This window comes from Streptomyces sp. x-19 (genome assembly GCF_046549115.1).
Classification (GTDB): Bacteria; Actinomycetota; Actinomycetes; order Streptomycetales; family Streptomycetaceae; genus Streptomyces; species Streptomyces albulus_C.
The window spans coordinates 115,344-168,822 of sequence record NZ_JAJPWK010000018.1 but is presented as its reverse complement, the minus strand read 5'-3'; the positions used below and the strand labels follow the sequence as shown (position 1 = coordinate 168,822).

The 53,479-nt window shown below is 71.9% G+C and carries 59 protein-coding genes, 1 tRNA gene and 1 riboswitch (1 of these 61 running past the window's edge); of the genes, 19 read left to right on the top strand and 41 right to left on the bottom strand.

Going from position 1 to position 53,479, the window contains the following annotated elements; translation table 11 throughout:
* Positions 1–126: 126 nt before the first annotated feature.
* A complete protein-coding gene (locus tag ACLJT4_RS31095; protein WP_411127352.1) occupies positions 127–399 on the bottom strand; it encodes a GntR family transcriptional regulator in 273 nt (90 codons plus the stop codon).
* A 177-nt stretch (positions 400–576) separates the two neighbouring features.
* Here ACLJT4_RS31095 and ACLJT4_RS31090 point away from each other — a divergent pair, with 177 nt between their 5' ends.
* Positions 577–948 carry a hypothetical protein gene (locus ACLJT4_RS31090; RefSeq protein ID WP_411127350.1) on the top strand — a complete coding sequence of 124 codons (372 nt, stop codon included), beginning with the start codon at positions 577–579 and terminating at the stop codon, positions 946–948.
* Complete coding sequence (locus tag ACLJT4_RS31085) at positions 945–1,148, top strand: hypothetical protein (RefSeq protein ID WP_411127348.1); 204 nt, start codon at positions 945–947, stop codon at positions 1,146–1,148. Before ACLJT4_RS31090 ends, ACLJT4_RS31085 begins: the two co-directional genes overlap by 4 nt.
* A gap of 102 nt (positions 1,149–1,250) precedes the next feature.
* On the opposite strand, the gene ACLJT4_RS31080 is transcribed toward ACLJT4_RS31085, so the two are convergent.
* The 7 genes from ACLJT4_RS31080 to ACLJT4_RS31050 all read right to left on the bottom strand — a co-directional run bounded on the left by ACLJT4_RS31080 (position 1,251) and on the right by ACLJT4_RS31050 (position 7,932).
* A complete protein-coding gene (locus tag ACLJT4_RS31080; RefSeq protein ID WP_411127346.1) occupies positions 1,251–2,108 on the bottom strand; it encodes a fumarylacetoacetate hydrolase family protein in 858 nt (285 codons plus the stop codon).
* 138 nt (positions 2,109–2,246) lie between these two features.
* The gene (locus ACLJT4_RS31075; protein ID WP_411127344.1) at positions 2,247–3,167 is read right to left on the bottom strand and encodes a YidC/Oxa1 family membrane protein insertase; all 921 of its coding nucleotides are present in this window, start codon (positions 3,165–3,167) and stop codon (positions 2,247–2,249) included.
* 143 nt (positions 3,168–3,310) lie between these two features.
* On the bottom strand, positions 3,311–3,616 hold the full coding sequence (locus ACLJT4_RS31070) for a DUF6412 domain-containing protein (protein ID WP_411127342.1): 306 nt from the start codon (positions 3,614–3,616) through the stop codon (positions 3,311–3,313).
* A 223-nt stretch (positions 3,617–3,839) separates the two neighbouring features.
* A complete protein-coding gene (locus ACLJT4_RS31065; RefSeq protein ID WP_402062889.1) occupies positions 3,840–5,360 on the bottom strand; it encodes a sodium:solute symporter in 1,521 nt (506 codons plus the stop codon).
* Positions 5,357–5,620 carry a DUF3311 domain-containing protein gene (locus ACLJT4_RS31060; RefSeq protein ID WP_235217394.1) on the bottom strand — a complete coding sequence of 88 codons (264 nt, stop codon included), beginning with the start codon at positions 5,618–5,620 and terminating at the stop codon, positions 5,357–5,359. Before ACLJT4_RS31060 ends, ACLJT4_RS31065 begins: the two co-directional genes overlap by 4 nt.
* 68 nt (positions 5,621–5,688) lie before the next feature.
* Entirely contained in the window at positions 5,689–6,486 is a 798-nt protein-coding gene (locus tag ACLJT4_RS31055; protein ID WP_411127339.1) for a class E sortase, read from the bottom strand.
* 84 nt (positions 6,487–6,570) lie between these two features.
* On the bottom strand, positions 6,571–7,932 hold the full coding sequence (locus ACLJT4_RS31050) for a DUF445 domain-containing protein (protein WP_411127337.1): 1,362 nt from the start codon (positions 7,930–7,932) through the stop codon (positions 6,571–6,573).
* 403 nt (positions 7,933–8,335) lie between these two features.
* Here ACLJT4_RS31050 and ACLJT4_RS31045 point away from each other — a divergent pair, with 403 nt between their 5' ends.
* On the top strand, positions 8,336–9,646 hold the full coding sequence (locus ACLJT4_RS31045) for an SGNH/GDSL hydrolase family protein (RefSeq protein ID WP_411127335.1): 1,311 nt from the start codon (positions 8,336–8,338) through the stop codon (positions 9,644–9,646).
* A 16-nt stretch (positions 9,647–9,662) separates the two neighbouring features.
* Here the strand turns inward: ACLJT4_RS31045 and ACLJT4_RS31040 are convergent, their stop codons facing one another.
* The 4 genes from ACLJT4_RS31040 to ACLJT4_RS31025 are packed head-to-tail and all read right to left on the bottom strand — an operon-like array spanning position 9,663 to position 13,113.
* On the bottom strand, positions 9,663–10,373 hold the full coding sequence (locus ACLJT4_RS31040; RefSeq protein ID WP_411127333.1) for a DUF1707 domain-containing protein: 711 nt from the start codon (positions 10,371–10,373) through the stop codon (positions 9,663–9,665).
* A gap of 22 nt (positions 10,374–10,395) precedes the next feature.
* The gene (locus ACLJT4_RS31035; protein ID WP_411127331.1) at positions 10,396–11,421 is read right to left on the bottom strand and encodes an ATP-binding cassette domain-containing protein; all 1,026 of its coding nucleotides are present in this window, start codon (positions 11,419–11,421) and stop codon (positions 10,396–10,398) included.
* Between the two features lie 44 nt (positions 11,422–11,465).
* Positions 11,466–12,326 (bottom strand): ABC transporter permease, encoded by an 861-nt coding sequence (locus ACLJT4_RS31030; RefSeq protein WP_200884765.1) that lies wholly within the window; start codon positions 12,324–12,326, stop codon positions 11,466–11,468.
* Positions 12,319–13,113 carry an ABC transporter permease gene (locus tag ACLJT4_RS31025; RefSeq protein WP_411127328.1) on the bottom strand — a complete coding sequence of 265 codons (795 nt, stop codon included), beginning with the start codon at positions 13,111–13,113 and terminating at the stop codon, positions 12,319–12,321. The genes ACLJT4_RS31030 and ACLJT4_RS31025 overlap by 8 nt, the downstream gene beginning before the upstream one ends.
* A gap of 351 nt (positions 13,114–13,464) precedes the next feature.
* On the opposite strand from ACLJT4_RS31025, the gene ACLJT4_RS31020 reads away from it, so the two are divergent.
* A complete protein-coding gene (locus ACLJT4_RS31020; protein WP_411127326.1) occupies positions 13,465–15,756 on the top strand; it encodes a transglycosylase domain-containing protein in 2,292 nt (763 codons plus the stop codon).
* A gap of 35 nt (positions 15,757–15,791) precedes the next feature.
* On the opposite strand, the gene ACLJT4_RS31015 is transcribed toward ACLJT4_RS31020, so the two are convergent.
* From ACLJT4_RS31015 to ACLJT4_RS31005, 3 genes are all read right to left on the bottom strand, one after another.
* A complete protein-coding gene (locus tag ACLJT4_RS31015) occupies positions 15,792–16,112 on the bottom strand; it encodes a DMT family transporter (protein WP_016574831.1) in 321 nt (106 codons plus the stop codon).
* 31 nt (positions 16,113–16,143) lie between these two features.
* Positions 16,144–16,205: riboswitch (guanidine-III (ykkC-III) riboswitch) on the bottom strand.
* A 56-nt stretch (positions 16,206–16,261) separates the two neighbouring features.
* Positions 16,262–16,564 carry a GroES family chaperonin gene (locus ACLJT4_RS31010; RefSeq protein ID WP_052287519.1) on the bottom strand — a complete coding sequence of 101 codons (303 nt, stop codon included), beginning with the start codon at positions 16,562–16,564 and terminating at the stop codon, positions 16,262–16,264.
* A gap of 165 nt (positions 16,565–16,729) precedes the next feature.
* On the bottom strand, positions 16,730–17,050 hold the full coding sequence (locus ACLJT4_RS31005) for a DUF3618 domain-containing protein (RefSeq protein WP_275464516.1): 321 nt from the start codon (positions 17,048–17,050) through the stop codon (positions 16,730–16,732).
* A gap of 255 nt (positions 17,051–17,305) precedes the next feature.
* Between ACLJT4_RS31005 and bcp the strand changes: the two genes are divergently transcribed.
* Positions 17,306–17,773, top strand: a complete 468-nt coding sequence (gene bcp, locus ACLJT4_RS31000; RefSeq protein WP_016574828.1) for a thioredoxin-dependent thiol peroxidase — start codon at positions 17,306–17,308, stop codon at positions 17,771–17,773.
* Between the two features lie 31 nt (positions 17,774–17,804).
* On the opposite strand, the gene ACLJT4_RS30995 is transcribed toward bcp, so the two are convergent.
* Together ACLJT4_RS30995 and ACLJT4_RS30990 are read right to left on the bottom strand one after the other, a co-directional pair.
* Positions 17,805–19,049, bottom strand: a complete 1,245-nt coding sequence (locus tag ACLJT4_RS30995) for a sensor histidine kinase (protein WP_411127323.1) — start codon at positions 19,047–19,049, stop codon at positions 17,805–17,807.
* A gap of 38 nt (positions 19,050–19,087) precedes the next feature.
* The gene (locus tag ACLJT4_RS30990; protein ID WP_016577326.1) at positions 19,088–19,594 is read right to left on the bottom strand and encodes a hypothetical protein; all 507 of its coding nucleotides are present in this window, start codon (positions 19,592–19,594) and stop codon (positions 19,088–19,090) included.
* Positions 19,595–20,046: 452 nt separating this feature from the next.
* On the opposite strand from ACLJT4_RS30990, the gene ACLJT4_RS30985 reads away from it, so the two are divergent.
* From ACLJT4_RS30985 to ACLJT4_RS30970, 4 genes are all read left to right on the top strand, one after another.
* Complete coding sequence (locus ACLJT4_RS30985) at positions 20,047–21,588, top strand: MFS transporter (protein ID WP_411127320.1); 1,542 nt, start codon at positions 20,047–20,049, stop codon at positions 21,586–21,588.
* Positions 21,589–21,705: 117 nt separating this feature from the next.
* Positions 21,706–22,368 carry an HNH endonuclease signature motif containing protein gene (locus ACLJT4_RS30980; RefSeq protein ID WP_411127318.1) on the top strand — a complete coding sequence of 221 codons (663 nt, stop codon included), beginning with the start codon at positions 21,706–21,708 and terminating at the stop codon, positions 22,366–22,368.
* Entirely contained in the window at positions 22,365–23,060 is a 696-nt protein-coding gene (locus ACLJT4_RS30975; RefSeq protein ID WP_411127316.1) for an HNH endonuclease, read from the top strand. Before ACLJT4_RS30980 ends, ACLJT4_RS30975 begins: the two co-directional genes overlap by 4 nt.
* Before the next feature lie 8 nt (positions 23,061–23,068).
* Positions 23,069–23,152 (top strand) — tRNA-Leu (locus ACLJT4_RS30970).
* A gap of 40 nt (positions 23,153–23,192) precedes the next feature.
* Here ACLJT4_RS30970 and rdgB read toward each other — a convergent pair.
* The 4 genes from rdgB to ACLJT4_RS30950 all read right to left on the bottom strand — a co-directional run bounded on the left by rdgB (position 23,193) and on the right by ACLJT4_RS30950 (position 25,543).
* The gene (gene rdgB, locus ACLJT4_RS30965) at positions 23,193–23,828 is read right to left on the bottom strand and encodes an RdgB/HAM1 family non-canonical purine NTP pyrophosphatase (protein ID WP_411127314.1); all 636 of its coding nucleotides are present in this window, start codon (positions 23,826–23,828) and stop codon (positions 23,193–23,195) included.
* 9 nt (positions 23,829–23,837) lie between these two features.
* On the bottom strand, positions 23,838–24,260 hold the full coding sequence (locus tag ACLJT4_RS30960; RefSeq protein WP_411127312.1) for a hypothetical protein: 423 nt from the start codon (positions 24,258–24,260) through the stop codon (positions 23,838–23,840).
* A 220-nt stretch (positions 24,261–24,480) separates the two neighbouring features.
* Positions 24,481–25,212, bottom strand: a complete 732-nt coding sequence (rph, locus tag ACLJT4_RS30955; protein WP_055584898.1) for a ribonuclease PH — start codon at positions 25,210–25,212, stop codon at positions 24,481–24,483.
* A gap of 91 nt (positions 25,213–25,303) precedes the next feature.
* Positions 25,304–25,543 (bottom strand): glucose PTS transporter subunit EIIB, encoded by a 240-nt coding sequence (locus ACLJT4_RS30950; RefSeq protein ID WP_078487387.1) that lies wholly within the window; start codon positions 25,541–25,543, stop codon positions 25,304–25,306.
* A gap of 224 nt (positions 25,544–25,767) precedes the next feature.
* Between ACLJT4_RS30950 and ACLJT4_RS30945 the strand changes: the two genes are divergently transcribed.
* Together ACLJT4_RS30945 and ACLJT4_RS30940 are read left to right on the top strand one after the other, a co-directional pair.
* A complete protein-coding gene (locus ACLJT4_RS30945; protein ID WP_020930345.1) occupies positions 25,768–27,099 on the top strand; it encodes a PTS transporter subunit EIIC in 1,332 nt (443 codons plus the stop codon).
* 298 nt (positions 27,100–27,397) lie between these two features.
* Positions 27,398–28,609, top strand: a complete 1,212-nt coding sequence (locus ACLJT4_RS30940; protein WP_411127309.1) for a PTS transporter subunit EIIC — start codon at positions 27,398–27,400, stop codon at positions 28,607–28,609.
* 225 nt (positions 28,610–28,834) lie between these two features.
* Here the strand turns inward: ACLJT4_RS30940 and ACLJT4_RS30935 are convergent, their stop codons facing one another.
* The 8 genes from ACLJT4_RS30935 to clpS all read right to left on the bottom strand — a co-directional run bounded on the left by ACLJT4_RS30935 (position 28,835) and on the right by clpS (position 35,039).
* The gene (locus tag ACLJT4_RS30935; protein WP_411127307.1) at positions 28,835–29,587 is read right to left on the bottom strand and encodes an MBL fold metallo-hydrolase; all 753 of its coding nucleotides are present in this window, start codon (positions 29,585–29,587) and stop codon (positions 28,835–28,837) included.
* Positions 29,588–29,935: 348 nt separating this feature from the next.
* Entirely contained in the window at positions 29,936–30,886 is a 951-nt protein-coding gene (locus ACLJT4_RS30930; protein WP_411127305.1) for a PLP-dependent cysteine synthase family protein, read from the bottom strand.
* Position 30,887: 1 nt separating this feature from the next.
* Positions 30,888–31,220 (bottom strand): MoaD/ThiS family protein, encoded by a 333-nt coding sequence (locus ACLJT4_RS30925; protein WP_016573882.1) that lies wholly within the window; start codon positions 31,218–31,220, stop codon positions 30,888–30,890.
* Between the two features lie 160 nt (positions 31,221–31,380).
* Positions 31,381–31,566 (bottom strand): putative leader peptide, encoded by a 186-nt coding sequence (locus tag ACLJT4_RS30920; RefSeq protein WP_016573883.1) that lies wholly within the window; start codon positions 31,564–31,566, stop codon positions 31,381–31,383.
* A 174-nt stretch (positions 31,567–31,740) separates the two neighbouring features.
* The gene (locus ACLJT4_RS30915) at positions 31,741–32,166 is read right to left on the bottom strand and encodes a Mov34/MPN/PAD-1 family protein (protein WP_233659430.1); all 426 of its coding nucleotides are present in this window, start codon (positions 32,164–32,166) and stop codon (positions 31,741–31,743) included.
* Positions 32,167–32,315: 149 nt separating this feature from the next.
* Complete coding sequence (locus ACLJT4_RS30910; RefSeq protein WP_411127302.1) at positions 32,316–33,764, bottom strand: amino acid permease; 1,449 nt, start codon at positions 33,762–33,764, stop codon at positions 32,316–32,318.
* Between the two features lie 352 nt (positions 33,765–34,116).
* Positions 34,117–34,710 carry a DUF2017 domain-containing protein gene (locus ACLJT4_RS30905; protein ID WP_233659428.1) on the bottom strand — a complete coding sequence of 198 codons (594 nt, stop codon included), beginning with the start codon at positions 34,708–34,710 and terminating at the stop codon, positions 34,117–34,119.
* A complete protein-coding gene (gene clpS, locus ACLJT4_RS30900; protein WP_020930347.1) occupies positions 34,710–35,039 on the bottom strand; it encodes an ATP-dependent Clp protease adapter ClpS in 330 nt (109 codons plus the stop codon). The genes ACLJT4_RS30905 and clpS overlap by 1 nt, the downstream gene beginning before the upstream one ends.
* Positions 35,040–35,213: 174 nt before the next feature.
* Here clpS and ACLJT4_RS30895 point away from each other — a divergent pair, with 174 nt between their 5' ends.
* Both ACLJT4_RS30895 and ACLJT4_RS30890 read left to right on the top strand, forming a co-directional pair.
* Complete coding sequence (locus tag ACLJT4_RS30895) at positions 35,214–36,542, top strand: nicotinate phosphoribosyltransferase (protein ID WP_411127300.1); 1,329 nt, start codon at positions 35,214–35,216, stop codon at positions 36,540–36,542.
* Between the two features lie 159 nt (positions 36,543–36,701).
* A complete protein-coding gene (locus ACLJT4_RS30890) occupies positions 36,702–37,298 on the top strand; it encodes an isochorismatase family protein (protein ID WP_411127298.1) in 597 nt (198 codons plus the stop codon).
* A gap of 33 nt (positions 37,299–37,331) precedes the next feature.
* On the opposite strand, the gene ACLJT4_RS30885 is transcribed toward ACLJT4_RS30890, so the two are convergent.
* Both ACLJT4_RS30885 and ACLJT4_RS30880 read right to left on the bottom strand, forming a co-directional pair.
* Positions 37,332–37,700 carry a hypothetical protein gene (locus ACLJT4_RS30885; protein WP_275467702.1) on the bottom strand — a complete coding sequence of 123 codons (369 nt, stop codon included), beginning with the start codon at positions 37,698–37,700 and terminating at the stop codon, positions 37,332–37,334.
* Between the two features lie 123 nt (positions 37,701–37,823).
* Positions 37,824–40,214, bottom strand: coding sequence for an immune inhibitor A domain-containing protein (locus tag ACLJT4_RS30880; RefSeq protein WP_044375378.1), 2,391 nt, complete (start codon positions 40,212–40,214; stop codon positions 37,824–37,826).
* Between the two features lie 412 nt (positions 40,215–40,626).
* On the opposite strand from ACLJT4_RS30880, the gene ACLJT4_RS30875 reads away from it, so the two are divergent.
* On the top strand, positions 40,627–40,935 hold the full coding sequence (locus ACLJT4_RS30875; protein ID WP_411127295.1) for a hypothetical protein: 309 nt from the start codon (positions 40,627–40,629) through the stop codon (positions 40,933–40,935).
* 40 nt (positions 40,936–40,975) lie between these two features.
* Here ACLJT4_RS30875 and ACLJT4_RS30870 read toward each other — a convergent pair whose 3' ends face one another.
* Both ACLJT4_RS30870 and ACLJT4_RS30865 read right to left on the bottom strand, forming a co-directional pair.
* Positions 40,976–41,740, bottom strand: coding sequence for an RDD family protein (locus ACLJT4_RS30870; RefSeq protein ID WP_411127293.1), 765 nt, complete (start codon positions 41,738–41,740; stop codon positions 40,976–40,978).
* Between the two features lie 105 nt (positions 41,741–41,845).
* Positions 41,846–43,384, bottom strand: coding sequence for an RDD family protein (locus ACLJT4_RS30865; protein ID WP_411127291.1), 1,539 nt, complete (start codon positions 43,382–43,384; stop codon positions 41,846–41,848).
* Between the two features lie 252 nt (positions 43,385–43,636).
* Between ACLJT4_RS30865 and ACLJT4_RS30860 the strand changes: the two genes are divergently transcribed.
* Positions 43,637–44,113, top strand: coding sequence for an SsgA family sporulation/cell division regulator (locus tag ACLJT4_RS30860; protein ID WP_411127289.1), 477 nt, complete (start codon positions 43,637–43,639; stop codon positions 44,111–44,113).
* Between the two features lie 156 nt (positions 44,114–44,269).
* On the opposite strand, the gene ACLJT4_RS30855 is transcribed toward ACLJT4_RS30860, so the two are convergent.
* A complete protein-coding gene (locus ACLJT4_RS30855; protein ID WP_411127287.1) occupies positions 44,270–45,763 on the bottom strand; it encodes a dihydrolipoyl dehydrogenase family protein in 1,494 nt (497 codons plus the stop codon).
* A gap of 77 nt (positions 45,764–45,840) precedes the next feature.
* Entirely contained in the window at positions 45,841–46,131 is a 291-nt protein-coding gene (locus ACLJT4_RS30850; RefSeq protein ID WP_411127285.1) for a ribosomal protein L7/L12, read from the bottom strand.
* Between the two features lie 213 nt (positions 46,132–46,344).
* On the opposite strand from ACLJT4_RS30850, the gene ACLJT4_RS30845 reads away from it, so the two are divergent.
* A complete protein-coding gene (locus ACLJT4_RS30845; protein WP_411127283.1) occupies positions 46,345–47,550 on the top strand; it encodes a helix-turn-helix domain-containing protein in 1,206 nt (401 codons plus the stop codon).
* 43 nt (positions 47,551–47,593) lie between these two features.
* On the opposite strand, the gene ACLJT4_RS30840 is transcribed toward ACLJT4_RS30845, so the two are convergent.
* Genes ACLJT4_RS30840 through ACLJT4_RS30830 form a run of 3 tightly spaced genes read right to left on the bottom strand, consistent with a single transcriptional unit; the run spans position 47,594 to position 48,891 of the window.
* Entirely contained in the window at positions 47,594–47,806 is a 213-nt protein-coding gene (locus tag ACLJT4_RS30840; protein ID WP_411127281.1) for a DUF397 domain-containing protein, read from the bottom strand.
* A gap of 43 nt (positions 47,807–47,849) precedes the next feature.
* Complete coding sequence (locus tag ACLJT4_RS30835; RefSeq protein WP_411127279.1) at positions 47,850–47,981, bottom strand: DUF397 domain-containing protein; 132 nt, start codon at positions 47,979–47,981, stop codon at positions 47,850–47,852.
* Entirely contained in the window at positions 47,944–48,891 is a 948-nt protein-coding gene (locus tag ACLJT4_RS30830) for a helix-turn-helix domain-containing protein (protein WP_411127277.1), read from the bottom strand. Before ACLJT4_RS30830 ends, ACLJT4_RS30835 begins: the two co-directional genes overlap by 38 nt.
* A 189-nt stretch (positions 48,892–49,080) precedes the next feature.
* On the opposite strand from ACLJT4_RS30830, the gene ACLJT4_RS30825 reads away from it, so the two are divergent.
* Positions 49,081–49,401 carry a hypothetical protein gene (locus ACLJT4_RS30825; RefSeq protein ID WP_411127275.1) on the top strand — a complete coding sequence of 107 codons (321 nt, stop codon included), beginning with the start codon at positions 49,081–49,083 and terminating at the stop codon, positions 49,399–49,401.
* A complete protein-coding gene (locus ACLJT4_RS30820; protein WP_411127273.1) occupies positions 49,398–49,760 on the top strand; it encodes a hypothetical protein in 363 nt (120 codons plus the stop codon). Before ACLJT4_RS30825 ends, ACLJT4_RS30820 begins: the two co-directional genes overlap by 4 nt.
* A 239-nt stretch (positions 49,761–49,999) precedes the next feature.
* Here the strand turns inward: ACLJT4_RS30820 and ACLJT4_RS30815 are convergent, their stop codons facing one another.
* From ACLJT4_RS30815 to hppD, 3 genes are all read right to left on the bottom strand, one after another.
* A complete protein-coding gene (locus ACLJT4_RS30815) occupies positions 50,000–50,176 on the bottom strand; it encodes a hypothetical protein (protein ID WP_411127271.1) in 177 nt (58 codons plus the stop codon).
* Positions 50,177–50,293: 117 nt separating this feature from the next.
* Complete coding sequence (locus tag ACLJT4_RS30810; RefSeq protein ID WP_411127269.1) at positions 50,294–51,658, bottom strand: FAD-binding oxidoreductase; 1,365 nt, start codon at positions 51,656–51,658, stop codon at positions 50,294–50,296.
* Positions 51,659–51,754: 96 nt separating this feature from the next.
* Positions 51,755–52,912, bottom strand: coding sequence for a 4-hydroxyphenylpyruvate dioxygenase (hppD, locus tag ACLJT4_RS30805; RefSeq protein WP_411127267.1), 1,158 nt, complete (start codon positions 52,910–52,912; stop codon positions 51,755–51,757).
* A gap of 129 nt (positions 52,913–53,041) precedes the next feature.
* Here hppD and ACLJT4_RS30800 point away from each other — a divergent pair, with 129 nt between their 5' ends.
* Positions 53,042–53,479, top strand: the 5' portion of a protein-coding gene (locus ACLJT4_RS30800) for an Lrp/AsnC family transcriptional regulator (protein WP_016576396.1). It continues 30 nt past the right edge of the window; the window shows 438 of its 468 coding nt (coding positions 1–438); it begins with the start codon at positions 53,042–53,044; its stop codon lies off the right edge, out of view.

Genomic DNA, 53,479 nt, shown 5'->3' with positions numbered 1-53,479 from the left:
ACGGCAAGACGTTCACATGCATGGACTGCAACTATCAGTGGACTGTTGGCTGAGCTGAGTCAACACCCTGCGTCTGACTGGCCCCGCCTGTGCGCTACCCCATGGCGCATGGGCGGGGCTTTCATGTCACTGCTCCCCCTGCGTGTCTCCATCCTCACGCTCGCCGGGATCGACTACGAAGGTTCCCCGGCCCCACTCGGTGCGAACGAGCCCCCGCTCACGGAGCACCCCCACGGCCCGGCGAGCGGTCATCCGGGCCACCCCGAAGCGCTGGACCAGCTCGGCGTCCGAAGGGATTTTCTCGCCCGGCTTGATCCTGCCCGCTTTGATTTCAGCCGCGAGTGCGTCCAGGACGGTCATGTACGGCGCGTGCGGGTTCCGCTGTGGGTGCTCGGGCATGGCCGAAGCGTAGACAACTGGACACTTACCGGCGACTTAGACCAGTGGACCATCTAGACCAGTTAGACCAGTTGCTCTAACGTCTCACGAAGCACCAAAAACAAAGCGCCCCGGAAGACCGGTCCTACGCGGTCCGCCGGGGCTCGCCGCAACAGCTACCGAGGAGCTGAAACGACCATGCGCGATGCTATCGCCCGCGCCCTCTACTGGGTGCTCGCCTTACTCCCCGGGACCCACCGGCCCGAGCCTGGACGCCACACGGCCGCATTTCTCACCGGCCAGCCCGCCCCCGAGCCCGCACCAGTCAGCCCATGGTCGAAGCCCTGGACGACTCCCACACCACAGCACGTGATCGAACGGCACACGCCCATCTCCGGCGAGGAATCGCGCCCGATCCGCCCCTATGTCAGCACGGAGATCACTCTGAACCTCCGCACCGTGTGCGAACGGCGGAGGGCTCTCGCCGCTGCGGAGATGTTCGCCGAGGACTACCCGTACGTTTTCGAGGGATCCCACTCCGCCGCTATCGCTGCTGGGGTGGCCGCATGATCGCCGAGGAAGCGTTCCCCGGCACCCTGTCCGGCATTGTGGCGCTGTGCATCGAGTGCAAGACGATCACTCGCGCCCCCGTGCCTGTCCGCTGGATCGAGAGCAGCAGCGGCCCCGGGACGACGCTGTATGCCTGTCCCGACCACGCCGCACAACTCGGCGCGGGACCGACCCCTGACGACGTGATCCGCACCCGCTAGCGCCGCACGACCCCGCCCCGTCCGGGCCGTCCCCGGGCGGGGCACTCTCAGGCCCGTCACAGAAGTCCCCGTTACGAGCATCGGGAAGCCAACAACGTGGGATCAGGCCGAGCGCAGCTCCTGCCGCTGGCGGCCCAGGCCGTCGATTTCCAGTTCCACGACGTCGCCGGCCCGAAGGTACGGCTTGGGTTCGGGTTGGCCCATCGCCACTCCGGCCGGGGTGCCGGTGTTGATGACGTCGCCCGGGTAGAGCGTCATGAACTGGCTGACGTAGCGGACCACTTCGGCCACCGGGAAGATCTGTTCGGCGGTCGTGCCGTCCTGCTTCAGTTCGCCGTTGACCCAGAGTCGGACGCCCAGTGCCTGGGGGTCCGGTACCTCGTCGGCGGTGACCAGCCACGGGCCGAGCGGGTTGAACGTCTCGCAGTTCTTGCCCTTGTCCCATTGGCCGCCGCGCTCGATCTGGAAGGCCCGCTCGGAGACGTCGTGTGCCACCGTGTAGCCGGCCACGGCCGCCAGTGCCTGCTCGTCGGTCTCCAGGTAGCGGGCGGTCCGGCCGATGACGACGGCCAGTTCGACCTCCCAGTCAGTCTTCACGCTGCCGCGCGGCACGAGGACCGCGTCGTCGGGGCCGACGACGGTGTCCGGGGCCTTCATGAAGATGATCGGCTCCTCGGGGGTGGCCGCCCCGGTCTCCCGCGCGTGGTCGTGGTAGTTCAGCCCGATGCACACGACCTTGCCGATCCGGGCGACGGGCGGGCCGACGCGGAGTCCGGTGGCGTCCAGTGCGGGCAGGTCGCCGGCGGCCGCGGCGGCCCGCACCCGGGTCAGCGCGGCGTCGTCCGCGAGCAGGGCGCCGTCGACGTCCGGGACCAGGCCCGACAGGTCTCGCAGCACGCCGGCCTCGTCGAGCAGCGCCGGGCGTTCCGCCCCCACTTTTCCGACACGCAGCAGCTTCATCGTTACAACTCCCGTGGTCGAAGGGTCGGCCTGGGAGGGGTCTCGCAGGCCGGCCGATGGGGGACGGCCATCGAGCGATTTGGCCGATCCTCCAAGAAGGTGGTCCACTCCGCAAGACCCCGTTCACGGACTGGACCGTTACTGAGGGGTAATAACGATCGGGTCGGTGCCGACGGCACGGTGGTCCGGGTCGGCCGGCCGGTCCGACGCGCCCGTCCGGGCCGCGGCGTTGGCCCGGGCGCGGGCCGCCTGCTGCCGCGCGGCATGCGTCTTGGGGCCGCTCCGGCGCGCGGGCCGCGGGGCCTGCGCCGCCGGTTCCGGGGCCGTCGCCGGCTCGGGCGCCGTCGCGGGCCGGCGGTCGCGGTGCAGCAGGGCCCGCTCGCACGCCGTCCAGGTCGTGCTGGTCACCACGTAGAGCGCGGCGGCCAACGGCACCACCGCCACGGTGATCAGCGTGCCGAAGGACAGCAGCGGCATCAGCTTGTTCACGACGCCCAGGCCGGGCGCGGCGGTGCCCGCCGCGGGCGTCGGGGCCGTGCCCGCCGCCGCCCTGGCCCGCCGGTAGTTCCAGGTGGCGACGGCCGCGATCAGGGCGAACAGCGCGAGGTAGACCAGGCCGTGCGGCCCGACCGGCCCGCCGTCGGCGAGCGCCTGGCGCCAGGAGCCGCCCAGCGGCGCGCCCAGCAGGGTGTGGTCGAGCAGCGTGCCGTTCCCGGTGGAGAAGAGGTGGTACATCACGAAGAAGACCGGGAGTTGGAGCAGCGTCGGCAGGCACCCGGCCAGCGGCGAGGAGCCGGAGTCGGCGTACAGGTCGGCCGTCGCCTGTTGGAGCCGCTCCCGGTCGCCGCGGTGCTTGCGCTGGAGGGCGGCGAGTTGCGGGGCGAGGGCGGCGCGGGCCTTCTCGCCCCGGGCCGCCGCGCGGGCCAGCGGGTGCAGGGCGGCGCGCACGCCGAGGGTGAACAGGATGATGGTGGCCGCGGTGGCCGCGGTGCCGAAGAGCGGTTCGATGGCCTGGGCGCCGCGCTGCAGCGCAGCACCGAGCAGGTCGAAAACGGACATGGGTGAGCCCTCCACGGGTCTCGTCGTGCCGAACGGGAGATACGGCGTGACGGACCGCGCGGGCGCGCACCGGCGCAGCAGCGGGGGAGGATCAGGACACGCATCGGGCGACTGCCGGGCGTGCGGGGAGTGCGCCGGAGCGGCTACGCGGCCGCCGGGAGGGGGCGGCCGGGTGCTCGCGGGCGCGGACGGCCGGCGGCGTCGGGATCGCGCTGGGGCAGGAACGCCGTGCGGCGTTCACGGTCGCGGATGGCCGTGCGTATGCGGCCCGGTGGGACCGGGCGGGCGGCGGCGGCCAGGGCGAGGGCGCTGCACAGCAGCAGCACCGCGGCGGCGGTCGCGGCGGCGGCGAGGGTCGTCGTCAGGCCGGTCTGCGCGAGCAGGAGTCCGGCCAGCAGGAAGAACAGCGCACTGGTGTAGAGCCGCCAGGCATCGGCGATGCGGTACATCCGGCGTCCCCCTTCCCGCGCTCCCCGCGCCTCGTCGGTGGTCGGCCACCGGCCGGCGGTGCGAACCGCCTCGCGTACCAGGGTAACCGCACGCACGAGCGAGGGCGACAACCCGTTCGAGGGGTTCTGCGCGGCGGTCAACGGCGTTCCGCGGGGCGGGAGGTGGCGGCACCCGGCGGGAGCGGGGTCGGCCGCCGCGGCGCGGGGCCGCGGCGGCCGTCCGTCAGCGGGGGTCGCCCGCGGCGGTACCGGCCCGGGGGAACTCGTCCTCCAGGGCCAGGACTTCGGCGTCCGGCCGGTCGTCTGCCCGTTCCCGCGGGCCGAGCCAGGTCACCGCCAACGTCACCACGACGTTCACGGCGAGTCCGACGATGCCGGCGTTGACGCCCCAGATCGGGTCGTGGCCGCCGAAGACCAGGACGCACACCAGGGCGAAGCCCGCGGCCAGGCCGCTGACCGCCGCATACATCGTCAACCGCCGCCACACCAGGCCCAACAGCAGCATCGGCACCAGCTGCGCCATGCCCTCGTAGGAGATCAGGGAGAGGCGGACCAAAGTGGTGGGCGCGGTGTAGGTGAGCAGCAGCGCGAGCGCCCCGGCGACCACCACGACCACCTGCGACCAGGTCTTCTGCCGGGACGCCAGGCGGGGCACCGCCCCCAGCACGCTCCTGCCCCACATCGTGCCGATGACCAGCATGAAGACCGCCATCGGCACGATCGAGGAGAGCGCCGCGGCCACCCCGATCACCCCGACCGCCCAGGCCGGCAGCGAGTCCACGACCAGTTTGAACAGCGCCAGGTTGGACCCGGCGCCGGTCAGCCCCGGGACGACGAACAGCGCCGCGAGCCCCAGCAGCATCGGCACGAACAACAGCACGTTGTAGAACGGCAGGTACATCGCGTTGCGGCGGAGCGCGTCGGCGTTGCGGGCGCCCAGGTAGCCGGCCACCGTCGTCGGGAAGATCACCACCGTCAGGGAGTTGATCAGGGTGGTGGTCACGAACCAGGACTGGCCCAGGCCGCCGGAGGCGTGGCCGGGGAAGGTCAGCCACTGCGGCTTCTCGGCGACGATCCGGTCCAGGAAGGGGCCGTAGCCGCCGAAGTAGTGCAGCGGCACGTACACCGCGAGGAATCCGAGGGTGACGATGACCAGCACGTCCTTGAGAACCGACACCCAGGCGCTGCCGCGCAGTCCGCTGACGACGACGAAGCCGGTGGTGACCGCGAAGCCGATGAAGTAGGCCCAGTTGAGGCTGATCGTGCCGTAGGAGATGGTCGAGACGACCACGCCCATGCCGGTGATCTGGAGCTGGATGTACGGCAGCAGGCAGACCGTGGCGAGGACCGCGACGGCGGCGCCGAGCCAGGGCCGGCGGTAGCGGTGGGCGATGATGTCGGTGATGCCGACCAGCCCGTGCCGGCGCGCGTAGGCCCACAGCATCGGGCCGACGACGTAACCGATCGCGTAGCCGCAGGACATGTAGGCCAGGACGTAGAGCACCGGTGCGCCGAAGTTGTAGCCCCAGCCGGCCGCGCCGAGGTAGCTGAAGCTGGTGTAGCTCTCACCGGCCATCAGCACCCAGATGAAGACGGTGCCCAGGCTGCGCCCGCCCACCGACCACTCGGCGAGGCCCGCCCCGGAGCCGTTGCCGCCGCGCCGGCCGCGGACCGCGAGCAGCCCCAGGACGACGGTCAGCACCATGAACGCGGCGAAGATCGTGGTGGAGACGGTGGCGTTCACGCGCGGCCCCCGCTCGGTGCGTCGGCCCGGCCGTGGCCCCGCCGGCGGTCGCCGCGGCGGGCCAGCCACACCGACACCGGGGTCAGCAGGGTCGCGAGCAGCATCCAGAAGAAGAGGAACGGCAGGCCGAGGACGGTCGGCGTGACCCGGTTGACGAACGGCAGCACCACCAGGAACAGCACATACGGCAGCAGCAGCCAGAGCAGCGCGGGGCGCTTTCGGGATCCCGGGGGCGGGCCGCCGGGGGACTGGTTTCGCACGTGGGGAGAGCCTAGGCGACCGGCCGGTGGGCCGGTGCGGGACCTCGGCGGTCGGCGGCGGTCCGCGCTCACCGCGGCTGCGCCGTCCGCAACACGGCCCAGACGACCAGGCGGTAGGTGGAGGTGTACTCGGGCGTGCAGGTGGTCAGGGTGAGGTACGCGCCCGGGGCGGTGAAGCCGTGACCCGGGTGGACGGTGCTGCGGGGAACGGGCGCCAGCACGCCGGTGTCGCCCGGCGTGGTCTCGGGCAGCGTCGCGCGCACCACGTAGGTGGCGCGCAGCCGGGCGGTGTCCACGACGACGGTGTCGCCGGGGCGCAGCCGGTCCAGGTGGCGGAACGGCTCGCCGTGGGTGTTGCGGTGGCCGGCCAACGCGGTGTTGCCCGTTCCGCCGGGCTGCGCGGTGCCCGGGTAGTGGCCGACGTAGCCGCGGTTGAGGACGGCGGTGCGGTCGATGCCCTCGGCGACCGGGGCGGTCAGGCCGATGCGGGGGATGCGCAGGACCGCGTAGGCGAGGTCGCGGGGCGGGGCCGCCGGGGTGGTGTCCGGGCCGAGCGGCGGTGTGGTGGGCGCGGCGGTGCCCGGCGCGGCCGGCCGCGCGGCGCCGGTGTCGGCCACCGGCGGGCGGCGCACCGGTCCGGCCGCGGCCCCGTCCCGCCACCGCCGCTCCAACTGGCCGACCTCGTCGCGGGCGGCGCCCTGGGCCACGCGGTTGGTCCACCACAGTTGGTGGGCGACGAACAGCAGCAGCACCACGCCGAGCGTGACGGCCAGTTCCGCGCCGGTCCACAGGGCCCGAACGGCCGGCGGGCGGCGCCCGTACCGCCCCCGCCGCCCTTGTACGACCACCGGTATCCGCTCCCGCACGCGGGCACCGTAAGCCCTGGGGCCGCAGCCCGCCAGGGTCGGTGCGGGTCCGGTCCGGGCGTGCGGCCCGGGGCCCGGCCGGGGTCAGCCGCCGAACGCCTGGGAGACGGCGTAGATGCACAGTCCGGCGAGGGCGCCGACGACCGTGCCGTTGATGCGGATGAACTGCAGGTCGCGGCCGATGTGCGCCTCGATCTTCTTGGAGGTGTGCTCGGCGTCCCAGCCGGCGACGGTGTCGGTGATCAGTGCGGTGATCTCGCCCTGGTACGTCGTCACCACGTAGACGGCGGCGCCCTCCAGCCAGCCGTCGACCTTGTCGCGCAGCCGGTCGTCGGCCGCGAGCCGGCCGCCCAGGGACAGCAGCGCCCCGCGCACCCGGAGCCGCAGCTCGCTGTGCTCGTCCTCGGCGGCCGCCACGATCATCGCGCGGACCGCGCCCCAGGCGGAGGCGATCAGGTCCTGCACCTCGCCGCGGCCCAGCACCTCGGACTTGAGCCGCTCGACCTTCTCGCGGGTGCCCGGGTCGGAGCGCAGGTCGCTGGCGAAGTCGGTCAGGAAGCGGTCCACCGCGCCGCGCGCCGGGTGGTCGGGCATGTCCCGCATCTCGGTGACGAAGCGCAGCAGTTCCTTGTAGACGCGGTCGCCGACCTTGCGGTCGACGAACCGCGGCGTCCATCCGGGGGCACCGCCGGAGACCGCGGCGACGACCGAGTCGCCGTGGTAGACCAGCCAGTCGTGGGCGCGGGCGCAGACCAGGTCCACCACCCGCGCGTGGCCGCCCTCGGCGACGATCTTCTCCAGCAGGGAGCCGATGCCGGGCGCGATCTCCTTGGCGTCGGCGCGGCGGGTGATGGCCTCGCCGACCACCGCCTGGACGTCGGAGTCGCGCAGCACGGTCAGCGCGCCGCGCAGCGCGGTGGACAGCTCGGCGGTGACCCGGTCGGCGTTGCGCGGCTCGGCGAGCCAGGTGCCGAGCCGGGCGGCGACGCCGACCGAGCGCAGCCGGCGGCGGACCACGTCCCCGGAGAGGAAGTTCTCCCCGACGAAGTCGCCCAGGCTCTGTCCGAGCTGGTCCTTCTTGGTGGGGATGATCGCGGTGTGCGGGATCGGCAGCCCCATGGGGCGCTTGAACAGCGCGGTGACCGCGAACCAGTCGGCCAGCGCACCGACCATGCCGGCCTCGGCGGCCGCCGCGACGTAGCCGGTCCAGCCGCCCGCGCCGGCCGCCCCGGCCCACTTCGCCAGGGCGTACACCACGGCGACGACCAGCAGCAGACCGGTCGCCAGGGCCTTCATCCGACGGACGGCCCGCCGCTTGTCCTCGTCGGCGGCGCTGTAGCCGAAGCCGCCGGGTGCCGGCCGGCCGCCCGGGGCGCCGGCCGCTGCCGGTTCCACGGCCCGTGCCGCCCGCGGCCCGCGCGGCCCCTCCGTCTGGGTGCGTTCCATCCGCTCCACCACTCCCACCGTGTCCCCCGCCTTCCGTACGCCGTCCGGGCCGCCACCGCCCGGGCCGGCCGTGCGGACGGCGCGGACCGGACCGCGCGGTCCGTCCCGGGGCGCCGGGAGCCGTCCGTACCGGCCGTACGCCCGTATGTGTCCCACAGTGCCCTACTCCCGGAACCCACCACGAGTTCCCGGTGTCCCGGACGCCGGGGCGGACCGGGGCGGACCGGGGCGGCAGGCGGCCCCCCGGGGGTACGTGGGATCATGGACCCCCGGCCGGACCGCGACGGCACCGCCGTCGACCGGGCGTCCGCCGTCCGGCCTTCCCGGTCCGGACGCCCGCGTCCCGCCGTGCCCTGTCCGCCCGGAGCACGCCGCTCCGCCAGCCCCAGGAGACGCCTGCGGCATGACCAGACGTGTGGGATTCCTCCTGCTCGCCGGCCTGGCGGCACTGGTGCTGCTGATCTCGGCCGGCATACTCGTCGGCTTCGGCGGCTCCCGCGGCATCCCCGGCACGGCTCCGCACGAACCGCAGACCTCGGCGGCGCCGGCGGTCTCCGGGCAGTGGGTGGGCACCTGGTCGGCGGCCGCGGCGTCGGCCGAGCCCGGCACCCAGGACGGCTACGGCCAGATGTCGATCCGCAACGTCGTGCACACCAGCGTCGGCGGCTCCAGCGCCCGGATCCGGCTCTCCAACCTCTACGGCACCCGCCCGCTGGCGATCAGCCACGCCTCGCTCGCGCTGTCCGCGGGCAGCGGCAGCCCGATCGCCACGGCCGGCACCATGCACCGGATCACCTTCGACGGGAAGCCGTCGGTGACCCTCCCGGCCGGCGGCGAGATCACCAGCGACCCGGTGCGGCTGGCCGTCCCCGGCAACGCCGACCTGCTGGTCACCACCTACTCGCCGGCCCCCTCGGGACCGGCCACCTACCACCCGTACGCCCGCCAGACGTCCTACCTGGCGCGCGGCGACCGCACCGAGGACCCGGCCGGCACCGCCTACACCGAGCAGAGCCCCTACTGGCGCTACCTGACCGGCGTGGACGTGTTCAGCACCCAGGCGCACGGCGCGGTGGTGGCGATCGGCGACTCGATCACCGACGGCATCACCTCCACGCCGGGCGCCAACCACCGCTGGACCGACTTCCTCGCCGCCCGGCTGCGCAACGAGCCGGGCGCCCCCCGCTACGGCGTCCTCAACGCCGGCATCAGCGGCAACCGCCTGCTGACCGACAGCAACCGCCTCTCCCCCACCAACGGGCCCAGCCTGCTCTCCCGCCTGGACCGCGACGCGCTGTCCCGTACGGGGGTGAAGGCGGTGGTGGTCGAGATCGGCGTCAACGACCTGTTCAAGGCGCCGCGGCAGCTCGACGCGCAGAAGATCGTGGCGGGCATGCGGGAGGTGGTGCGCCGGGCGCACGCCCACGGGCTGCGGGTCACCGGCTCCACCCTCACCCCGTTCGGCGGGCACCGCGGCTACTCCCGACAGCTCAACGCGGTACGCGAACAGGTCAACCACGTGATCCGGTCCGGCACCGTCTACGACGAGGTGGTCGACTTCGACCGGACGCTGCGCGATCCGGTGCACCCGCTGCACCTGCGGCCGGCCTACGACTCCGGGGACCACCTGCACCCCAGCGACACCGGCTACCGCGCGATGGCCGACGCGGTGGACGTCGACCACCTCCGGCAGGTCGCCCCCGCCGCGCTCTGACCGCGGCGGCGGCCGGTCAGTCCAGTTCCCGGCGCTCGCGCCGGTCCTGCCTGAGCCGCCGCTTCTCCTCCCGGCGCTCGGCCTTCATGCGCCGCTGCTCCTCCTTGGGCAGCTTGCGCTCCACTCCGACGCCGCCCATCAGGGCCAGCCCCGAGACGATCACCCGGGGCGCCCCGGGGTCGCCCGGCACCCCGTCCTCCCGGGAGTCGAAGCCGCCCATGATGCCCAGTCCGCGGGTCTCGACCTCGACGCCCGGCGGCACGATGACGTTGACCCCGCCCATCAGCGTCCAGACGCTGATCTCGACCTCCCCGGCGGCGAAGTTGGCCTCGCGCAGGTCGAGTTCGCCGCCGCCCATGAGGCAGAGCGCGGTGAACCGGCGCCCGATCGTCCACCGCCCCTTGCGCTCGAAGCCGCCCATGACGGCGATGCCCGTCGTGGAGCCCTTGGCGCCCTCGGTGATCCGCTCGGACCAGGCCGTCACCGCGCCGCCGGTCGCCGGCTCCTTGCGCAGCGACAGCGGGGCCGGGGCCGGGGTGGACGCCGGCAGGTCGGCGGTGATCAGCTCCAGTTCGCCGTAGGTGCGGGCCCGGTAGGTGGCGTCGAACCGCTCGTCGAACTCGGCCATGTCCAGCCGGCCTTCGGCGAGGGCGTCCCGCAGGATCTCGGCGACCCGCTCGCGGTCGGCGTCGGAGGCACGCAGCTGGGGCAGCCGTTCGTCAGTCATGCGGACAGATTACGGCCCGGCCCTACGGCGCGGGCCGGGTCGCGCCGCCCGGTGCGACGCGGGCCGCGCCGCCGCCCGCGTACAGCTCGGCGATCAGGGTCTCGACGTCGGGTTCGCGGACCGAGAGGTCCACCAGCGGATAGCGGGCGGCGACCGCCGTCACCAGGGGCGCCGCGCTGTCCGCCGCCGGGAACGCCAGCCACTGCCGGGGGCCGTCCACCTTGATCGTGCGGGCCCCGGGGACGCCCTCGATGGGCGGGAGTTCCGCCGCCAGGTCCACCACCAGCAGGCGTTCGCCGTCGGCGGCCGCCCGCAGCCCGGCCAGGTCCCCGTCGAAGACCAGCCGGCCGTGGTCGATGACCATCACCCGGCGGCACAACTGCTCGATGTCGGTGAGGTCGTGGGTGGTCAGCAGCACCGTGGTGCCCCGCTCGGCGTTGACCTCGTGCAGGAACGCGCGGACCTTCGCCTTGCTGATGACGTCCAGGCCGATGGTCGGCTCGTCCAGGTAGAGCACCTCCGGGTCGTGCAGCAGCGCCGCGGCGATGTCGCCGCGCATCCGCTGACCGAGGGAGAGTTGGCGGACGGGGACGTCCAACAGCGGGGCCAGGTCGAGGAGTTCGACGCAGCGGTCGAGGTTGGCGCGGAAGGCGCCGGCCGGAACCCGGTACATCCGGCGCACCAGTTCGTAGGAGTCCTTCAGCGGCAGGTCCCACCACAAGGTGGTGCGCTGCCCGAAGACGACGCCGATCCGGCGGGCGAGGCGGGTGCGATCGCGGGAAGGGTCGATGCCCGCGACCCGCAGCCGGCCGCCGCTGGGCGTCAGGATGCCGGTCAGCATCTTGATGGTGGTCGACTTCCCGGCGCCGTTCGGCCCGATGTAGCCGACCATCTCGCCGCGCGGCACCTGGAAGGTGAGGCCGTCGACGGCCCGCACCTGGTGCCGGGCCCGCCGCAGCCGGCCCACCTTGCGCCGCACGGTGAAGACCTTCTCGACGCCGGCCACCTCGATCAGCGGCTCCGTGTCCGCCGCGTCCGTCTGGCCCACTGCTCTCGCCTTCCCTTCTTCTCCAGCTCGTTCGGTGCGTGCGGTCAGCTGCCGGTGCTGCGGTAGGCGCGCACGCCGTGCCGCCAGGCCAGGGCCGCGCCGGCGGCCATCAGCGCGGCCACCGCCGGCCCGAGGAAGGCGGTCCAGACCGGGAGTCCGAGGGGGTAGGGGCGGCCCAACAGCCACAGCGCGGGCAGCCAGTTGACGAAGGCCAACGGGACGATGAAGGTGACCCCGCGCACCAGGTCCCGGGCGAACACCGTCGGCGGGTACTGGAGCAGGGCGTTGCCGCCGTAGGTGAGGGAGTTCTGCAGCTCGGCGGCGTCCTGGGCCCAGAACTGGAAGGCCGCGCCGACGGTGTAGACCGCGCCGAAGATCACCGCGCCGCACACCGCCATCAGCGGCACCATCAGGACCCGGCCGGCCGTCCACTCCACGTCGAGCCGGCCGACGGACCACAGCAGCACCAGCAGACCCTGGGTGGTGCGGCCCAGCCGCCGCAGCGCGAAGCGGTCCGCGGCGATCTGGACGTAGACCGGGACCGGGCGCAGCAGCAGGGTGTCCAGGGTGCCGTCGCGGATCCGGGCGCCCAGCCGCTCCACGTTGCCGACCAGCAGGTCCGCCAGGCCCAGCGCGAGACTGCAGGTTCCGTAGAGGAACGCGACCTCGGGCAGGGTGAAGCCACCGAGCGCGTCGACCCGGGAGAACATCAGCAGGATCGCGACGAAGTCCAGCCCGCTGGCGGCGAAGTTGCCGAACGTCATCAGCACGAACGACGTCCGGTAGGCGAGCGTGGAACGCACCCACATCCAGGCGATCAGCCCGAACGCGAACAGCGCGTGCCCGACGGCGCGCAGCCGCCCGTCCGCTCCGTCGTCGTCCCACCCGGGCCGGGTGCTAGCCACCGTGGACCACCACCTTGCGGGTGGCGGCGGACTGCACCAGCCGTCCCAGCGCCAGCAGCGCCACGGCCCAGGCCGCCTGGAACGCCAGCCCGCCGAGCAGCGCCCGGCCGGTCCGCGCGCCGATCAGCACGTCGGCCGGCACCTGGAGCAGCGCCGCCCAGGGCAGCAGTTGGGCGAGGTCGGCGAGCCCGCCGGGGAAGACCCGCAGCGGCAGCACCATCCCGGAGAAGAACATGCACGACAGCCCGCTGATCATGGCCAGCCCGGAACTGTCCAACAGCCAGAACGCGGAGAGCGCCACGAGGTAGCGCAGCGCGAAGCTGACGAGCACGCCCAGCAGCGCCGACAGCAGGAACCAGGCCCAGGTCAGCGGGTTGCCGGGGAGCGCCAGCGGGAACGCCAGGGCCCCCACCGTCATCGGCACCACCCCGCGGCCGATCAGTTGGAGCCCGGCCCGGCCGAGGTCCGCGGCGAGCCACCACAACTGGAGGTCGGCCGGCCGGTAGAGGTCCACCGCGACGTCGCCGCTGCGGATCCGGTCCTGGAGCTCGTCCAGCCCCCCGGTGGCGATCATGGCGACGGCCAGCAGTGCCTGCCCGGCCCAGACGAAGGTCAGGGCCTGCGCGGGACCGTAGCCGCCGAGGTGCGGCCGTTGGTCCCACAGGGCGAGGTAGGTGTAGGCGATGATGAAGCCGAAGACGGTGTTGGTGGCGACGCCCGCGGCGGTGGCCGCGCGGTAGGTCGCGTACCGCCGGAAACTGCCGGCCGCCACGGCCACGTACAACACGCCGCGCTCCCCCTGCTCTTGGTCGGTTCCGTCCGGTCCGTGCGAACCGCAAAGCACCGGAGCCTAAGGTCCGCGTGCAGTGGGCAGCATCGATTTATCACCCGTCCGGGTGAGGCGAGGGCGCCATTCAGCCGGTCGCCGGGCGGACGCGGGTGCGCGCCACCCCTGGCGACCGGGACGGATGATGCGAAAGTTGTCCCTCGGGTGCCCGTCGACCTTCCGGCACGGTGCAGCACGGCGCAGCAGCACCGCACGCTCCGCACGGCACTCCGCACGACCCCGCACCGGTCCTGACACGACACCGCTCCGCCGCGGCCCGACCTCCGGCGGCGGCCGAGGAGTCACACAGACATGAGCGACGACGCGCGGCACGACGGCACGGGCGACGAGACCGACCACGACGGTACGGACGGCGGTACCGACGAGGAGGTCCCCGCCCGCCCCCGACGCACCGGCTGGCGCCGACTGGTGCCCACCTGGCGGATGGTGGTGGGGTCCGTCCTGCTCTTCCTGCTGCTGGTCGTGGGCGGACTGACCGCCGGCTACCTCCTGGTCGGCATCCCGCCCGCCAACAGCGCGGCCAAGGCGCAGAGCAACGTCTACCTCTACTCCGACGGCACCGAACTGGCCCGCGACGGCGACGTCAACCGCGAGAACGTGCCACTGGGTCAGGTCCCCAAGGCCGTCCAACGGGCCGTACTCGCCGCCGAGGACCGGGACTTCTACACCGAGTCCGCGGTCGACCCGGCCGCGATGCTCCGAGCCGCCTGGAACACCGTTACAGGCAAGGGCAAGCAGTCGGGCTCCACCATCACCCAGCAGTACGTCAAGAACTACTACCTCGGCCAGGAACAGACCGTCACCCGCAAGGCCAAGGAGTTCTTCATCGCCATCAAGCTGGACCGCGAGGCGAGCAAGGACGACATCCTGGAGGGCTACCTCAACACCAGCTACTACGGCCGCAACGCCTACGGCATCCAGGCCGCCGCCCGCGCCTACTACGGCAAGGACGTCGGCTCCCTGACCACCGCCGAGGGCGCCTACCTCGCGGCGCTGCTCAACGCCCCCAGCGCCTACGACGTCACTGCCCACCCCGAGAACCGACCGCGCGTTCTGGCCCGTTGGAACTACGTCCTGGACGGCATGGTCAAGCAGAAGTGGCTCAGCGCCGGCGAACGCGCCGGGCTGGCGTTCCCCGCCCTCACCAGGGCGCGCACCTCCGCCGGCCTCTCCGGCCAGCGCGGCTACCTCGTCGAAGCGGTCCGGGACTACCTCACCGACCACGACGTGCTCGACGACAACACCCTGCGGGCGGGCGGCTACCGCATCACCACCACCATCGACCACAAGCGACAGAACGCCTTCGTCAAGGCCGTCCGCACCCAACTGATGGAGCAGCTCAGCGAGGACCGCGCGGTCGACGGCTACGTACGGGCCGGCGGCGCCTCCATCGACCCCGCCACCGGCAAGGTCGTCGCCCTCTACGGCGGCGTCGACTACGCCAAGCAGTACGTCAACAGCGCCACCCGCCGCGACTACCAGGTCGGCTCCACCTTCAAACCGCTGGTCTTCGCCTCCGCCGTGCAGAACGGCTCGGTCACCCAGGACGGCTCCGCGATCACGCCCAACACCGTCTACGACGGCACCAGCAAGCGGATGACGATCAACCACGGCCGCCCCACCGGCTTCGCCCCCGGCAACGAGGACGACCGCTCCTACGGCCCGATCACCGTCACCGAGGCCACCGACAAGTCCGTCAACGCGGTCTACGCCCAGATGGGCATCGACGTCGGCCCGGACACCGTCCGCAAGACCGCGGTCGCCCTCGGCATCCCGGCCCGGACCCCCAGCCTCGCCACCTCCCAGGGCGCCATCTCCCTGGGCACCGCGACCCCCAGCGTGCTGGACATGACCCAGGTCTACGCGACCCTCGCGCACCACGGCCGGCAGCTCCCGTACACCCTGGTCGACCACGTCACCAAGAACGGCGAGGACGTCGACCTGCCGGAGCGCGAGGAGAGCACCGCCGTCGAGCGGGCCGCCGCCGACACCACCACCCAGATCCTGCGCAGCGTCGTCGACGGCGGCACCGGCACCGCCGCCCAGGGCGCCGGCCGCCCGGCCGCCGGCAAGACCGGCACCGCGGAGGACGACAAGGCCGCCTGGTTCGCCGGCTACACCCCCGACCTGGCCACCGTCGTCGCGGTCCTGGGGCAGCACCCGCAGACCGCCGTCCAGGAACCGCTGTACGGCGCGGCCGGCCGGGACCGGCTCAACGGCGGCGACTTCCCCGCCCAGATCTGGGCGGACTACACCGCGGCGGCGCTCACCGGCCACCCCGTCCACGACTTCGACCTGCAACTCCAACAGGGCGCCGAGGCGAGCGAGTCCCCCTCGCCGTCCGCCGACGACTCGGCGTCGGCGAGCGCCTCGACCTCGCCGAGCACCGGCCCGACCGACAGCACCGGCCCGACCGGCACCGGGGCGCCGACCGGCACCGGCGCCCCCACCGGGCCGACCGGCGAACCGACACTCCCGCCGATCCCCACCGAGGCGCCGACCACCGCCGAGCCCACCGAGGAGTTCCCGACCGTGGGCCCGCCGGACGTCGACGCGTACGCGCGACGGTGGGGCGACGGATAGCCGACGGATAACCGCTGACAGCCTCGGGGGCCGCCTCAGTGGCCGGAGGTGGCCTTCAGCCCGACCACGGCCACCAGCAACAGGCAGATGAAGAAGATCCGCGCGGCGGTCGCGGGCTCGCCGAGCACCAGCATCCCGACCACCGCGGCCCCGGCCGCACCGATGCCGACCCAGACACCGTAGGCGGTGCCGATCGGCAGTGTCCGGGCGGCGTAGGAGAGCAGCACCATGCTGACGACGATGCCCGCGCCGGTGAACACACTGGGCCACAGCCGGGTGAACCCGTCGGTGAACTTCATGCCGATCGACCAACCGACCTCCAACAGGCCGGCGACGACGAGCAGGATCCATGCCATGACGGCACCTCCGTGAAAGGACTTCAACAGGGGTGCGTCGTCTTGTCGTGACCCGGTACGGCGCGTCTCGTCGGGTTGTCACCGAGGCTAGCAAAAGGCTCCCCCGCGGGTGGTGACGTGGATCACCACCCGCGGGGGAGCCGGGTCCGTTACAGGTACAGGCCGGTCGAGTCCTCCGCGCCCTCCAGGCGCTCAGCGGCCACCGCGTGCAGGTCACGCTCGCGCATCAGCACGTACGCCACCCCGCGCACCTCGACCTCGGCCCGGTCCTCGGGGTCGTACAGCACCCGGTCGCCCACCTCGACGGTCCGTACGTTCTGCCCCACCGCGACCACCTCGGCCCAGGCCAGGCGGCGGCCGACCGCCGCGGTCGCGGGAATGACGATGCCGCCGGACGAGCGGCGCTCGCCCTCGGGGATGTCCGTCCGGACCAGCACACGGTCGTGCAGCATCCGGATCGGCAGCTTGTCGTGGGTGTCCTTGGCGTTATTCGGGCTCACGGCATGACCGTACCTGCCCCACGACGCCCCCCACGCACCGCGGGCGGATTCAGAAGGCCCCCGCGACCCTGCGGGACGGGGCCGCTCGTGCCGCTGCCCGTACCTCTGCCCGTACCTCTACTTGTGCCGCTTCTTGGAGCCCAGCACCAGCAGGCCCACCACGGCCACGCCCACCACCGCCACCGGAATGACCCGCTCCAGACGGGGCGCCCCGTCCTCGGACACCAGCTGGCCGCGCACGTCCGAGACCAGGCGGTTGACGGCCACGTAGGCCCGCCCCGCCGTGCGGTCCACGGCCGCGGACGCCTTCGCCTTCGCATCGTCCATGATCGTCTTGGGGTGCAGTCGAACGCCGATCTCGTCGAGCGTCACGGCGAGATCCTGCCGCCTGCGGACGATGTCCGCCTCGATCTGCGCAGGGGTCCTGGCTTCCGACACCGCGCCGCCTCCGTCATCTCGTGCCGATGCTTACGAGGTCCCAACGCCTGCCGGAACCGCCCCGTACCGAACCGGCCACCTCGATCACGTGCCGATTCGTCAGGGACAGTCTGTCAGCTCGCAACGGCAGGCGCCCCACAGCACCCCCGTTTCGTGCCGCCGCGGCGCCCCCGACGCCGGCCGGGCCCCGCGCTGGCTAGGGTCAGGGGCGTACCGACCCAGCTGCACGACCACGCAAGGAGACGGAGACCCACCATGAGCGAGCGACTCCAGCCCGGCGACACCGCGCCCGCCTTCACGCTCCCCGACGCCGACGGCCAGCAGGTCTCGCTCGCCGACCGCAAGGGACGCAAGGTCATCGTCTACTTCTACCCGGCCGCACTGACCCCCGGCTGCACCAAGCAGGCGTGCGACTTCACCGACAACCTCGACTTCCTCGCCGGCCACGGCTACGACGTCATCGGCATCTCCCCCGACAAGCCGGAGAAGCTCGCGAAGTTCCGCGAGAAGGAGGAGCTCAAGGTCACCCTGCTCGGTGACCCCGACAAGGAGGTCCTCACCGCCTACGGCGCCTTCGGCGAGAAGAAGCTCTACGGCAAGACGGTCACCGGAGTGATCCGCTCCACCGTCATCGTCGACGAGGACGGCAAGGTCGAGCGCGCGCTGTACAACGTCAAGGCCACCGGCCACGTCGCCAAGATCATCAAGGATCTGGGCCTGTAACACCGTTACGGACGCCAGGCGGACCACACCGCTACGGCGTCGGAGCCGCAACCTCCTCCGGAACCGTCACCACGGCCCGGTCCGGCAGCTCCAACACGGCCTCGGCGCCGCCGCCCGCGGCGGCGCCGAACTCCAACCGCGCCCCCAGGACCTCCGCCTGCCCGGCCGCGATCGTCAACCCCAGCCCGTGCCCCGTACCGCGCTCCGGCGCCGCCGTACGGAACCGCCGCGGCCCCTCCGCACACAGGTCCGCCGGATACCCCGGCCCGTGGTCCCGCACCACGATCCGCGCCCCGGCGACCACCACCTCGATCGGCGGCTCACCGTGCTTGGCCGCGTTCGCCAGCAGGTTCACCAACACCCGCTCGACCCGCCGCCGATCCGTCTCCACGATCCACGGCTCACCCTCGACCGTCACCGACACCGACAGGTCGTCCACCCCGCGCTGCCGCGCCGCCCGCTGCACGATCCCGCGCACCAACGACGGCAACTCACAAGCGTCCAGATCGGCCCGCTCCACCCCGGCGTCCAACCGCGACACCTCCAGCAGATCCTCCACCAACCGCCGCATCGCCTGCGCCCGGTCCCGCACCAACTCCACCGCCCGCGGCTCCGGCAACAACTCGGCCGCCGCCACCAGACCCGCCACCGGCGTCCGCAACTCGTGCGCCACGTCAGCGGTGAACTCCCGCTCGGCCTCCACCCGCGCCGCCAACGACGTCGCCATGTGGTGCACACTGCGCCCCAACTCGGCCACCTCGTCCCGACCGTGGCTCGCCAACGCGTCCGCGTCCGGCGGCTCCCCCGCCGCGATCCGCCGCGCCGCCGCCGCACTCAACCGCAGCCGCCGCGACAACCGCTGCGCCACGAACCACGACACCACCGCCATCAGCACGACCGTCCCGCACCCCGCGATCAACAGCGCCCGGTCCAGCGCCACCTGCGCCGGATCGTCGTCCGGGTACGCCGCCGACACCGACAGCGAACGCGTCGGCCGGTCACCGACCCCGCCGACCCCGGTCGCCGCCCACACCCGCGGGTCGTCACCCCCACTGAGATACGTCCCCGACCGGTTGTGGAACACCGCCTCGCGCAGCGGCGACGGCAGCGTCGCGTCGTCCAACTGCGCACCGAGCGCCAACGTCCCGTCCCGCTCGTAGACGAGCAGGGCCGCACTCAACCGCTCGTCCTGATAGGACCGGGCCGACCGCTCCCGCTCGACGTCCGCGATGTGGTGCACGGCGAAGCCGAGCACCACCACCGCAAGCGCCGTCATACACGAAATGGCCAGGGCGATCCGGCCTCGAATGCCCATCACGCGAGGTTGTACATCTCCGTCGTGTCACCGAGCGGGGTGGAGCCGTCGTACGTCACCTCCAGACCCGTGAAGGCCCGCGCGCCGTCGACCTCCTTCGCCCCGTAGAGCCGGAACGTCGCCCGGTACCCGGCGTCCGTACCGACCCCCGCCGCGGTCTTCTCCACCTGCACCACGCCCCGCCCCTCGGCCTCGTCCGCGTCGTAGCGGGTCCACGTGATCCCGGTCGCCACCATCCCGGCGTCCGCACAGGTCAACGTGATCACCTGGGGCTTGATCTCCGGCTCCCCGATCCCACAGTCGCGGACGCCCGGCAGATCGCCACTCGGCGGACCGTCCGACTTCACGTCCTGCACGGCCGAGGTCTTCGGCGCGGCATCCACCGCCGACGCCCGGTCCGACGCCTGGCCGAACCACACCCCACCGGCCGCCAGCGCCGTCACCACGAGGAAGGCCAGCAGGGCGGTGCGCCCGCGCCTCCAGCGGGCCCCTTCGCGGTCGGTCATCACACACTCCTCCCGGGGCACCTTCGCCCCGTCAACCCCACCAGCAAACACGACCGCCGCGGCAGCCCCGCACCGGCCCGGACCCCGATCACACCGTTCCGCCACCGCACCACGGCCGCCACGTCCCGCGACGAAAGGACACCCTTCGACGGGCCTGCGACAGAAAAGGGCGGTTTCGCCACCGCCACTCTCCTCTCCCCCCGACACAGGCTGATTGCCCGAATGCCGCGGTGACCCCTCGGCTTTGTACCAGTCGTGTAACAAGCCGCCGCCGCACGGCAACCCTCCACCCCCCTGACATGCGCCGTACGGACCGGTTCCACGTGACATACCTCGCGTTCGCCGTCCACAGTGTTTTGACCCGCCCTCCAGCGTGCAGGCGCACACGTCGAAGCTCCAACGCCCCACCCGCGCAACCGAACCGCGCGCCGACCCAACGGGAGGACCGCCGCGTGCCGCACCTCAGTACCGAAGACAGCCACTCCGCGCCGGAACCGGACCGAGAGGCACGCAGACGCCACTGGGCGCTCTTCCGCGCCATCGACCGCCGCCGCAACCCCCCACTGCGCCGCACCGACATCACCGTCACGGACGAACCCACCGTCCGCCGCGCCGTGAAGGCCGCCGCACTCGGCAACGCCATGGAGTGGTTCGACTTCGGGATCTACAGCTACCTCGCCCTCACCATCGGCAAGGTCTTCTTCCCCAGCGGCAGCGCCACCACCAGCCTGTTGTCCTCCTTCGCCACCTTCGCCGTGGCCTTCCTCGTACGGCCGCTCGGCGGCGCCTACTTCGGCCCCCTCGGCGACCGCATCGGCCGCAAGAAGGTCCTCGCGCTCACCATGATCATGATGGCGCTGGGCACCCTCTGCATCGGCCTCATCCCCTCGTACACGACCATCGGCCTGTGGTCCCCCGCCCTGCTCATCCTCTTCCGACTGATCCAGGGCTTCTCCACCGGCGGCGAATACGGCGGCGCCTCCACGTTCATCGCCGAGTACGCCCCCGACAAGAAGCGCGGCTTCTTCGGCAGCTTCCTCGAAATGGGCACCCTGATCGGCTACACCGGCGCCGCCGGCATCGTCCTCGTGCTCAACACCACACTCGGCCCGGACTCCATGCTCGCCTGGGGCTGGCGGATCCCGTTCCTCATCGCCGGCCCACTCGGCCTGGTCGGCCTCTACCTCCGGCTCCGACTCGACGAGACCCCGGCCTTCCAGAAGTTCGAAGCCGCCCAACACCACGCCCCCGCCGAACCCCCCGCCGGGACCGAGGACGAATCCGCCCACCCGCCCGCCGGCACCCCCGGCAAGAAGCTGGGCGAGATCCTCACCCAGCACTGGCCGGCACTCATCCTCTGCATCGCCCTGGTCGGCGCCTACAACATCACCGACTACATGCTCCTGTCCTACATGCCGACCTACCTCACGGACACCCTCAAGTACAACGAGGCCCACGGCCTGCTGATCCTCCTGGTCACCATGGTCGTGCTCATCTGCCTGCTCCCCACCGTCGGCCGGCTCAACGACCGCTACGGCCGCAAACCGCTCCTCATGACCGGCATGCTCGGCTTCCTGGTCCTCGCCATCCCGGCGTTCCTCCTGGTCAAGCGGGGCTCCCTGCTCGCCGTCTCGTGCGGCATGGCGCTCCTCGGCCTCTGCCTGCTGTGCCTCCTGGGCACCATGTCCGCCGCCCTGCCGGCCCTCTTCCCCACCAGCGTCCGCTACGGCTCGCTCTCCATCGGCTACAACCTCGCGGTCTCCCTGTTCGGCGGCACCACCCCCCTGGTCATCACCGCCCTCATGGGCGCCTTCAACAAGAACGTCATGGTCCCCGCCTACTACACGATGGGCGCCGCCCTGGTCGGCGTCGTCGCCGTCGCCTGCATGAAGGAAACCGCCCGACAACCCCTCGAAGGCTCCCCGCCCTCGGTCGCCACCAAGGAAGAAGCCCTCGCCCTGATCGCCGAACGCACCCAGGAGCCGCGCTTCTGAGGCCGGTCACCCGACCCGCTCCGGCGTGACCGCAGGCCCCTCCGGTCGTTCTCCAGTTCGGCAGACGAGAGAACGCACGGAGGGGCCTGCGGCTCTCCTGCCCACGAAGGGGGAGCCATGCCGACGAGCCCGTACACCCGCGAACGGCTGGAGGCCGCGGCAGCGTCGTCGCGGACACTGTCGGAGGCGTTACGGAAGCTGGGGGTGGACCCGCGGAGCACCCAGCGGAACTACCTCAGGGAACGCATGAGGAAGCTGGGCATCGACACCGCACACTTCGAACGGGAAGGTACGAAGTGGACGCGGGAGGTGCTCCAGGCTGCGGTGGCGGACTCGACGAACATGTGCGAGGTGCTGCGTCACCTGGGACTTGAGGTGGTCGGCGGACACCACACGCACATCAGCCGCCGGGTCAGGGCGTACGGGATCGACACGTCGCACTTCACGCCGGTGGTCCGCACCGCACGCATGCGGCACAACCGGCGGCGCCGGACGGCCGACGAGATCCTCGTCCAGGCCACCTCGGCGCAGACCACCCGCACGCCGAACGCCCGGCTCACGAGGGCGCTGCGCGAGCGGGGAGTGGCGGAACACTGCACCCTGTGCGGCATCGAACCGGTCTGGCAGGGCGAGCCGCTCCCCTTGGAGGTCGACCACGTCGACGGCGACTGGCGCAACAACCGGATCGAGAACCTTCGCTTCCTCTGCCCCAACTGCCATGCGACGACGGACAGTTATCGAGGGCGCGGCAAGGGACGTGGCAAGGGTGCCGCCGTATGAGCAGTGGCGTGCGCTACACCCGCGAGAGGCTGGCCGAGGCCGCCGCGCGATGCTCCGACATCGACGAGGTCATCGCGTTCTTGGGCACGCGGCCGTACGGCAATCTCCGTCGCCATCTGTTCCGGCGATTCGACCACTTCGGAATCGACGTTGCCCACTTGCCGCGTCAGCGGCGCTCCCCGGGGGCGTCCGCCAAACCAGCCGTCAGCGAGCTGCGCCAGGCGGTCGAGGGAGCGACATCCATCGCCGGCGCGCTCCGCGCACTCGGCAAGGACCCGTGCAGCAGCCGGCTCCGCACGCTGTTCCACACGTGGGTGGCCCAGGACGGCATCGACATCGCGCACTTCTTGGGGCAAGCGCACCAGCGGGGAAAGCCCGGCCCCGTACCCGCCAAACGCCCCGAGGACATCCTGGTGCGGCGCGACGGCAAGCAGCGTACGAAAACCGTCCTGCTGCGGCGCGCGCTCCGGGAGGTCGGTGTGCCCGAAGCGTGCGCCGGGTGCGGCGTCGGCCCCGAGTGGCTCAGCAAACCCATGACGTTGGAGGTCGACCACATCAGCGGGGATTGGAGGGACGACCGGCGGGAAAACCTGCGGTTGCTGTGCCCCAACTGTCACGCGATCACCAGGACCTGGTGCCGAGGAGGCCGTCGACGTTCCCCTGAAGCGGGAGTCGAACGACCGGTACGATAGCTGTGCACGCGGCCGTGTCGTAACTGGCAGCCGAGCTGCGTTTAGATCGCAGTGGGCGAAAGCCCGTGTGGGTTCGAATCCCACCGGCCGCACACAGAGGGGGCCACCCGCCGGGTGGCCCCCTTCCGCGTCTCAGCCCAACAGCTCCCGCACCACCGGTGCCAGTGCGCGGAAGGCCTTGCCGCGGTGGCTGATGGCGTTCTTCTCGTCGGGGGTGAGTTCGGCGCACGTCCGGCTCTCGCCGTGGGGCTGGAGGACGGGGTCGTAGCCGAAGCCGCCGGTGCCGGCGGGGGTGTGGCGCAGGGTGCCGTCCAAGGTGCCTTCGACGACCCGCTCGGTGCCGTCGGGGAGGGCGAGGGCCGCGGCGCAGGCGAAGTGCGCGGCGCGGTGTTCGTCGGCGATGTCGGAGAGCTGGGCGAGGAGCAGGTCGAGGTTGGCCTGGTCGTCGCCGTGCCGGCCGGCCCAGCGGGCGGAGAAGATGCCGGGGGCGCCGCCGAGGACCTCGACGCAGAGGCCGGAGTCGTCGGCGACGGCCGGGTGGCCGGTGGCCTGGGCGAGGGCGTGTGCCTTGAGGAGGGCGTTCTCGGCGAAGGTGACGCCGGTCTCCTTGACGTCGGGGACGTCGGGGTAGGCGTCGGCGCCGACGAGTTCGACGTCGAGGTCGGCCGCGGCGAGGATGGCGCGGAGTTCGGTGATCTTGCCGGTGTTGCGGGTGGCGAGGACGAGGCGGCGGGGGGCCGCGGGGCGGTCGCCGGTTTGTGACTCCATGGGAGGGGATTATTCCTCGTCGCCGGGGGTGCAGGCGCTGGTGATCCGGCCCAGGGAGGTGCCGATGGGGGTGAGGTCGGGGGCCTCGTCGTCCGCGAGGGCTTGGCGGGCGTTCTTGATGCCGGTGCTCATGGTGTCGACGGCTCCGGCGAGCTCGGGGTCGTCGGTGGAGGCGCTGAGCCGGTGCAGGTCGGCGTCGAGGGCGTCCAGGGCCTTGGTGGCTTCCTGGGGGTCGTCGGTGGCCTTGTCGGCGGCGGTGTGGAGCTTGTCGACGCCGTCGACGAGGGCGGTGGCGGTGTGGGTGCAGTCGACGGCTCGCTGGACGGCGCCGCAGGCGGTCAGGAGCGGGAGGGCGATGCTCGCGGCGGCCAGGGCGGCGAGCGCGGTGGCGGTGGGGCGGCGCGGGCGGAGGTGGCGGTGGGGGCGGGCCATGGGGCGTTCCTTCCCTTGCGGCGTACGGGGGATGCGTACGGGTGCCGGGCGCGCGGTGGTGCGTGGCGGTGCGTGCGGCGGGCCCGGCAAGGGAGGAAGCGCCGGGTGGGGGAAGCGCCGGGTGGGGGAAGCGCCGGGTGGGGAAGGGGGGTTGCCCGGTGGTGGGGGGAGCGGGGTGGAGGGTGGTGTTCCGGTCCGCTCCCCCGGGTGGGGCGGTCGGTCAGAGGGTGCGGGCCAGTGCTTCCTGCTGGGCGGCGTCGAGGGTGGTGCAGCCGGCGACCGCGAGGTCGAGCAGGGAGTTGAGTTCGTCGCGGGCGAAGGGGGCGGCCTCGGCGGTGCCCTGGACCTCGACGAAGCGGCCGTCGCCGGTGCAGACGACGTTCATGTCGGTCTCGGCGCGGACGTCTTCTTCGTAGCAGAGGTCGAGGAGCGGGATGCCGTCGACGATGCCGACGCTGACGGCGCTGATGGTGCCGGTGAGCGGGCGGCGGCCGTGCTTGATGAGCTTCTTGCCCTGGGCCCAGCCGATGGCGTCGGCGAGGGCGACGTAGGAGCCGGTGATGGCGGCGGTGCGGGTGCCGCCGTCGGCCTGGAGGACGTCGCAGTCGAGGACGACGGTGTTCTCGCCGAGGGCCTTGAAGTCGATGACGGCGCGCAGGGAGCGGCCGATGAGGCGGGAGATCTCGTGCGTGCGGCCGCCGATCTTGCCGCGGACGGATTCCCGGTCGCCGCGGGTGTTGGTGGAGCGGGGCAGCATCGCGTATTCGGCGGTGACCCAGCCTTCGCCGGTGCCCTTGCGCCAGCGCGGTACGCCCTCGGTGACCGAGGCGGTGCAGAAGACCTTGGTGTCGCCGAAGGAGACGAGGACGGAGCCTTCGGCGTGCTTGCTCCAGCCGCGTTCGATGGTGACGGGGCGGAGCTGTTCGGGGGTGCGGCCGTCGATGCGAGACATGGTCCCGACCCTATCGGCTGCGTGAAGGGCCCCGTTCCGGTTCCGGAATGCCGGGAACTTCGGGAACGGGGCCCTGGTCATGAGCGGTGGCTCACATCATGTCTTCGATCTCGGCGGCGATCGGGTCGGCGTCGGTGCCGATGACGACCTGGATGGCGGTGCCCATCTTCACGACGCCGTGTGCGCCGGCGGCCTTGAGGGCGGCTTCGTCGACCAGGGAGGCGTCGTTGACCTCGGTGCGGAGGCGGGTGATGCAGCCCTCGACCTCTTCGATGTTGTCGAGTCCGCCGAGCCCGGCGACGATCTTCTCAGCCTTGGTGGCCATGTCCACTCCTGCTTGTCTCGGCCGTCGGCGGTTCCGCCGCACGGTTTTCTCACCGTAACGCACGTTCAGCCCACTTCTGCGGGCGTTTGACCGCAATCTGACGAAGGATGGCGATCGTCGGAGGGGGTGTCCGGAAGGCCCCCTCCGACAAGTGGTCTACACCACCAGTATGCGGCAGACGGTGGGTCGGGCGCCGCCGGGTCGGCGCCGGGGACAGGCGGAGGGCGCGGATGAGTTCGGACGCAGCGGGCGCGGCACCGGGGCAGGGGCCGAGCCCCGTCAAGGTCCGGGCGGCGGGCCTGTTCCAGGGGCTGCAGAAGATGGGGCGCAGCCTGCAGTTGCCGATCGCGGTGCTGCCGGCGGCGGGCATCTTGAACCGGCTGGGTCAGCCGGACGTCTTCGGCGCCGAGGGGCTGGGCTGGGGGAACGTCGCCAAGGTGTTCGCGGGGGCGGGCGGGGCGCTGCTGGATTCCGGGTTGGGGCTGCCGCTGCTGTTCTGCATCGGTGTGGCGATCGGGATGGCGAAGAAGGCGGACGGGTCGACGGCGCTGGCGGCGGTGGTCGGGTTCCTCGTCTACTACTCGGTGCTGCACGCGTTCCCGGCGCGCTGTGCCGTGGGGCAGCAGTACACGCAGACCGGCCAGTGGGCCGGGGTGTGCGTGGACACGTCCGCGAAGGTGACCCAGGCGGCGTTCCAGAATCCGGGGGTGTTCGGCGGGATCGTGATGGGGTTCCTGGCGGCTTGGCTCTGGCAGCGTTTCCACCGGGTGCGGCTGGTGGACTGGCTGGGCTTCTTCAACGGTCGGCGGTTGGTGCCGATCATCATGGCCTTCGTCGGGCTGGCCTTCGCGGTGGTGTGCCTGTTCGTGTGGCCGCCGATCGGCGACGGGCTGATGCGCTTCAGCGAGTGGTTGACGGCGCTGAGTGCGTGGGGTGCGGGGATCTTCGGGGTGGCGAACCGGGCGCTGCTGGTGGTGGGGCTGCACCAGTTCCTGAACATTCCGTTGTGGTTCCAGTTCGGGAGCTTCACCAAGCCGGACGGGACGGTGGTGCACGGCGACATCAACCGGTTCATGGCGGGTGATCCGACGGCGGGGCAGTTCACCACCGGTTTCTTCCCGATCATGATGTTCGCGCTGCCGGCCGCGGCGCTGGCGATGACGCACTGCGCGAAGCCGCACCGCCGCAAGGAGATCGCGGGGATGATGCTGTCGATCGGCCTGACGTCGTGCGTCACCGGCATCACCGAGCCGATCGAGTACGCGTTCATGTTCGTGGCGCCGGCGCTGTACGTGCTGCACGCGGTGCTGACGGGGGTGTCGATGGCGGTGAGCTGGGGGCTGGGGGTGCACGACGGCTTCAGCTTCTCGGCCGGTCTGATCGACTACGTCATCAACTGGGGGTTGGCGACGAAGCCCTGGTTGCTCATTCCGATCGGGCTGTGCTTCGCGGCGGTGTACTACGCGGTGTTCCGCTTCGCGATCAAGCGGTTCGACCTCCAGACCCCGGGGCGGGAGCCGGACGAGGTGGGGGACGCGATGGAGCGGGAGAACGTGAAGTAGCGCTCGTCGGGGCGGGCGGGGCCGGTCGGCCGGGTCGCGCCCGGTGCGGGGTGGTCCGGTTGGTGCCCTATGGCAGGTTCCTTGCGGTGCCCCCGCCGTGCTACAACAGGTCTACACCACCGCAGGTCTACACCACCTCGTGTGTGGTGTAGACCTGCGGCCGGTTCTGGCCGCGTCCCCCCGAGACGCCGCCGTCCCCCACCACTTCGTCCAGGCGGCGCCTTGTCCACTGGAGGAAGTTGTGTCCACGGCCAGTGCCGTCCCCGCGGCCGAGAAGAAAAAGAAGGGTTCCGGCGCGATGGCTGTCATGCAGCGCATCGGTCGCAGCCTGATGCTGCCGGTCGCCGTGCTGCCCGCAGCCGCCCTGCTCGTCCGCCTCGGCAACAGCGACATGCTCGGCCGGGAGTCGTTCCCGACCGTCATCACCAAGATCGCCGGCTACATGGCCGCCGGCGGCGGCGCGATCCTCGACAACATGCCGCTGCTGTTCGCCGTCGGCATCGCGATCGGCTACGCCAAGAAGTCGGACGGCTCGACCGCGCTGGCCGCGGTGACGGGTTACCTCGTCTTCCAGAAGGTGCTCGCGACCTTCACCGACAAGAACCTGCCCAAGGTCGCCGCGGTCGTGGACGGCAAGATCGTCATGAATGAGGCGCCGGTCAACGCCGGCGTGCTCGGCGGTGTCGTGATGGGCCTCGTGGTGGCCCTGCTCTACCAGCGCTACTACCGCAAGAAGCTGCCCGAGTGGCTGGGCTTCTTCGGCGGTCGCCGGCTGGTGCCGATCCTGTCGGCCTTCGCGGGCCTGGTCGTGGGCATCGTCTTCGGCCTCATCTGGCCGGTGCTCGGCGCGGGTCTGCACAACTTCGGCGAATGGCTGGTCGGCTCGGGCGCCGTGGGCGCGGGCATCTTCGGCGTCGCCAACCGCGCGCTGATCCCGGTGGGCATGCACCACCTGCTGAACTCCTTCCCGTGGCTCCAGGCGGGCGACTACCACGGCAAGCACGGCGACATCGCGCGCTTCCTCGCCGGTGACCCGAGCGCCGGCCAGTTCATGACCGGCTTCTTCCCGATCATGATGTTCGCGCTGCCGGCCGCCTGCCTCGCCATCGTGCACTGCGCGCGCCCCGAGCGCCGCAAGGTCGTCGGCGGCATGATGCTCTCGCTCGCGCTCACCGCGTTCGTCACCGGTGTGACCGAGCCGATCGAGTTCACGTTCATGTTCATCGCCCCGGTGCTGTACGCGATCCACGCGGTGCTCACCGGTGTGTCGATGGCCCTGACCTGGGCGCTGGGCATGAAGGACGGCTTCGGCTTCTCGGCCGGTCTGATCGATTACGTGCTCAACCTCGGCATCGCCTCGAACCCGTTGGGCCTGGCGCTGGTGGGCGTGTGCTTCGCCGCGCTCTACTACGTGGTCTTCCGCTTCGCCATCACCAAGTTCAACCTGCCCACGCCGGGCCGCGAGTCCGACGAGGAGCTGGCGGAACTGCAGAAGGCCGAGTCCAAGTAGCCACTGCCGCACCGCCGTTCACCGCCGGGTTCCCCTTCCGCACCGGAAGGGGAACCCGGTTTTTTAGCGCCACGGCTCCGGCGTGAGGCCGGCGAGGGCTGGGGGTTCCCCGTCGACGCCACCGAGAAGCGGCACGCGGAGCACGCCGGACGGCTGCGCCGGGTGGTGCGGGCGACAACGCCACGTGGCTCTCCCCCGCCAGGTCCGCGACGCCCCGGGCCCGGCTCAGACCTCGTAGACCGCGCCGGCCTTGGCGACCTCGACCGGTCCGTCGTAGACCTTCTGCGCGTCGCGGACGCTGATGTCCGGGTCGGTCCACGGCGGGATGTGGGTGAGCACCAGGCGTCCCGCGCCGGCCCGCCGGGCGTGCTCGCCGGCCTCCCGGCCGTTGAGGTGGAGGTCGGGGATGTCCTCCTTGCCGTGCGTGAAGGACGCCTCGCACAGGAAGAGGTCGCTGTCCTCGGCGAGGTCCTCCAGCGCCGCGCAGGGGCCGGTGTCGCCGGAGTACGTCAGGGTGCGGCCGCCGTGCTCGATGCGGAAGCCGAACGCCTCGACGGGGTGGCTGACCCGTTCGGTGCGGATGGTGAACGGGCCGATGGTCGAGGTGCCCGGCGTCAGCGTCCGGAAGTCGAAGACCTCGCTCATCGCGCCCTCGTGCGGGAGGTCGTCGTGGGCGGCGGTCAGCCGGCGTTCGGTGCCGGTCGGCCCGTAGAGCGGCAGCGGCGCGCAGCGGCCGCCGTCCGGGCGGTAGTAGCGGACGACGAAGTAGCCGCACAGGTCGATGCAGTGATCGGCGTGCAGGTGCGACAGGAGGATGGCGTCCAGGTCGTAGAGACCGCAGTGGCGCTGCAACTCGCCGAGGGCGCCGTTGCCCATGTCGAGGAGCAGCCTGAAGCCGTCGGCCTCCAGGAGGTAGCTCGAACAGGCCGATTCCATGGAGGGGAACGACCCCGAGCATCCGACGACGGTGAGCTTCATGCGGGCGTGAACCTCCGTGGGCTGGGGGCACCTCCCAGCGGGAGCTGGGGGAGGAGGGCGGCCGGCACCCCCGTCACGGGTGGTCCCGGCAGTGCCGGGCCGGGCTGCTGCCGGGCCCGTGGCGGTCGGTGCGGTGCCCCCGAGCGTAAGGCGCGAAGGGGCCCGTGGCGCCTTAGGTGGGGCGAGCTGTGGGCGGAATCACCAGTCCGGGTGGGGGTTCGGCGGCGGGGCGCGCACCGGCCTTCCGGTGGGCGGAAAGTCGGCCCGGAGCCGGCCTTTCGGGACCGATGCCGAAGGGGGTGGTCACCGGCGTGTGCCGGTGACCACCCCCTCGGGGTTGCGCGGGGCCTACGCCCAGAGCTGTCCGTGCAGCGTCGCGATGGCCGCCTCGGTCGACTCGGCGGTGTAGACGCCGGTGGAGAGGTATTTCCACCCGCCGTCGGCGACGACGAAGACGATGTCCGCGGACTCGCCGGCGCGGACCGCCTTGCGGGCCACACCGAGGGCGGCGTGCAGCGCCGCGCCGGTGGAGATGCCGGCGAAGATGCCCTCTTCCGCGAGGAGTTCACGGGTGCGGCGGACCGCGTCCTCGGAGCCGACGGAGAAGCGGGTGGTGAGCACCGACTCGTCGTAGAGCTCGGGGATGAAGCCCTCGTCGAGGTTGCGCAGGCCGTAGACCACGTCGTCGTAGCGGGGTTCGGCGGCGACGATGCGGACGCCGGGGACGTGCTCGCGCAGGTAGCGGCCGACGCCCATCAGGGTGCCGGTGGTGCCCAGACCGGCCACGAAGTGGGTGATCGAGGGCAGGTCGGCGAGGATCTCGGGGCCGGTGGTGGCGTAGTGGGCGCCGGCGTTGTCCGGGTTCCCGTACTGGTAGAGCATCACCCAGTCGGGGTGCTCGGCGGCGATTTCCTTGGCGACCTTGACGGCCGTGTTGGAGCCGCCCGCCGCGGGCGAGGAGATGATCTCCGCGCCCCACATGGCGAGCAGTTCGCGCCGCTCGGCGGAGGTGTTCTCCGGCATCACGCAGACGATGCGGTAGCCCTTGAGCTTGGCCGCCATGGCGAGTGAGATGCCGGTGTTGCCGCTGGTGGGCTCCAGGATCGTGCAGCCGGGGGTGAGCCGGCCGTCCTTCTCGGCCTGCTCGATCATGTGGAGCGCGGGCCGGTCCTTGACGGAGCCCGTGGGGTTGCGGTCCTCCAGCTTCGCCCAGATGCGGACGTCCTCGGAGGGCGAGAGGCGCGGGAGGCGGACGAGGGGGGTGTTACCGACCGCCGCCAGCGGGGAGTCGTACCGCACGTCAGACCTGCCCGACCCGTCGTCCGACCGCCGCCCCGGCGGGACGCGTCGACGCGGCGGCGGATCCGCCCGCGACGGCCGGCAGGATCGTCACGCTGTCGCCGTCGGAGAGCTTGGTGGAGATGCCCTCCAGGAAGCGCACGTCCTCGTCGTTGAGGTAGACGTTGACGAAGCGGCGCAGCTGCTCGCCGTCGACCAGGCGCTCGCGGATGCCGGCGTGCCGGCTCTCCAGGTCGGTGAAGAGTTCGCCGACGGTCGCGCCGGAGCCCTCGACTGCCTTCTCGCCGTCGGTGTAGCTGCGCAGGATGGTCGGGATGCGGACCTCGATGGCCATGGGAGTGCTCCTGTCGGAGTTCGGGTGCGGTGGCGGGTGCGGGGTGTGTGCGGCGCGGTCGGTGCGTGCGCGGTGCGCCGCGGGGGTGCGGGCGGTGCGGGGCGCCGGAGGGCGCGGGGGCCGTGCGCGGAAGGGTGCGGCGACGCCGCGGGCGGCGGCGTCAGCCGGCGGCGCAGCGCGGACAGATGGCGCTGGAGAGGCGGCACAGGTCGATGTGCAGCCGGGCGGCTCCGCAGCCGAAGGCGCCCAGGAGGGCCGATGCGGAGCGGCGCGTGGCGAGCGGGGCGTGCGTCAGCAGCGCACCCGGCCTCTGCTCGCTCGCTCCGCACACGACATGGTCAACCATGCGGTCATCGTATCGATTCCCGGTCCGGGTTCTGGAACCTCGTCCCATGATGCGGACGTTCGCTGTACGCCAGGTGGGACGCGGGGCGGGACCGGTCGTCCGCGCGGGCCGTGCCCGGGGGCGAACCCCCAGGTCACGGGCGCTGACCGGGCCGGGCATGAGGTCGACCACGCGTCAGGCGTAGCTCTCCACGATCCGGACTTCTTCCTCGGTGACCTCGCCGTCCACGATGCGGTACGAGCGGAACTGGAAGGGGCCCGCGTCGTCGGCGTCGGCGGTGGAGACCAGGACGTAGTGCGCGCCGGGCTCGTTGGCGTAGGTGATGTCGGTGCGCGAGGGGTACGCCTCGGTGGCCGTGTGCGAGTGGTAGATGACGACCGGCTCCTCGTCGCGGTCGTCCATCTCGCGGTACAGCTTGAGGAGGTCGGCGGAGTCGAACTCGTAGAACGTGGGCGAGCGGGCGGCGTTGAGCATCGGGATGAACCGCTCGGGGCGGCCGCTGCCGGCCGGGCCCGCGACCACGCCGCAGGCCTCGTCGGGGTGGTCCTGGCGGGCGTGCTCGACGATCTGGTCGTGGAGGGCCTTGGTGAGGGTCAGCATGCGGCCAAGAATAAGGAGGTGGGTGCGAAGCACTCCGGGAAGGGTGGCGGTGGGCGACGAGCATTCGGGCCCGCGCGTACCGAGGGGTGGTACGCGCGGGCCCGAATGCTGGACAGTCGGTGGAATTCCGGCCGGTCCAGCGCGGTGCGTCAGCTCTTCTCGGCGGACTTCGCCGGCCCCTGGGACAGCTGGGCGGCGTCCCGGCGCTTGATGGCCAGGTAGCCCACGGCCATGATGATCGCCCAGACGGGAGCCGCGTAGAGCGAGATCCGGGTGTCCGGGTCGACGCCCATCATCACGATCACCATGCCGATGAAGGCCAGCGCGAAGATCGAGGTGTACGGGGCGCCGGGGGCCTTGAACTCGGACTGCGGCAGCTCGCCGCGGTTCGCCTTGGCCCGGTAGCGCAGGTGCGAGAGCAGGATGACGATCCACGCCCACATGCCGGAGATGGTGGCGAAGGAGACGACGTAGTTGAACGCCTCGCCGGGCCACTGGTAGTTGATGTAGACGCCGAACAGCATCAGGGCGACCGAGATGCCGGTGCCCCGGGTGGGCAGGCCGTTCTTGCTGAGCTTGGTGAAGAACTGCGGGCCCTGGCCGTTGAGCGCGAGGTCGCGCAGCATCCGGCCGGTGGAGTACATCCCGGAGTTGGCCGAGGACAGCGCCGCGGTCAGCACGACGAAGTTGACGATGCCCGCGCCGGCCGGCAGACCGATCTGCTGGAAGGCGGCGACGAAGGGGCTGACGCCCGGCTTGAAGACCGTCCAGCTGACCACGGACAGGATGATGATGAGCGCGCCGACGTAGAACAGGCCGATCCGCCACGGCACGGTGTTGATGGCCTTGGGGAGCACCTTCTTCGGGTCGGTCGCCTCGCCCGCGGTGACGCCGACGAGTTCGACGGCGAGGAAGGCGAACATCACGATCTGCAGCGTCATCAGCGTGCCGCCGATGCCCTTGGGGAAGAACCCGCCGTCCGACCAGAGCAGGGTGAACGAGGCGGTGTCACCGGCCTTGGAGAAACCGAGGGTGATGACGCCGATGCCGATCAGGATCATGCCGATGATCGCGGTGACCTTGACCATCGAGAACCAGAATTCGAGTTCACCGAAGATCTTCACCGAGATCAGGTTGATGCCGAAGAGCGCGACGGTGAAGACCAACGCGGAAACCCACTGCGGTATGCCCTTGTTCCAGTACTGGATATAGGTGGCCGCAGCAGTTACTTCGGTGATGCCGGTGACGACCCAGAAGAGCCAGTAGGTCCAGCCCGTCACGAATCCGATGAACGGGCCGAGGAATTCCCGGCCGTACTCGGAGAACGAGCCGGAAACGGGCCGGTACATGAGCAGTTCGCCCAGGGCCCGCATGATGAGGAAGATGACCAGACCGACGATGGCGTACGCCAGGATGATGCTCGGCCCGGCCTTGGAAATGGCCTTGCCTGCTCCGAGGAACAGACCGGTACCGATGGCGCCACCAATGGCGATCATCTGGATCTGGCGATTGCCCAGACCCCGCTGGTAGCCCTCTTCGGGGGCCTCACCAGCGGCCTCGTTGCCGTCGTGATTCTTGTCGACCTGCACAGAGGTCATGAGTGGTGCGCCTTTCTCCATACCGACCCGGTTCTTTCCGGATCGGGTCCCGATCCCCCCGGATGGAGTTCCTGCACGCCGACGGTCGGCCGGCTCAGCGCCCCCGCAGCGACAGGGGTGGCGTCACTGAGGCAGGTCGAGAACTTTTATCACGAGCTGACTGAGATCGACCAGAGTCGCCGTGGGACGGATCACAGCGAAATCAGGACAAAGAACGGAATCCACAACACAGCGCACGGGTGTGGTGACGCGATCGTTATCCGGATTTGAGCCTCCGCTGAGCGAACGCGGTGTAGGCGCCCGGGGCCTTGCGCCCCGGTTCGCGCCGGCGCCGCCGGGACGGGCCCGGCGGTCAGCCCATCAGCGCCTCGACGAGCGTCTCCTGGAGGCCGCCGAGCCAGTAGTAGGCGAGCACCATCGGCTTGCGCGGGTCGCTGTCCGGCAGCCGCAGCAGCTCCCCGCCGTCGTCCTCGTCGGTGACCTCCAGCCGGGTGCCGATGGCCAGCCGCAGGTCGTTGAGGGCGCCGAGCCACTGCCGGCACTCGTCCGGCTTGAGCCGCAGCACCGCGCCGCCGTTCTCGGCCGACAGTGCGTCCAGCGCCCGGACCAGTGCCAGGGCGTCCTCGCGCTTGCGGGCCCGCAGGTCGTTCTCGGTGTAGCGGCGGAACTCGGCGGAGGCGGCCCGGACGTCGTCGTCCGGGACGAGGTCGGGGCCGCCGTAGGCGTCGGGGAAGAGGCGGGCCAGCACCGGGTCGGAGGGCGGCTCGCTGGGGCCCTCGGCGAAGAGCGCGGCCAGCATGTCGTCCTCGCCGGCGCCGGCGGGCTCGGTGCCCGGGCCGACCAGCTCCAGCAGTTGGACGGCGAGGCTGCGCAGGATGGAGATCTCGACCTCGTCGAGCGGGGCGGCCGCGCCGCCGCCGGGCAGCGGTTCGAACTGGCCGGTCATCAGCGGTCCTGCTGGAGGGTCGCCCACAGGCCGTAGCCGTGCATGGCCTGCACGTCGCGCTCCATTTCTTCGCGGCTGCCGCTGGAGACGACCGCGCGGCCTTTGTGATGGACGTCGAGCATCAGCCGGTGCGCCTTGTCCTTGGAGTAGCCGAAGTACGTCTGGAAGACGTAGGAGACGTAGCTCATGAGATTCACAGGGTCGTTGTGAACGATCGTGACCCACGGGACGTCGGGTTCGGGAACGGCGAAGGGGGCTTCGCTCGCCTCCGGACGCTCGATCTCAACCGGCACGCTGAGGCGTGCGTGGTGCGGTCTGAGGGTGCTCATGGGTGACGGGTGGGCGCTCACAGGGCCCATGCTGCCACCCGGGGGCGGGGGACGCACAAACGGCCCTGGCGTGCGGCGCACCGGCGTGGCGCGGCGATGCGCCGGGGCGATGCGCCGGGGCAGCCCGGGCCCACTATCGTCAAAGTGACGAGTATTAGGGGTAGCATCTCCCCCATGAACACAGCAGACCTGGGGCTGCCGGTGGCCGTGCCGTCGACGGCACTCTTCACCGACCAGTACGAACTCACCATGCTGCAGGCCGCGTTGCGGTCCGGGACCGCGGACCGCCGGTCGGTCTTCGAGGTCTTCACCCGGCGACTCCCCGAGGGCCGCCGCTACGGCGTGGTGGCGGGCACCGGGCGGGTGTTGGACGCAGTGGAGAACTTCCGCTTCGACGACACGATCCTGGGCTTCCTGCGGGAGCGCGGCATCCTCGACGGGCCGACGCTGGACTGGCTGGCCGACTACCGCTTCCGCGGCGACATCTGGGGCTACCCGGAGGGCGAGGTCTACTTCCCCGGCTCGCCCATCATGCGCGTCGAGGGCACCTTCGCCGAGGCGGTGGTGCTGGAGACGGTGATCCTGTCGATCCTCAACCACGACTCGGCGGTGGCCGCGGCGGCGTCCCGGATGGCGGTGGCGGCCGGCGACCGGCCGCTGATGGAGATGGGCGCCCGGCGCACCCACGAGCTGTCGGCGGTGGCCGCGGCCCGCGCCGCGTACGTCGGCGGCTTCCACGTCACCTCCGACCTGGCGGCGGGCTTCCGTTACAACATCCCCACCGTCGGCACCAGCGCGCACGCCTTCACCCTGTTGCACGACAGCGAGCGGGACGCCTTCACCGCCCAGGTCGACACCCTCGGCAGCGGGACGACGCTGCTGGTGGACACCTTCGACGTCACCGAGGCGGTGCGCACCGCCGTGGCGGTCGCCGGCCCGGGCCTGGGCGCGGTGCGGATCGACTCCGGCGACCTGCTGCTGATCGCGCACCGGGTGCGTCAGCAGTTGGACGAGCTGGGCGCGACCAAGACCAAGATCGTTGTCACCAGCGACCTGGACGAGTACGCCATCGCCTCGCTCGCCGCCGCGCCGGTGGACGCGTACGGGGTCGGCACCCAGGTGGTGACCGGCAGCGGGCACCCGACCTGTTCGATGGTCTACAAGCTGGTCGCGCGGGCCGACGGCAACGAGCCGGGCACGCCGCTGCGGCCGGTGGCGAAGAAGTCGATGGGCGCCAAGTCCTCGATCGGCGGCCGCAAGTGGGCGGCGCGCCGGCTGGACGAGGACGGGGTGGCCGAGGCGGAGGTGATCGGCACCGGCCCGGTGCCGGCCGACCTGACCGACCAGCTGCTCCAGGTCCCGCTGGTCAGCGGCGGCAAGGTGGTGGCCCGGGAGCCGCTGGACGCGACCCGCAGCCGGCACATCGCGGCCCGCGCCGGGCTGCCGCTGTCGGCGACCCAGCTGTCACGCGGGGAGCCGGTGCTGCCCACGGAGTTTGTCTGATGCACGTCGGCGTCTGATGCACGGCGGGCGTCTGATGCACGGCGGGCGGCGGGGCGGGTCCGGCGCGGGCGCGCCCACCCCTCCCGCCGCGCGTCCACAGTGGCTACCCTCGGTCACACCACGCCTCGCCCCCGAAACCCCAGCCGGAAGGCACGCACCATGCACCGGGCACTGATCGTCGTCGACGTACAGAACGACTTCTGCGAGGGCGGCAGCCTCGCGGTGGCGGGCGGCGCCGACGTCGCGGCGGCCATCACCGACCTGGTGGGCGCCGCGGCCGGCAGCGGCTACCGCCACGTGGTGGCCACCCGCGACCACCACGTCGATCCCGGCGCGCACTTCTCCGACCGGCCGGACTACCGCACGTCCTGGCCCGTGCACTGCGTGGCCGGTACCGAGGGCAGCGGCTTCCACCCGAACTTCGCGCCGGCCATCGCCTCCGGCGCGGTCGACGCGGTGTTCTCCAAGGGCGCGCACGCGGCCGCGTACAGCGGCTTCGAGGGCGCGGACGAGCACGGCACGGCGCTCGCGCAGTGGCTGCGGGAGCGGGGCGTCACCGAGGTGGACGTGGTCGGGATCGCGACCGACCACTGCGTCCGCGCCACCGCCCTGGACGCCCTGGCCGAGGGGCTGCGGACCCGGGTGCTGCTGGACCTGACGGCGGGCGTCGCCCCGCAGACCACCGAGGCGGCCCTTCAGGAGCTCCGCGCGGCGGGCGCGGAGCTGACCGGCAAGCCGGTGGTGGCCGGCGGCTGACGGGCGCCTGGCGCGCCCGGACGGGCGTGCGCCTCACCCGCCGGTCGGGCTGCCCGTCGCCGCGGTCCGGGCGGCCTCCTGCCGCAGGAGGGCCCGTATCGGGTGCCAGGACTCGGTGTCGTCGTCGGGGGCCTCGCGCCAGACCAGGCCGTCGGGGTGGTGGAGCACCGCGGTGATCTCGTCGGGGGTCGGCGGCGCGGTGTTGCCGCGCAGGTAGACGGCGCGCAGGCCGAGGTTGCGCAGCCTGGTCAGGGCGCGCTGGCGGTTCACCGCGTGGACCAGGACCCGGATGCGGCAGCCGCCGCCGTACGGATCGCAGAGCGGGCCGTGGCCCGGTCTGGGCAGCGAGAGGGCGACCACCACGCTCCCGCCGGGAAGCCTGGTGAAGCCGCCTCTGGTCATCGTCATATCTCCCCCGTGAGACTCGGCGTCAACAAGGAACTGCAAGACGCATCTAAACGCCTATCGGCCGCCGCCCGCTAGGGGGCGGCGGCCGATACCGCTACGACCTGCGGTTTTTACTTTTTACTTACTGGCGGGGCCCACCGTGAGGTTCACCGTGGAGCCGTCCTTGGCCTCCTTGGTGATCGCGATCTTGGTGTTGGTGTCAGGAACGACCACGCCGCCGGTCGGGTTCGCCTTGTCGTAGTAGACGCCGTTGCGGTCGTCGAAGACCCGCACGCCGGGCTTCGAGGCGATCTTCACGGCGACGCCGTCCTTGTGCAGGGTCAGGGCGTCGGTGCGGGCACCGGTGAAGGTCGCGTCGTAGGTCTGGAAGCGGTTGCGCATCAGGGTGCCGTCGGCCCAGCGCTCGGCCCGCGGGTGCGCGTCGACCGGGAGGATCCGCCCGACGCCGGGGTGCATGCCGACGTTGTTGTCCCGCTGCGAGGTGTCCCACAGCCAGATCAGCACGCCGTTCTGGAACGGGAAGTGCTCCACCCAGCCCGGCCGGGCGGTCTTCCAACCGAAGTTGTACGGGCCGGACTTGAGGGTCTTGTCGTAGGAGACGTACTGGCGGTTCTCGGCGAGGTAGTACTGCGGGTAGTCCTTGGTGAAGGACGCGCCGATCCGCGAGAAGCCCTTGCTGGTCCAGCCGTTGTCGCCGTGCTCGGCGTCGTCGGTGAAGAGCGGGGCGCCGTCGGCGGTGAGGGTCAGGGCGTCGGCGGTGAAGCCCTTCTGCGCGACGCCGCCGTCGGTCTGGTAGCGGAAGCGCAGGTCGATCTTCTTGCCGGCGTACGCGTCCAGCGGGAAGGCCAGGTCCTGGTGGTCGGTGACGGTGCCGCTCAGCGCGGGCTTGCCGGAGGCGTCGCGCGGCAGCGCCTTGCCGTTCGCGGTGCCGTCCAGGGGCGTCCAGTTGGCGCCGCCGTCGGTGGAGACCTCGGCGTAGACGTAGTCGTAGTCCTTCTCGGTGTCCCACCAGCCCTTGAGGGTGAGCGCCGCGCGGGACTTGCCGGTGAGGTCCACGGTCCGGGTCAGGGTGTTGGACAGGTCGTCGCCCATCCCGCTCCACCACTGCGTCGCACCCTCGGCGGGCTTGACGATCTCGGTGGTGACCTTCTTCGCGGGCAGCTCGACGACGAGCGCCTGCTTGTTCTTGGTGTTGTACTCGGCGACGCCCAGGGTGTGCCGGGACGGCGTCGCGGCCTTGGCGGTGCCGTAGTTGAGCCAGCCGAGCTGGAGCTTGTCCCAGGCGCTCATGTCGCCGGGCAGGTCGCCGATGGCGTCCTTGCCGCGGCCGAGCCAGGAGCCGGCCGACATCAACGACCAGAAGTCCACCGAGGATTCGCCCTTGCCGGTGGTGTCGTACTCGTCCGGCAGGCCCAGGTCGTGGCCGTACTCGTGGGCGAAGACGCCGAGTCCGCCGTTCTCCGGCTGCATGGTGTAGTCGCCGACCCAGAAGCCGGTGTCGCCGATCTGGGTACCGCCCGCCTTGTTGTCCGCGGGGCCCGTCTTGCCCGCGTCGGTGCCGTACGCGTACCAGCGGTGCGCCCAGATGGCGTCGGTCTTCTGGACGCCACCGCCGGCCGACTCGTCCTCACCGGCGTGCACGATCTGGAAGTGGTCGAGGTAGCCGTCCGGCTCGTTGAAGTTGCCGTTGTGGTTGTAGTCGTTGCGGTCCCACTGGTCGTACTGGGCGAGGTCGGCCTTGATCTGGGCGTCGGTGCGGCCCTGGGCCTTCTGGTCGGTGACCCACTGGTTGACCGCGTCGCGGATCAGGTCCCAGGCGCTGGGGCAGTTGGTGGAGCCGCAGTAGTTGGAGCCGTAGCGGGCCTCGTTCCACGGGACGCGGACCCAGTCGGAGACCTGGCCGTTCACCGAGTAGCGGCCGGAGGACTGCCGCTCGTAGTACTTGGCCAGCGACTCCTTCTTCTTGTCGTGCGAGAAGTACAGGTCCTGGTAGTGCTGCCGGTTGAAGTCGGCCTGCCAGGCGGTGCTGTTGTCCTTCTTGCGGTCCGGCTTGGCGATCGTGTTGTGCGCCGGGCCGGGGGTGCCGCCGTACTTCTTGACCGGGGGCAGCGGACCGTCGCCGTCCGGGTCGTACATCGTGGTGTCGTCGACCTTGTCCCCGAAGTCCACCAGGATGGTGAAGATCTTGTCGGTCTTCTCCCGGGCCAGTTCGACGTACTTGCCCTTGCCGAGCTTGACGACCTTGGAGCCGTTGCGCTCGGTCGCCTTGGCGTCGCCGGATATGACCTGCTGGAGCGCCTCGGTGCGCTGCGCCTTCTGCCGCTCGCTGAACGGGCCCTTGAGGTCGTGGGCGTCGGCGCGTTCGGGTGCCGGGTCCGTGCGGACGGTGGGCGCGGCGGCCGGCGTGGCGTCGGCCGCGGCCACCCCGGTCGACAGAACGGCCGCCCCGGTCGCGGCGAGCGCGGTGGCCAGGGCGGCCGTCCCGAACAGTCTTCGGTGCTTTCTCACTTGGTCAAGTCCTCCCCATCAACTGCCCAATACTGGAGGGCATTCGACCGGATCTGGGGAAGAAAAGACAGATCTTGACGTGTACGCGGACACCGAAGTACGTTATCCGGCTTGCGTTGCACAGCTATCGGACAGCGGACGCACAGATTCCGAATCGCCCGGCCCGCGGCCGGAACACCGCGGGGGGATATGCCCGACGGGCATGCGCCCCCGCCGCCAACAGGCCGGACGGCGCACGCGGCGCCTTGTCGCACGGATCCGCGACCGCACCGTGCGCCCCCGTGCTCCACGCCGGTGGGTTAGGTCACGCTTACCTGGCGTTCCGCTCGGGCACAAGGGACCGTAGGCTCGTTCGGTGGCGCGTCGCCGGACGCCCGACACCCCCGCCGACCCTCCGAGGACGGATCCCGCCATGCCTCGTCCGACCGCCACCCAGCTCGTCTACGGCTCGGCCACCGTCTTCCTCTCCACCCTCGCGATGCTGCTGCTCTCCCAGACGCAGACCGGGATCGGGGTCGCGGTCATCGCCCTGGCCGGCCTCGGGTTGGGGTTGTTGGTGGCGATGACGGTGCCGATGCCGGGGCTGTCGCGAGTGGCGCGCCGGGCCGGCGGGAGCGCCTCGGCCCCCGACGGGCCCGCCCCGCTGCGGGCCGTGCCCGCCCCGGCCGAGCGCCTGCCGCGGCAGCGGGACGGCGCCCGGGTCGGCGAGCGGACCCGCTGACGCCCGTCCCCGCGCCGCGAGTTGACGCCCCGTCACACATTCAGTCGGTGGCGACCACCACGGTCCTGGCCGCCTTGTCGTGCAGGCACTGTTGGTACGGCTTGTCCCAGGTGCACCACAACACGTTGACCAGCCAGAAGATGAAGCCGCAGCACGGGACGATCTCCGGCAGGGTGTAGACCGCGGCCCGGGTCCAACCGGCCTGCGCGGTCGGGATGGCGCCGTCCGAGAGCATCGCCACCCGGATCCGCATCGCCATCTTGCCGAGCGTCTGGCCGCGGCTGGTCAGCATCAGCCCCTCGTAGATCAGGTACGCCAGCATCGTCACGCCGGACACCGTCGCCTGCTTGCTGGTCTCCACGCTGCTGGTGCTGAAGTAGTCCACCCAGCCGACGATCGCGTTCATGATCAGGGTGACCGGGACGCCGATGATGAGCGCGTCGATGATCCGGGCGACCAGTCGCTTGCCGCGGTTGGCCAGCGGCGGCATCCCGGCCAGGGGGTCGGCACCGTACTCCCCCGCGCCCCCGTAGGGACCGCCCGCCGGGGGCCCGCCGTACGGGCCACCACCGTAGGGCGGCGGCTGGCCGGCACCGGGCGGCGGCGGGGGCGGCGGACCACCGGGAGGCGGCGGGGCTCCACCAGGGGGGCCGCCGCCCTCGCCCGGGCCGGCGCCGTGCGGGGAGCCGTTGCGCGGTGCGCCGTCGTGCGGGGCGCCGCCCACCGGGGGCCCCGGCGGCTGCTTCAGGAACGGGTCGTGCTCCGGCGGTTCACCGGGGCCGGGCCGGGGCTCGTCGGTACTCATGGCCCGAGTCGAACCCTTGCGGGCCGGCGCCGCATCCGCCGGGGTCCGATCGGCGTACCCGGGCCGTCAGGGCGGGTGACGGCCCGGGCAACGACCGGGTGACGGTCAGTCGGACGCCGCGTCGGAGGCGACGAAGGTGCGGGCCAGCTTGTCGTGCCAGCACTGCCGCCACGGCTGGTCGAACACGCACCACAGGGCGTTGACCACGCCGACCACCGCGACGCCGAGCACGCCGTAGACCAGCCAGCGCTTGATGGCCTGGGCCAGCTGCGGGGTGTCGTGGCTCTCGATGTCCAGCACCCGCACGCCGCAGAGCTTCTTGCCCAGCGTGCGGCCCCACTTGAGGGTCGGCAGCACCTCGTAGAGGCCGCCGCCGATCAGGACGACGGCGAGGATCGTGAGGTAGACGGGGGCGGTGGTGCCGTCGACGAGGTACACCGTCACCTGACGGCCGGACTGCTTGGCCGCCTCGACCTTGGCGTCGAGATGGTCGGTGACCGTGGACCACATGGGCAGCGCCACCGCGAGGGTGACCAGGGCCAGCACCAGGGTGTCGATCAGTCGGGCCGCGAGCCGGCGGCCGAGCGGCGCCGGGTGGCCCTGCGCGGCCTGCGCGGCGGCGAAGAAGACGTCGGCGGTCGGCGGCTTCCAGGGGATGACGCCGTCGTCGCCGGCGGCACCGCCCTGCGGCGGCAGGCCGGGCGTGGAGGTCGGGGCCGTCGGGGCGACCGGCGGCTGCGGTGCGGCCGGCGGCTGGGCCTGGCGGGCCGCCTGCTGGGCCGGGGGCTGCTGGGCGGGCGCCCCGGTGGCGGGCAGGGACTGCGGCGTGCCACCGGCCGGGCCGGCCTTGGGCCGGTCGCCCGCCGGGAGGCGGAAGGCCATCGTCTCGTTCTTGACGGCGGGGCGGTCGTCCGCGGCCGGGTCCGGCCGGACGGCGCGGAAGGCGGTGGTGCCCCGGTCCGCGGCGGGCGGGGTGGGGGCCGGGGTGCCGGGCGGGTTCCCGGGCCGCACCGCGCGGATCGCGGTGGTCCCCTGATCGCCGGACCCGCGGCGGGCCGCCGGGTTGACGGCGCGGATCGTCACCGTCCCGTCGGACGGGGCGTCCGGCGCGGGCGGGCCCGCGGTGCCGGCCGTGTCCGCGGCGGCCCCGTCGGTCTCCGCGGCGCGCTGCGGCGGCAGCCCGCCCCAGGCCGCGCCGCCGGCCGGGGTGCCCGCGGGGGCCTGGCCGGGCGCGCCCCAGGAGATCCGGCCGTCCTCGCCGAAGCCGGCCTGCCGGGAGGCGTCGGCCTGCCAGGAGGGCGCGGCCTCCGGGCTGGTGCCGTGCAGCCGCGCCGGATCGTCCCAACTCGCGCCGGGCACCTCCATCTCGCCGCGGGGACGGACGGTCGGCAAGCCGGAACCGGCCGGGTCGGCTCCGTCCAGGAAGACCGGGCCGGTCTCCTCGACGGCGGCCGGCGCGGGGGTCGCCGGGGCCACGCCGGGCGGCGGCGCGGGCATCGGCTCGCCCTCGGCGGGGGCCGGCCGGCTGGTGCCCGGCGCCCATGCGGCACCGTTCCAGTACCGGATGTAGCCGGGGATGGACGGGTCCGGGTAGAAGCCTGGCGTGGGGCTACCGCCGGCGGATCCTGAGGTAGGGGCGCTCATGTCCGAAGTCCCGTATCTGTTCTCGGCCTGGTGGGTGTCGGGGTGCAGTCTGCCGCAACGCGGCGTCCACATCTATCAGACCCCGGGTCGTAACCGTGTTCCTCCCCTGCCCCGGCAGCCGTCGGCAACTCCCGGAGAACTCCCGGAAAAAAGTTGCCCGAAGTCGTGTAAGAGTCCGGCCGTCGCCCGCTCTCTCCTGGTGCGGGCCCGCACTCGGGTCCCGCGCGAGAAGTCGGAGAGAGGCGGAAACCCATGCACACCGTGGTGGAACGAGAGCTGGAACTGGGTCTGGTGCTGTCGCCGGAGCGAACCATTCCGGTACCGGCCCGGTTGACCTACCGGACCGACGACCCCTATGCCGTGCACGTCACCTTCCACGTCGGATCGGACTCCCCCGTCCACTGGACGTTCGCCAGGGAACTGCTCGTCGAGGGCGTCTTCCGGCCGTCCGGCGAGGGCGACGTGCGGGTCTGGCCGACGAAGTTGGACGGCCGCAGCCTGGTCTGCATGGCGCTGGACTCCCCGGACGGGGAAGCCCTGTTGGAGGCGTCGGCCGCCGTCGTCTCCGCCTGGTTGGAGCGCACCCTGCGGATCGTGCCGCCCGGCTCCGAGAGCGTGCACCTGGGCATCGACAAAGGGCTGAGCGCCCTGCTCGCACTGGCCTCCCGGGACGACGCCGGGCCGAACGGGCCCTGGCCGACGGAGGAGTCCCCCGAACCCGGCGCGTGAGCGGTGGCGTCGTCCCACCGCCCCACGACCGCCGGCCCGCCGACTGCTGGCCCGCCGACCGCCAGCCCGTCGACCGCCCTTGTGGAAGGCGTCCACCGCGGCGCGGGCCCGGGGCCGGGTCCGCGCCGGCACACCCGGCCGCGGACCGGCCCCCGTTCAGTCGCCGCGGTACGTCTCCAGCAGTCGGAGCCAGATCTCGCTGATCGTCGGGTAGGACGGGACCGCGTGCCAGAGGCGTTCGATCGGGACCTCCCCGGCGACCGCGACGGTGGCCGAGTGCAGCAGTTCCCCGACGCCCGGCCCGACGAAGGTGGCGCCCAACAGCACCTCGCGGTCCAGGTCCACGATCATCCGGGCCCGCCCGCGGTAGCCGTCGGCGTACAGGGACGCGCCGGCCACCGCGCCCAGGTCGTAGTCGACGACGCGGATCCGGTGCCCGGCGCGTTCCGCCTCGGCGGCGCTCAGGCCCACGGCCGCGGCCTCGGGGTCGCTGAAGACCACCTGCGGGACGGCGTGCCGGTCCGCGGTGGCGACGTGCGCGCCCCAACGGTCGGTCTCCAGCAGCGGGACCCCGCGGGCCCGGGCGGCGATCACGGCACCGGCGACCCTCGCCTGGTACTTGCCCTGGTGGGTGAGGAGGGCGCGGTGGTTGACGTCGCCGACGCCGTACAGCCAGCCGCCGGTCACCCCGTTGACCCGCAGGGTGTCGTCCACGTCCAGCCACGCGCCGGGCGCCAGCCCGACGGTCTCCATGCCCAGGTCCTCGGTGCGCGGCGCCCGCCCCGTCGCGATCAGCAGTTCGTCCGCGATGATCTCGTCACCGGTGTCGAGCAGCACCGTCACCGGCCCACCCGGCGCCTCCCGGCGCACCTCGCGCACCTCCACGCCGGTCCGCAGGAACACGCCCGCCTCGGCCAGCGACTCGGCCACCAGGTGGCCGGCGAACGGCTCCATCCGGGGCAGCAGCCCGTCACCGCGCACCAGCAGCGTCACCGAGGCGCCCAGCGCCCGCCAGGCGGTCGCCATCTCGACGCCGACCACCCCGCCGCCGACGATCACCAGCCGGCCCGGCACCGTCTTGGCGCTGGTGGCGTCCCGACTGGTCCACGGCTTGGCGTCGGCGAGCCCCGGCACGTCCGGCAACACCGGGCGACTGCCCGTGCACACCGCGACCGCGTGCCGGGCCACCAGCGTCCGCCCGCCCTCGACGACCACCCGCCGCGGCCCGGCCAGCCGCGCCCGGCCGCGCACGAGGTCCAATCCGACCGAGTCCAGCCAGCGGACCTGCCCGTCGTCCTTCCAGTAGGAGACGGTCGCGTCCCGGTGGGCGAGGACCGCCGGCGCGTCCAGGGGCCCGGCGACCGCGTCGCTCAGCCCCGGCACCCGGCGCGCCTCGGAGCGCGCCGTCACCGGCCGCAGCAGCGCCTTGCTGGGCATGCACGCCCAGTACGAGCACTCGCCGCCCACGAGTTCGTGCTCCACCACCACCGCGCTCAGTCCGGCGGCGTGCACCCGGTCGGCGACGTTCTCGCCGACCGGCCCGCCGCCCAGCACGATGACGTCGTACGTGTCGGGGGCGGCCCCGTCACCGCCGGACGCTGCCCTCGCGCCGCTCTCTCCGGTCGCTTCGGTCGGTCGGTTCGCTGCCATCGGCGGTCGCTCCCTGCTGCGCATGGGGTGGGCCGGGGTCACACGCCCCTAACGGCCATCCTCTTCCCGCCTCGGGCTCACCGCATCCGGCGCTCGACCGCCTCCTTCGCCTCCACGAGCCCCGCACCGGTCACCTCGCGGTAGACCTTGATCGCCGCGACCGTCTTCTTCTCCGCCAGCAGAGCGTCGATCTCCGCCATCCGCGGGTCCTCCGGCTCCTCCACCCCGAGGTGCGCCATCAACAGGTCCACCTTCTGCTCCAGCCGCGCCATGCGCCGCTCCAACGGCTTGGTACGACGGTCGAGCGAGGAGGCGAGCACGGCGACGGCCAGCACCAAAATGGCCAGGGCAGTGAAGGTTGTGTCCATGACGCGAGCGTAGATCGTTTAGCCGGGACGGGCGTCGGCGAGCGCGTGCGGGGGTGCAGGGGGCGGGCGGCGGGGAACGGGGCGAGCAAGGTCGGTTTCACCGCGCGACGGGCGGTGCGGCCCACGCCCCCTCGGGGAGCAGCGCTCACCCCGAATGCGCCAACGCCCGCCAGCGGTACGGTTCCTGAAGCCCGATCCGGAACGGAGCCCGGCATGCCACGCTCTGATGACGACCACATCGGCGCCAGAATCGCGGACTACCGCAAGCTGCGTCAGCTGACGCAGATCGGCCTCGCCCAGCGCGCCTACCTCTCCCGCAGCACCATCGCCAAGATCGAAGCGGGGCTCACCCCCGCAACACCCGGCGTGGTGGCCGCCATCGCCCGGGTCCTCGAAGTCGACCCGGCGATGCTGAACGGACAGCCCTACCTCTCCGAGATGCGCCAGGACCGCCTGGACCGGATGATCGCCCCGCTGTCCGACGCCCTCGACCAGTACGACCTCGGCCCCGATCCGGACATCACCCCACGCCCCGTCAACGTCGTGGCGGCCGAGGTGGACGCACTGTGCGCGGGGACGTGCGCCACGGAATACAAGAACGTCGGATCCCGACTGCCGGGCCTGTTGAGCGAGTTGACGACCGCCTTCAGCGCACTTCCGTCCGGGAGCGAACGCCAGCAGGTGGCAGCTTCGCTGGGCTGGTCCTACTGGGTCGCCTACGAGTTCGCGTACCGCCTGGGCTATCAGCAGCTCGCCTCGATCGCCCTGGAACGCATGGGCTGGATGGCGGAGCAGGCCCAGGACCCCCTGTTGCTGGCGTTCCGGCTCAACAAGCGCAGCAGCACCCTGTTGCGCCGGGGCAACAACCAGATGGCCCTGAAGGTCCTCGAACGCGGCCACCGGCTCGTCGAACAGCACGACGACGCGGATTCGGTCCCCGCCCTCGCCGTGGCCGGGAGCCTGCACCTGGCCGGCGCCATCGCCGCGGCGCAGGCCCGGGACGAGAGCCTCGTCGAGGGCCACATGGAGCTGGCGCGGCAGACCGCGCGGAAGATCAGTGGGGACGTCCCCCACGTCTACTGGACGTCGTTCGGCACGACGAACGTCGCCCACTTCAACGTGGCGACAGCGGTGGAGCTGGGAAAGCTCGGCGAGGCGATGAAGGCGGCCCGGAACCTCCACTTCCCGACCGAGCACCCCCGGATGCGGGTGGGCCGCTACTACATCGAAATGGCCCGCGCCTACGCCCAGATGGGCAAGCCCGAAGCGGCCGAACGATCCCTGCACCGCGCACGCGAGGTGGCGCCCCAGCAGGCGCGGTACCACCCACTCGTACGCGAGACGATCGCCGTACTGGTGCGACGGCAACGCCGGGCGCCTACGGGACTGGCATCGCTGGCCGCGTGGGTCGGCATGTAGCGCACGGCGAGGAACGCGCGATCGCGCCTCCGGGCCGTCTCCCTCAGAAAGGGAATCCTCCGCTCTTGACGGCGGCAACGAAGGACGACCAACCGTGTGCCGGAACCACCAACACAGGCCCCAGCGAATCCTTCGAATCACGAACGGGGACGACGCCGGGGCAACCGGGGGCCACCTCGATGCAGTTGCCGCCGTCGCGGTCACTGTGGCTGCTCTTGATCCACGTCGCGCAGTTGAACTCGTGGGAATTCGTCACGCGGGTGTCCTTCCCTCTGGAACGGAACAGCCGTGTACCGACCTCAGGCGGTCAACTCCCCGTCCTTTACGGCAGCAACGAAGGACGACCAGCCATCGGCCGGAACCACCAACACGGGGCCGCGCGGGTCCTTCGAGTCACGAACGGGGACGACGCCGGGGAAACCGGGGGCCACCTCGATGCAATTGCCGCCGTTGTCGTCGCTGTAGCTGCTCTTGGTCCAGGTCGCCGCGCTGAGTTCGTACCTGTCCATGATGCCCGTACCCTTCCATCACGTCGCTGATCAGAGCGGCGGATTCGCGGGCTGACGGAGCGTCCGCCCTGAGCACATCATAGGTCTGGGCATGGCGGGCGTAGACAGCCGGATCATCGTTGAAATGGCCACGGTCGAGGGACTCCGAGTAGACCCACCGGTGCCCGTCGGGCAGCTCGATCAACGACATGGAACCCCTGGGCCTTACGAACCCGGTGATTCCCGCCGGGGCCACCTGGATCCGGATGTTGGGGCGCCGTCCGACGCCTAGTAGATGGGCGCACTGGTCACGCATGATCTCCGAACTCCCCACGCCGTTGCGCAAGCAGCTCTCGTCCAGGACGGCGACATACATCGGACCAGCATCCGCAAGGAACCGCTGCTGTCGGCTCAGTCGGGCGCGGACACGCTCAGCGACCTCGTCCGCACTCGCAGGCCGGCGACTAAACAGCGCGTGCGCGTATTCCGGCGTCTGTAACAAACCCGGGATAACCCGCTCTTGATACTCGCGCAAGGCAACCGCCACCGCGTCCATCTCCGCCCGGCGCTTGAACCAGTCAGGGTGTGCGACCTCCGGATACCAGTCGATGCGGCCCCACAGCTTCTTCAACACCCCACCGGTGCCCAGCAGTTCGTCGCACTTCTCGGCCGAGGTCTCGTGCGGGACCCGCGTTCCCCGCTCGACTCGCGCCACCTGCGACCGGTCGCACGGGATCTTCCTCGCCAGTTCCTCCTGGGTGAGTCCGGCCGCTTCGCGGAAGTGCCTCAGGACTTCCCCGAAGACGGCGGCGTTCGTGGCGGCCGTTCCCCCCGTGGCGTTGCGTCGGCTCACGCCTTCCCCTTTGTGACAGTCGATGAGTGGCACGCGTCCGGCATTGCATCCCGCCGCTCCGCAGAGCAACGCTGTACCTACCCAACGTAATGGGCCCGGGGCGGCACGACCCGCCAATCGCACAAGACCCCCGCGACCGTGCGACCGGTCCGGGGGCGTGGCCACCAACTTCGAGGAGTTGACGACGTGATGCACCGTACCGTGAGGCTGTTCCTGCCGCTGCTGCGGCTGTTACTTCCGGCCGCCGGACGACACCGGACGCCCAGTACCCCACTCACCACCTCGCGCCGCGCGGAGCCGCAGTCGGCGATCACGCCGCGCCGGTCGCCCGCCCGGCCGCCCGTCCTCCTCCGCGGCGAGGACGTCCCGCTCGTGCGGCCGTACGTCCTCACCGAGGCGGAGCGCCGGGAGCAGCGGCTACGACGGGGACGGCGGCGGGCCCTGTGGCTCGCGGTGCACGGCGTCGACGTCGGGCCGCGCCGCATCCACGGGGTGGAGGTCGCCGCATGAGGGACCACGCCGACCGCGCGCCACGGCTGTTGCCCTGGACGACCCTGGAGGGGAACCCGTGCTTCCTGCTCCCCAGCGACGGCACCGGGTACGTCTCCCGGCTCGCCGACCGCTGGGAGGACGAACAACTCGGCTCCGCCGCCGTCCTCATCGAGGACGCGGAACGGATCCTCGCCGCACGGTCCTGGACGCCCGGTGAACTCCACCTCCTCACCGTCGAGTTGAAGAACTCCCTGGTGACCACCCACCGGGTCGCGGAAAGCCGTGGCGCCCGGTTGCCAGTGCCCGCCTACGAGCCGGACGACGAGGCGGACGACGATCCCGAGGACGTGCCCCACAGCGGGCGGCATCGACCCTAGACCGGGTCGCGGGCCCGCCCCGGGCGTGGCGTCCCCCGACGGGAAGCAGCGCGACGACGGCAGCCGTGCCGTTCGTCCCGCCCCGTCCGCCCCCGTACGCGGGGTGCCGCCCATCGGCGGTGAGGGACGCCACCGCGCTGGCGCGCCGGGCTGCGACGCACTCCGGTGGGGCAGTTCGGCGCGCCGCCCCGGCCCCGGCAGCGGACAGGTGCACTGCCTGCCGGGCTCCGGGCTCCGACCTACGACCGCGCCACCGTGCCCCGCCTGCGCAGGCCCCAGAGTCCGCCGGCCGCGGCCAGGCAGAGCAGGCCGGAGCCGACGCTCATCAGCGCCTGGAACGAGCCGTCCCAGAGGGCGTAGGAGAGGAGGTTGAAGAGGAGGGCGGCCAGGAGCAGCAGCCAGAGGAGGGCCTTCACCGTGGGGTTTCCTTCGGGGCGGCGGGAGGGGACGAGGTGACGGTTCGCGTCACCTCGACCGTACGCGGGGCGCTCGGCGTGCCGGGCGGCGGGCCCGTCGGGCGGGCGGCGGAGCGCCTAGAACAGCTTTCCCGGGTTGAGGAGACCCAGGGGGTCGAAGACCTGCTTGATGCCGCGATGCAGTTCCACCGCGTCCGGGCCCAGTTCGCGGGCCAGCCACTCCTTCTTCAGGACGCCGACGCCGTGCTCGCCGGTGATGGTGCCGCCCAGTTGGAGGCCGAGGGCCATGATGGCGTCGAACGACTCGCGGGCGCGGCGTTCCTCGTCGGGGTCGGCCGGGTCGAAGCAGACCAGCGGGTGGGTGTTGCCGTCGCCGGCGTGCGCGCAGACGCCGATGGTCAGGTCGTACTTCTCGGCGATGGCGGCGGCGCCCTCCAGCATCGCGGCGAGTTGCGAGCGGGGCACGCAGACGTCGTCGATGAGCATCGCGGGCTTGATCCGTTCCAGTGCGGTGAAGGTCAACCGGCGGGCCTGGAGGAGGAGTTCGGACTCGGCGGCGTTCTCGGCGGGGACGACCTGGGTGGCACCGGCGGCTTCGCACAGCGCGCCGACCGCGGCCAGGTCGGCCGCCGGGTCGGGGGTGTCGAAGGCCGCCAGCAGCAGGACCTCGGTGGTCTCCGGCAGGCCCATCTGCGCCATGGCGTTGACCGCGCGGACGCTGGTGCGGTCCATCAGCTCCAACAGGGACGGGGCGTGCCCCTCGGCCATGATCCGGCAGACCGCGTCGCCGGCCGCGGACACCGAACCGAACTCGGCGACCAGGGCGAGCTGTTGGGGCGGCTCGGGCTTGAGCGCCAGGGTGGCGCGGACCACGACGCCGAGGCTGCCCTCGGAGCCCACGAAGAGCCGGGTGAGGTCGTAGCCGGCCACGCCCTTGGCGGTGCGCCGCCCGGTCTTGATCAGTCGGCCGTCGGCGAGGACCACCTCCAGGCCGAGCACGTACTCGGCGGTGACGCCGTACTTCACGCAGCACAGGCCGCCGGCGGCGGTGCCGATGTTGCCGCCGATGGTGCAGGTCTCCCAGCTGGAGGGGTCGGGCGGGTAGTAGAGGCCGTGCTCGTTGACCGCGCGGGACAGGACGGCGTTGACGACGCCGGGCTCGACCACCGCGATCCGGTCGACGGGGTTGATCTCCAGGATGCGGTCCATCTTGACCAGCGACAGCACGATGCAGCCGTCGGTGGCGTTGGCGGCGCCGGAGACGCCGGTGCGGGCGCCCTGGGGGACGACCGGGACCCGCAGTGCGGTCGCGGTCCGCATCACGTGCTGGACCTGCTCGACGGTGCGCGGCAGGACGACCACGGCGGGGGTGCCGGCGTCGCAGAAGTTGGCCATGTCCCGGGCGTAGGAGCCGGTGACGTCAGGGTCGGTGAGCAGCGCTTCCCCGGGGAGCCCGGCGCGCAGGCGTGCGATGAGGTCCATGCCCTCAGCCTCGCATCCGTGGGCCGTACACGGAAGATCGTGTACGGCCCACGGGAACGGGGCTCCGGCGGCAGGACGGTGCCGGCCGGAGCGGGCTCAGAGGTTGCCGCGGCGGTCCTGCTCGCGCTCGATCGCCTCGAAGAGGGCCTTGAAGTTGCCCTTGCCGAAGCCCAGGGAGCCGTGCCGCTCGATCATCTCGAAGAAGACCGTCGGGCGGTCCTGGACCGGCTTGGTGAAGATCTGCAGCAGGTAGCCGTCCTCGTCCCGGTCGGCGAGGATCTTCAGCTCGCGCAGTTCGTCGAGCGGGACCCGGGTCTCGCCGACCCACTCGCCGAGGGTGTCGTAGTACGAGCCGGGCACGTCGAGGAACTCCACGCCCGCGGCCCGCATCTGGCGGACCGACGCCACGATGTCGTTGGTGGCCAGCGCGATGTGCTGGACGCCCGGGCCGCCGTAGAACTCCAGGTACTCGTCGATCTGCGACTTCTTCTTGGCGATGGCCGGCTCGTTGAGCGGGAACTTCACCTTCTTGGTGCCGTCCGCGACGACCTTGGACATCAGCGCCGAGTACTCGGTGGCGATGTCGTCGCCGACGAACTCCTTCATGTTGGTGAAGCCCATGACGTTGTTGTAGAAGGCCACCCACTCGTCCATCTTGCCGAGTTCGACGTTGCCGACGCAGTGGTCGACGGCCTGGAAGAAACGTTTTGCCGGGGAGGCGACCAGCGGCTCGGTGGCGACGAAGCCGGGCAGGTAGGGGCCGTCGTAGTCGGTGCGCTCCACCAGGGTGTGCCGGGTCTGCCCGTAGGTGGCGATGGCGGCCCGGACGACCGTGCCGTGCTCGTCCTTGGTCTCATAGGGCTCGGTGAGGCCGGTGGCGCCGTGCTCCACGGCGTAGGCGTACGCCGCGCGGGCGTCCGGCACCTCGATGGCCAGGTCGACGACGCCGTCGCCGTGCGCGGCCACGTGCTCCGCGAGGAAGCGGCCCCACTCGGTGGTCGGCTTGACCACGGAGGTGAAGACGAACCGCGCGCCGCCGGACTCCAGGACGTAGGCGGCCGTCTCGCGGCTACCGGTCTCCGGGCCCTGGTAGGCGACCCGCTTCATGCCGAAGGCGGTGGAGTAGTAGTGCGCGGCCTGCTTGGCGTTGCCGACGGCGAAGACGACCGCGTCCATCCCCTTGACCGGGAAGGGGTCCGCCTGCCGGGCCGTGGTCGGGGTGGTGGGCTGGGTGTGCATCGTGGTGTCTGCCATGTCCGCAGAGTCCCGCCGATCCACAAGGTGCGCAATAGTTCACGCAATCACTGGGCAATGTGTATAGCAGTACACGGAACTCACCGAGCGATCTGTACACGATGACCATCGGAATCGGAGGCTACGGCGGTGGCGATCGATCATTTGGACGGGGCGTTGCTGGAACTGCTCGCCCGGGAGCCGCGGATCGGCGTCCTGGAGGCGTCCCGCCGGCTGGGGGTGGCCCGCGGGACGGTGCAGGCGCGGCTCGACCGGCTTCAGTCGAATGGAGTGATCCGGGGCTTCGGACCGGACGTGGACCCGGCGGCGCTGGGCTATCCGGTGACCGCGTTCGCGACGCTGGAGATCAAGCAGGGCCAAGGCAACGACGTGCGGGCCCACTTGGCCGGCGTACCGGAAGTGCTGGAGCTGCATACAACGACCGGACACGGGGACATGCTCTGCAGGTTGGTGGCGCGGTCGAACGCCGATCTCCAGCGGGTGATCGACCGGGTCGTGGGCTTTGATGGCATCGTGCGGGCGTCCACGGCGATCGTCATGGAAAATCCCGTTCCGCTGCGGCTCATC

Coding starts and splice junctions, on each gene's coding strand:
- ACLJT4_RS31095 (WP_411127352.1), bottom strand. CDS start 399: ATGCCCGAGCACCCACAGCGGAACCCGCACGCGCCGTACATGACCGTC.
- ACLJT4_RS31090 (WP_411127350.1), top strand. CDS start 577: ATGCGCGATGCTATCGCCCGCGCCCTCTACTGGGTGCTCGCCTTACTC.
- ACLJT4_RS31085 (WP_411127348.1), top strand. CDS start 945: ATGATCGCCGAGGAAGCGTTCCCCGGCACCCTGTCCGGCATTGTGGCG.
- ACLJT4_RS31080 (WP_411127346.1), bottom strand. CDS start 2,108: ATGAAGCTGCTGCGTGTCGGAAAAGTGGGGGCGGAACGCCCGGCGCTG.
- ACLJT4_RS31075 (WP_411127344.1), bottom strand. CDS start 3,167: ATGTCCGTTTTCGACCTGCTCGGTGCTGCGCTGCAGCGCGGCGCCCAG.
- ACLJT4_RS31070 (WP_411127342.1), bottom strand. CDS start 3,616: ATGTACCGCATCGCCGATGCCTGGCGGCTCTACACCAGTGCGCTGTTC.
- ACLJT4_RS31050 (WP_411127337.1), bottom strand. CDS start 7,932: ATGGAACGCACCCAGACGGAGGGGCCGCGCGGGCCGCGGGCGGCACGG.
- ACLJT4_RS31045 (WP_411127335.1), top strand. CDS start 8,336: ATGACCAGACGTGTGGGATTCCTCCTGCTCGCCGGCCTGGCGGCACTG.
- ACLJT4_RS31040 (WP_411127333.1), bottom strand. CDS start 10,373: ATGACTGACGAACGGCTGCCCCAGCTGCGTGCCTCCGACGCCGACCGC.
- ACLJT4_RS31020 (WP_411127326.1), top strand. CDS start 13,465: ATGAGCGACGACGCGCGGCACGACGGCACGGGCGACGAGACCGACCAC.
- ACLJT4_RS31015 (WP_016574831.1), bottom strand. CDS start 16,112: ATGGCATGGATCCTGCTCGTCGTCGCCGGCCTGTTGGAGGTCGGTTGG.
- ACLJT4_RS31010 (WP_052287519.1), bottom strand. CDS start 16,564: ATGCTGCACGACCGTGTGCTGGTCCGGACGGACATCCCCGAGGGCGAG.
- bcp (WP_016574828.1), top strand. CDS start 17,306: ATGAGCGAGCGACTCCAGCCCGGCGACACCGCGCCCGCCTTCACGCTC.
- ACLJT4_RS30995 (WP_411127323.1), bottom strand. CDS start 19,049: ATGACGGCGCTTGCGGTGGTGGTGCTCGGCTTCGCCGTGCACCACATC.
- ACLJT4_RS30990 (WP_016577326.1), bottom strand. CDS start 19,594: ATGACCGACCGCGAAGGGGCCCGCTGGAGGCGCGGGCGCACCGCCCTG.
- ACLJT4_RS30980 (WP_411127318.1), top strand. CDS start 21,706: ATGCCGACGAGCCCGTACACCCGCGAACGGCTGGAGGCCGCGGCAGCG.
- ACLJT4_RS30975 (WP_411127316.1), top strand. CDS start 22,365: ATGAGCAGTGGCGTGCGCTACACCCGCGAGAGGCTGGCCGAGGCCGCC.
- rdgB (WP_411127314.1), bottom strand. CDS start 23,828: ATGGAGTCACAAACCGGCGACCGCCCCGCGGCCCCCCGCCGCCTCGTC.
- ACLJT4_RS30960 (WP_411127312.1), bottom strand. CDS start 24,260: ATGGCCCGCCCCCACCGCCACCTCCGCCCGCGCCGCCCCACCGCCACC.
- rph (WP_055584898.1), bottom strand. CDS start 25,212: ATGTCTCGCATCGACGGCCGCACCCCCGAACAGCTCCGCCCCGTCACC.
- ACLJT4_RS30945 (WP_020930345.1), top strand. CDS start 25,768: ATGAGTTCGGACGCAGCGGGCGCGGCACCGGGGCAGGGGCCGAGCCCC.
- ACLJT4_RS30940 (WP_411127309.1), top strand. CDS start 27,398: ATGGCTGTCATGCAGCGCATCGGTCGCAGCCTGATGCTGCCGGTCGCC.
- ACLJT4_RS30935 (WP_411127307.1), bottom strand. CDS start 29,587: ATGAAGCTCACCGTCGTCGGATGCTCGGGGTCGTTCCCCTCCATGGAA.
- ACLJT4_RS30925 (WP_016573882.1), bottom strand. CDS start 31,220: ATGGCCATCGAGGTCCGCATCCCGACCATCCTGCGCAGCTACACCGAC.
- ACLJT4_RS30920 (WP_016573883.1), bottom strand. CDS start 31,566: ATGGTTGACCATGTCGTGTGCGGAGCGAGCGAGCAGAGGCCGGGTGCG.
- ACLJT4_RS30915 (WP_233659430.1), bottom strand. CDS start 32,166: ATGCTGACCCTCACCAAGGCCCTCCACGACCAGATCGTCGAGCACGCC.
- ACLJT4_RS30910 (WP_411127302.1), bottom strand. CDS start 33,764: ATGACCTCTGTGCAGGTCGACAAGAATCACGACGGCAACGAGGCCGCT.
- ACLJT4_RS30905 (WP_233659428.1), bottom strand. CDS start 34,710: ATGACCGGCCAGTTCGAACCGCTGCCCGGCGGCGGCGCGGCCGCCCCG.
- clpS (WP_020930347.1), bottom strand. CDS start 35,039: ATGAGCACCCTCAGACCGCACCACGCACGCCTCAGCGTGCCGGTTGAG.
- ACLJT4_RS30895 (WP_411127300.1), top strand. CDS start 35,214: ATGAACACAGCAGACCTGGGGCTGCCGGTGGCCGTGCCGTCGACGGCA.
- ACLJT4_RS30890 (WP_411127298.1), top strand. CDS start 36,702: ATGCACCGGGCACTGATCGTCGTCGACGTACAGAACGACTTCTGCGAG.
- ACLJT4_RS30885 (WP_275467702.1), bottom strand. CDS start 37,700: ATGACCAGAGGCGGCTTCACCAGGCTTCCCGGCGGGAGCGTGGTGGTC.
- ACLJT4_RS30875 (WP_411127295.1), top strand. CDS start 40,627: ATGCCTCGTCCGACCGCCACCCAGCTCGTCTACGGCTCGGCCACCGTC.
- ACLJT4_RS30870 (WP_411127293.1), bottom strand. CDS start 41,740: ATGAGTACCGACGAGCCCCGGCCCGGCCCCGGTGAACCGCCGGAGCAC.
- ACLJT4_RS30865 (WP_411127291.1), bottom strand. CDS start 43,384: ATGAGCGCCCCTACCTCAGGATCCGCCGGCGGTAGCCCCACGCCAGGC.
- ACLJT4_RS30860 (WP_411127289.1), top strand. CDS start 43,637: ATGCACACCGTGGTGGAACGAGAGCTGGAACTGGGTCTGGTGCTGTCG.
- ACLJT4_RS30855 (WP_411127287.1), bottom strand. CDS start 45,763: ATGGCAGCGAACCGACCGACCGAAGCGACCGGAGAGAGCGGCGCGAGG.
- ACLJT4_RS30850 (WP_411127285.1), bottom strand. CDS start 46,131: ATGGACACAACCTTCACTGCCCTGGCCATTTTGGTGCTGGCCGTCGCC.
- ACLJT4_RS30845 (WP_411127283.1), top strand. CDS start 46,345: ATGCCACGCTCTGATGACGACCACATCGGCGCCAGAATCGCGGACTAC.
- ACLJT4_RS30825 (WP_411127275.1), top strand. CDS start 49,081: ATGCACCGTACCGTGAGGCTGTTCCTGCCGCTGCTGCGGCTGTTACTT.
- ACLJT4_RS30820 (WP_411127273.1), top strand. CDS start 49,398: ATGAGGGACCACGCCGACCGCGCGCCACGGCTGTTGCCCTGGACGACC.
- ACLJT4_RS30810 (WP_411127269.1), bottom strand. CDS start 51,658: ATGGACCTCATCGCACGCCTGCGCGCCGGGCTCCCCGGGGAAGCGCTG.
- hppD (WP_411127267.1), bottom strand. CDS start 52,912: ATGGCAGACACCACGATGCACACCCAGCCCACCACCCCGACCACGGCC.